Raw genomic sequence first — 57671 nt, forward strand, 5'->3', positions numbered from 1 at the left:
CGGCTCGATGCCGACGCGGCGCAGCAGCCGGTTCGCGGACGCGTCGAAGACCCGGACCAGCGGCCCGGCCGCTTTCAGATACAGCAGCGTGGAGCCGGCCAGCGACTTCGCCAGCCGCTCGGGCACGGCGAGCGCCAGGTTCTTCGGGGCCAGCTCGCCCAGCACCATCTGGATGCCGGTGGCCAGCGCGAACGCCAGGACCAGCGCGATACCGGGCACGGCGCCGTCCGGCACCCCGACCCCGGACAGCGCGGGGCCGATCAGCGCGGCGAGCGCCGGCTCCGCCAGGAAACCGACGACGAGGCCCGTCACGGTGATGCCGAGCTGCGCGCCCGACAGCATGAACGACAGCCGCTCCTGCACCATCATGGCGCGGGCGGCACGCCGGTCACCGGCCGCGGCGTCCCGTCCGAGCGCCAGCCGGTCGGCGGCGACGAACGCGAACTCCTGGGCGACGAAATAGCCTGTGCCGGCCGTGAGGATCAGCACGGCGAGCAGGCCGAGTGCGGCACTCAACTGACACCACCTCGCCGTGTGCCGCGGCACGCAGAGTGCTGGCGAGGTGGTCCGGGACTATGCCCGTCAGGGTCCGTCGACTGGGCGGACACGGGGTCTCCTTCCGAAAGAAGCTGAGACATTCAACGTGTCTGATCATGTCCGTGTTCCCAGGCTGTACCCGGAATCGTCCCCGCGACACCTGACCGTCAGCCCGGACGGACGTCACTCACCCGCCCGGGCAGCCCGGCACCGCGCGAGGCCACCGACAGCGCCCCGCGGCACGCCGTCCACAGCGCCCGGACCGTCAGCCGCGCACGCCCAGCTCCGCCATCCACGCCTCGACATCCTCGGCGCGGCGCGGCAGCGCGGCGGAGAGATTGCGGTTGCCGTCCTCCGTCACCAGGATGTCGTCCTCGATCCTGATCCCGATGCCCCGGTACTCCTCCGGCACGGTCAGATCATCGGGCTGGAAGTACAGCCCCGGCTCCACCGTCAGGCACATGCCCGGCTCCAGCGTCCCCTCGACATACGTCTCGCGGCGCGCCGCGGCGCAGTCGTGCACGTCCATCCCGAGCATGTGGCCCGTGCCGTGGAGCGTCCAGCGCCGCTGGAGCCCCAGCTCCAGCACCCGCTCCACCGGGCCCTCCAGCAGGCCCCACTCCACCAGCCTCTCGGTCAGCACCCGCTGGGCCGCCTCGTGGAAGTCGCGGAACTTCGCGCCCGGCCTGACCGCCGCGATCCCCGCCTCCTGCGCCTCGTACACCGCGTCGTAGATCCGCCGCTGCAACGGGCTGAACCGGCCGTTGACCGGCAGCGTCCGCGTGACGTCCGCCGTGTACAGCTCGGTGGTCTCCACACCCGCGTCCAGCAGCAGCAGGTCGCCGGGGCGGACCGGGCCGTCGTTGCGCACCCAGTGCAGGGTGGTGGCGTGCGGACCGGCGGCGCAGATCGAGCCGTAGCCGACGTCGTTGCCCTCGACGCGGGCGCGCAGGAAGAAGGTGCCCTCGATGTACCGCTCCGAGGTGGCCACGGCCTTGTCCAGCACCCGCACCACGTCCTCGAAGCCGCGCGCCGTCGACTCGCAGGCGCGGGTCAGCTCGGCGATCTCGAAGTCGTCCTTGATCAGCCGCATCTCGGAGAGGAAGACCCGCAGCTCCTCGTCGCGCTCGGCGGTCACCTTGTCGGTGAGCGCGGCCTCGACGCCGGCATCGTGCGAACGGACGACCCGGACCGGGCCGCGCGCCTTGCTGAGCAGGTCGGGAACGGTGCGGACGTCCTTGACCGGCAGGCCGTAGAGCCGCTCGGCCTCGGTCGGGCTGGTGCGCCGCCCGACCCACAGCTCGCCCTGCCCGCTCAGCCAGAACTCGCCGGACTCCCGGTCCGAGCGGGGCAGCAGGTAGAGCGTGGCCTCATGGCCGCGCTCGCCGGTGGGCTCCATGACGAGCACGCCGTCCTCGGTCTGGTCCCCGGTCAGGTACGCGTACTCGACGGCGGCGCGGAACGGGTACTCCGTGTCGTTCGAACGGGTCTTGAGCCGCCCGGCCGGGATGACGAGGCGTTCGCCGGGGAAACGCGCGGACAGCTCGGCGCGGCGGCGGGCCGTGTGCCCGGCCTGGGGAATGGGGGCCAGGTCGCGCCGCTCGGTGTCCGCCCAGCCCTGCCGCATGTTCTCGGCGAGCTCGTCCGACACCTGCCGGGTGACGCCGTTCTTCCGCTCCTCCCGGTCGGCGGGCCCCTCGGCGGTCTCCTGCGTCCCCTCGGTGTCCCGCGCCTCCCGCGCTTCCGCCCGCTGCTCTTCGGCCACGTCGCGCCTCCTCGATGCTCACCGGCTGACCGGTCGGAACCGGAGCCTCCATCGTAGGTGCGGGGCCGGGCCGGGGGACAGCGCCTATCCGGCGCACGCCCCTGTCGCCGCGCGGGCCGTCCCGGCCCGTGCGGTCACAGGAAGCGGGCGGCGAGCAGGACGACGTCCTCGCCGCCGTTCCTGCCGCCCCGCGCCTCCTGCCCGCCGTCCGCGCCGCCGTCCGTGCCGAGGTCGGGCAGCATGGTGCGCAGGATGTGGTCCACGAGGGCCTCCGGGTCGGCCCGGTGGGCGGGGGTCGCGCTGAGCGCGGCGTCGCGGAGCCGGGCGAACGCCAGGTCCAGCGGTTCGCCGGTGCGGTGGAGCAACCCGGCGCTGTAGAGCAGGACCGTTTCTCCCTCGTCGACCCGCACCTGGACGCTGGGCGCCTCCCAGCAGGCCAGCATGTTGAGCGGCGCGGACAGCGTCGTCTCGGCGAAGTCGGCCCGGCCCGCGCCGATCACCAGCGGCGGCGGGTGCCCGGCCGAGGCGAGCACGATCCGGCGGGCGGCCGGTTCCGCGTACCCGAAGACGGCGGTGGCGGGGCGCCCCGGTTCGGTCAGCCGCAGCAGCAGCTCCAGGTCGGACAGGACCGCCACCGGGTCCTCGCCCTCCATCACCGCGTACGCCCGCAGGCCGGCGCGCAGCCGTCCCATCGCGGCCAGCGCGGACGGCCCGGCGTCCGGGGTGCCGCCGACCGCCAGGCCGAGGGCGCTGTCGGGCAGGGCGAGGGCGTCGTAGAAGTCGCCGCCGCCGCGCGGCCCGGTGTGGTGCCGGACGGCCAGCGCGACACCGGGCAGGAACGGCAGCCGGTCCGGCAGCAGCCCCTCGTGGACGGCGCGGACGGCCGCCGTGGCGCGGCTGAGTTCGAGCCGGTTGGCGATGTGCTGGGCGGCCTGCCGCAGGTAGAGGGCGAGCAGGTGGCGCTGGCGCGGGTCGGGCTGCCCCGGCTCGTCGTACAGCCAGACCGCCGCGCCCAGCGGCCCCGGCGCGTCGGCGGTGAGCGGTACGGCGTAGCTCGCGGCGAAGCCAAGCCGCGCCGCGACCTCGCGGTGCCGGGGGTCGAGGGCGTCCTCGCGGGCGATGTCGCCGTGCACCACTTCGGACGGTTCGCCGCCCGCGTCGCGCGGCGGCTCAAGTCCGCTGGGGACGGTCTCCAGGTGGCCGAGGTCGGCCCGGCCGAGGCCGAGGCCCGCGAGCCGCTCCGGGCCGAGGCCGTCGGCCGGGCGGAGGGAGACCAGACCGCGGCGGGCGCCGACCAGCCCGGCACCGGCGCGGAGCGTCTCGTCCAGCGCGTCGCCGAGGGTGCGGGTGCGGCCGATCCGTTCCTGGAGGGCGTGCAGCGTGGTCAGGTCGGACATCCAGGAGGCGAGCCGGTCCTGCGAGCCGCCGGGGGGCAGGGCTCCCGGTCGGCCCCCCGGGAGCCGGCCGCGCGGCGCGCGCGCCTCGGCGCCCGCGCCGGTCCCGGTGCCCTCGACAGGCGCGGAAGTCTGCGGCACCGTGGCCAGGGCCTGGTGGATTCCGGCCACTTTCGGTGGGGGCGAGGTACTCATGGGCGAGGCGAACCCCCTTGTGACGTGCGTCGCGATCGGACCATCCACGGGTATGGGTGCGCGGGCGGATGTCCAGTATTGTCCTGCCGTGATGGATGATGCCCAGGTGATCGGTGCGTTTCCGGCGCGACAGGCCGGGCCGGGGTCACTTTGGCGGAAGTTTGGCGGAAAAGGGGCGCAGAGGCGCCGGGCACGCGATCGACTGGACATTCCCGGCGGCGGATCGAGCCGGGCGGGCTGGGTACTTATCGGAACGGATCGCCGGTTTCCCGGCGACCTGACCGAAGGCGGCCAGGCCCTGTGCGCCCGCCGCTCCTCGCTTATGCGACCCGCTACGTACGGTGATCTGAGTTCCACGTGGTGTGACTGACCCGCGAAGGAAGGGAACGAGCGCCGATGCGCGAGATCCTCGGAGAGCGACGACGCAAGAACGGTAAGGACGACGGGAAGGGCGGCGATCCGGCCCGCGCGGCGCGGGGTGCCGCGCTGACGTTCGCGCGGCGGTGGCGGTGGCCCGTCCTGCCGGGCGCCGAGCTGCGGGCGGACGGCCGCTGCGGCTGCCTCCGGGCGGACTGCGCGGTTCCGGGGGCCCACCCCCAGGACCCGGGGCTGCTCGCCGCGACGACGGACGTGCGGATGGTGAGCTGGTGGTGGACGGAGCGACCACGGGCCCCGATCGTCATGGCCACCGGCGGGCGGGCGCCCTGCGCGCTCAGCCTGCCCGCGGCGGTCGGCGCCTCCGCGCTGGCCCAACTGGACCGCGCGGGCGTCCGCGCCGGCCCGGTCGTGGCGGCGCCGACGCGGTGGCTGCTGCTGGTGAGGCCGTACGAACTGCCCGAGCTGGGCGAGCTGCTGTACGTCCGGGACCGGGTCCCCAGCTCCCTGCGCTTCCACGGCGTCGGCGGCTATGTGCCGCTGCCGCCCTCGCGGACGGGCGCCGGAACGGTGGGCTGGGCGCGCGAGCCGGAGGCGGAGCGGCGCGGCGGGCGGCGGACGGTGGCGCTGCCACGGGCCGCGGACCTGCTGGACGTCCTGGTGGACGCCGGGCTGAGCGCCCCTGATCAGGGCAGCAGGCTGTCCTACTGAGTCCCCGGGTCCGCCGGGGCGTCCTGCGACGTTCCGCGGACATGGGCGGACCCGATCGCTGGCGACGGGGGATGCACCAGCGACCGGGCCCACCTCAGAAGGTAACAACTCATCGGGGATTCGCAAATCCCGCGTGACGGCCTCCCGGCCTGATCTGGCGTCAGACGGGGGGAGTTGTGACCGGAATCACTACCTCCGCACGGGGGAGCCGCGTCAGTTCAGCGTGATCTGCCGGTTGGTGAGCCCGCTGCGCGCGCGACGCCCGTCCGCCGTCAGCGGCGCCGTCGCGGCCAGCGCCTCCGCCAGCCGCCCGCCGAACGCGGTGGCGGGCTTCTCGCACTCCTCCGCGCCCATGGCGGTCGGCAGGTCCCACACCGGAACGGTCAGCCCGTGCGCCCGGAACGAGCCCACCAGCCGGGTCCCCTCGCCCAGCCCGGAGGCGCCCGCGGCGTGCAGCCGGGCCAGCGCGTCGAGGAGCTCCTCCTCGGGGTGCGGCATCACCCAGCGCAGGTGGTTCTTCTCCGGGGTCCGGCACCAGTAGGCGGCGGTCACCCCGGTCAGCCGGGCGGTCGGCGTGACGGCGGCGTTGGCCCGTTCCAGCGAGGCGGTCACGTCGGGCGTCGCCTCCGCCGCGTCGTCCAGCCAGAACTCGAAGCCCTCGTGGACCTCCGGCTCGAACGGCGCGGCCGGGTCGAGCAGATCCTGGAGGCGCGGCCCGTCCGGCGCGGTGCGCCCGGCCGCGACCGGGCTGCCGGGCTTCGCCGCCAGCGCGCGCGTGAGCACGTCGGCGAGGTCGCGGCTGAGGTCGCCGGTGGCGGTGTCGTTCTGGAGGGCGAGCAGCACGGCGCCGTCGTCGCGGCGGAGCGCGGGCCAGGCCATCGGCAGCACGGTGGCCAGCGTCAGCGAGGGCACGCCGTCGGGCAGGCCGTCGCGCGGGGTGAGCCGCACGGTCGCCGCGGGCACCAGCTCCCGGAGCGCCACCCAGTCGCACTCGGCGGGCAGGCCCTCGAAGGGGCGGCGGACCAGCTCCGTGGCGGCCTGGGCGGCGGCGCGGCCGTGGCAGGCCTTGTAACGGCGGCCCGAACCGCAGGGACACGGCTCCCTGGCGCCGACGACCGGGATCTCGCCATCTGCGGTGCGCGGCGTGGCCGCGGCGCTGGTCGGGGGACGAAGGCGGCGCTTTTTGGCCATAGTGGGCGGATCTCCTGCGTGCGTAAGGCGGTACGACTGTGCGGCGAGCCTAACCGCCCTGCCCGCCCAGCACCGCCCATACGGTCACCGCTCCGCCGGCCTCCGCCTCGCGCACGCCCCACGCCCTGGCGAGCGTGGTGATGATCGTCAGCCCGCGTCCGCCGCGCGCGGTCACCGACGGCACCGACGGGCTCGGCCGGGTGGGTCCGCCACCGTCCGTCACCGCGATCGTGACCGACCCGTCGCCGTCACGGCTCCAGGCCGCGCGGATCTCCTGGCTTTCGTCCAGCGGTCGCGCGTGACGACAGGAATTACTCAGCAACTCGGAAAGAATCAATACCGCGTCATCGACAAGCGTTTCTCGCGTACCGCTTTCGCGCAATTCCGCGCGCATTCGCCGCCTTGCCAGCCCCACGCCTGACGGGCCGTGGGGCACCGACATGGACGACGACGTCGGTACCTGCTGTGTGACCACCAACGCCACCCCCGAGACCTCCTTTGCCCCACGCCATGGGATTCGTGCCCTCCGCGCACTCGCCGGAAACCGGCCGTGCGGGATCCGTTGACGCAGTCGTAATGATCGGATACGAAGCGAATGCGCCGGGGCACGCCGTGTAAGAATTTCCGCGATTCCGGAGGTCAGCCGAGCCGCGCGAGCTGATCACGCACCGTACGCGGGCGGTTGGTGATCACCGCGTCCACACCGAGCTGCGCGCACAGCTCCACATCCGGTTCGTCGTCCACGGTCCACACGTGGACCTCGTGGCCCGCCCGGTGCGCGCGGGCCACGTACTCCGGGTCGCGGCGCAGGATGCGGATGCCGGGCCCGGCGATCCCGTTGCCCGGCGGCAGCCGGCCCGAGCGGTGGCGCGGCAGCAGGAACTGCATGAGGAACACCGTCGGCACTCCGGGCGCGGCGAGGTGGACGCGGCGCAGCGAACGCGCCGAGAAGCTCATGATCCGCACCTCCCCCGGCAGCGGGTGGTGGTCCAGCAGCCGCACGAGCCGCTCCTCCACCTGTCCGGCCCAACGGGTCGGGTGCTTCGTCTCGATGGCCAGGTCCACCGGGCGGCCGGCGTCGGCGACCAGCCGCAGCAGTCGTTCCAGCGTCAGGACGGTGGTGCGCTCGGGATCGGCCGAGTCCGGGGTCTCGGCCCGGTCGGCGGGCGCTTTCCAGGAGCCGAAGTCGAGTTCGGCGAGCTGCGCGAGTTCCATGGCGGAGACGGCGCCGCGGCCGTTGGACGTGCGGTTGACGCGGCGGTCGTGCACGCAGACCAGATGCCCGTCGGCGGTGAGCCGGACGTCGCACTCCAGGCCGTCGGCGCCGTCCTCGATCGCCTTGCGGTACGCGGCCAGACTGTGCTCGGGGGCGTCCTCGGACGCGCCCCGGTGCGCGATGACCCGAATGGGCTTGCGGTCGGCAGTCACCGCGACATGGTGCCACGCGGGTTTATGTCCGTCTGACAGATCATGGGAAAGACTGCCCGCATAGCCTTGTCGTGTACCCGAGGAGAGAGCTGTGAGCACCGAGAACGAAGGCGCAGGCAAGCCGGAGCAGCCGGCCGCCGCCCCACCGCCGGCCGCGCCTCCCCTTCCGCCCCCGCCGCCGGCCTTCGGCCCGGGCCCCTGTCTCATATCCCCCTCTGCCGCTGCCCACCCAGAGGATCACCACTCGACCGGCGCTCCAGTCTCTCTCGACCACAAAATGGCCTCCTCGCGGGAGTCGTCGCCGCCACCCTCATCGCGGGCGGCGTCGGCGGCGGCGTCGGCTATCTGGTGGCGGACGGCGACGACGACGGCTCCTCGTCCTCCACGATCAGCTCCGGCACCGACCCCGACACGGCGGCCCGCCCACCGGAGTCCGTCGCCGGAATAGCCGAATCGGCCCTCCCCAGCGTGGTGACCATCGAGGCCGGCAGCGGCTCCGAGGCGGGCCCCGGCACCGGCTTCGTCTACGACGAGGAGGGCCACATCATGACGAACAACCACGTGGTCGCCCCCGCCGCGGACGGCGGCACGCTCACGGCCACGTTCTCCGACGGCGAGAGCTACGAGGCGGAGGTCGTGGGCCGCGCCGAGGGGTATGACGTGGCGGTGATCAGGCTCATCGACCTCGGCGACCGGGACCTCGAACCCCTGCCCATCGGCAACTCGGACGAGACCGCCGTCGGCGACGCGACGATCGCGATCGGCGCCCCGTTCGGCCTCTCCGGCACGGTCACCACGGGCATCATCAGCGCGAAGGACCGCCCGGTCGCCTCTAGCGACGGCCAGGGCGGCAGCTCCTCCTACATGAACGCGCTCCAGACCGACGCCTCGATCAACCCCGGCAACTCGGGCGGTCCCCTGCTCAACGCCGACGGCGCCGTCATCGGGGTCAACTCCGCGATCCAGTCCACGTCCAACGGCATGACCGAGGCCGGCAGCATCGGCCTCGGCTTCGCCATCCCGATCAACCAGGCCCAGCGCGTCGCCCAGGACCTGATCGAGACGGGCGAGCCGATCTACCCGATCATCGGCGCCACCGTCGAATCCGGCGGCACCACCGGCACGGAGGGCGCGCGCATCGCCGACACGGCCCCCAACAGCGCCGACGGCGTCACCCCCGGCGGCCCGGCCGACGAGGCGGGCCTCCAGTCCGGCGACACGATCATCCGCTTCGGCGACCGCCTGATCGACAGCGGCCCGACCCTGATCAGCCAGATCTGGACCTACCAGCCGGGCGACTCGGTGGAGATCACCTACGTCCGCGACGGCGAGGAACGCACGACGACGATCACCCTCGGCGAACGCGCCGGCGACCAGTGACCACCCGCTAGGCTATCCGGGTGCGCGGCCCACCCGCGCACCCGGAGGCGTGCCCGAGCGGCCGAAGGGAACGGTCTTGAAAACCGTCGTGAGGCAACCCCTCACCGTGGGTTCAAATCCCACCGCCTCCGCAGGCAAACGGCCTCTGACCAGCACCAACGGTCAGAGGCCGTCGCCGTCTCCGCTCCCCGCTGGTAGCCGCGACTCCCCGTTTATTGCCGTCCGTTGGGGCACATGAGGGGCACGGCGTAGCTTCTGATCCGTAGCTCTACACGGACCGGTCATTAGGGGGCATACGCGCTACCGGAAGGGCGGTGAAGGATGGTGTTGGGTGCCAAAGATCGCCGGGGTTGCTGTACCTCCACTGAGACGTGTCGCGCGCTCAAGCGCGGCGCCATGCTTCACAAAACCGCTCGCGATCCTTCGACGTCTCATTCACCCGCCGACTGGCTAGGAGGACGTGCCACGCGCTAATCTCTGCATCTCGTAGCCATAGCTCGCCTACATAACGGCCACTAACGCCGATGGTGTCACTGTCGAGGGCTGAGCCGACGACCTCTACCACAGCTGTGCGCTGGGGTGGCGTCAGCTCCTCGATGAAGCTGAGGAACCGGGAGGCGATGCCACCTTCACTGCTCTCTCGTGTGCGGTCGAAGAAGGGGCCGCCCATGTTGCCAGGGCCGATGTATAGGGCCGCGCTGCCCCCAGCATCGCCGAGGCGCTTTCAGAGGCTCTCCCCTTCTGCAGTCCCCGGCAGTGGGAGAGCAGCGAGCAGGTCGATCAAGTGACCATTTGCTGCTTGGCTGTACGCGACGTCGCAGCAGCAGCGATCCTGACCACGTGGCCAGCAGTGAGGCCGCTGTCCTCAGACCAATCGAGCAGCATATTGAGCTACTGGGTGAGGTGCTGTTCTAGCTCGTCGTACTCGTCAGGCTGTCCGCTGCTCACACGCCGGTTCACGATCACGCTGTCCCCCTCGGGCTCCGGTCCGATACTCGGAGCTACCAGCATGCCAGCGCGGGTAGCCTCGGCGTGGCGATTTAGGACGACTTGGCTCCGCACCACCAACCTCGCCTCAACCGAGCGACCGCTTCAACGCAACGAGCACTGAGCGCGTGAATCACCGGCTGTTCACCTGTGACTCCGGAGCTGACCAGTAGGGGCGGGCACTGACGGCTGCCCCGGGCAGCGACGTCAGTACCGTCATTGACCGCCGTGGCCACCAGTCGCCTCGGCCTGATACGAGTCGGCTGACGTCATCGTGGATGCTGTACTTCGCTGCTATAGCAGCAACCGAGCTCCGCCGCATCTCTGGCGTGCATGGGATGGCTAACCGTCTGCAAGCTCCATCCCGAGTCTCGTCCTATGGCAAGCCAGCGGGTTAGATGACCGCACATAGGCCGCAACAGGCGTTCTTCGGCGAACTTGCCCGTATCGGGATTGATTTGCTGTATCCTGCGCCTCCACGGGGAGAGGAGTTGGTTGTGGCTGAGCGCATCCATGGTGACGTGGTTCGAATCGCTTTGGATAAAGCTGAAGGGTTCCCCTTCGAGCGTTTCGCAGTCTCGTTCTATTCCGCTCTCATGGGAACGAATTTCGTTCCCATGGGTGGAATTAAGGATGGCGGCGCCGATGCACGCGATGGCAGTATCTACGCAGATGCAGGGCGTTCGGAGACATATTACCAAGCCAGCGTGGAGGTCGACACTGAGGGGAAGATTCGGCGAACCGTTGAACGCCTTCGCGAGTTCGGAAGGGAACCGCGTACTCTCTTTTATTTGACCTCCCAGACTGTCAAATACTCGGATCGAGTAGAAAGAGAACTGTCCGACGAGCTTGATGTAACCATCATTATCCGCGATGGCAGCTATATTGTCGCTCACGTTAATGATGACCAAGGGGGGAGGGTTGCGTTTGAGGAGCACCTGAGGCATTACACGGATTTTCTTCGCAGCGTGGGATCTTCTCGTTTGATCAGCCCGTCGAAGCATGTCAAAGATCCCGCAGTCTTTGTTTTCTTGTCGCAAGAGCTGGAACGTCGGTCAGGTAACGAAAAACTGGTTAATTCTGTCGTTGATGCGCTAGCTTTGTGGGCATTGGAAGGAACAGACCCGGATGCTGGGATCCTCTACGAAGCTACGAAAGTCTTGAGCAAGATCAATGAGCAATTGCCCAGCGTTCAAGCCTTGGTAGCGCCGCGTCTTCGCCAACGGCTTGAAGCGATGTCTAGCAAGAGCTACACGGGCGGCAGGGCGGTCAATTGGCATCGGAAAGAAGATGTCTTTTGCTTGCCTTATGAGACTCGCCTTCGCATCGAAGAGGAAAACACGGCCGACGAGACTCTACGACTTGAAGTTCTCGCTAGCTTCCAGGATCGCCTTAGGGAGGCACAGCTTTCTGGAATGGGCAACGTTCGGCGGCGACAGGCCGGGGATGTAGCCCTGCGCACTCTTCAGTTGGCGTTTGAGCGGAATGGACTTGAGTTTTCCTCCTTTCTTCGGGAGGCTGATGCTGGTGAATATTCAACAATCACTGATTGCCTCGCCGTCGCCCTACGTGAACATGGCCTGACCGGAAAGGTCGGATCGCTGGTGGGGGATGGGGCTTTTCTCGTCTTGCGAGGAGTGCTCTATGAATCGAGGGATCCGGAAAGACTGTATCTGCAAAGACTGTCCCGGACCTATGCATTGCTCTTCACGCTTAACACTGAGCCGCGCCTTATTGACTTCTTCCAGGAGATGACCGGCGAGTTCCGTCTCTATGTGGGGTCTGATCAGATAGTGCGAGCGCTAAGCGAGCACTACCTTAATGAAGCAGACCGTATGAGCCGGAACACTCTACTGATGGCGGCAGAATTGGGCGCGAAGCTCATCCTCACAGAGCCTGTATTGGAAGAGGTGGTTCACCATCTTCGGGCTTCTGATTTCGAATATCAGAATCACCTTGCCGGGGTGGATGAATATATGAATTTCGATATTGCCCGCAACGCTCCACACATAGCGCTACGAACATACCTCTACGCAAGGATCAATCCGAACCTGGGTGCGAGTAGGCCTAAGAGTTGGCCTGCCTTCGTCAATCAGTTCTGCAGGTATGACGATCTGCATAGAGCGTCGGCTTTTGATGACATGCGCCGATATCTCCAGTTGAAGTTTTCGTTGGAATTCGAATCGTCTGACGATCTGGAATCGGTTGTCGATCTAACTCAAGTTGACGCGTTGGCCGATAAACTAGCTCACGTCAAGCGTGGAGATTTGAGGCTTGCGCGAAACGATGCTCTTCTCGCTCTTGCGGTGTACGGGCACAGAAAGAATCGCCGAGAGGCTTCTAATTTTTCCGAATTCGGGTACGCCACTTGGTGGTTGACTTCCGAATCTGCGATTCTTAAGCATACGCGCGAGATCGTCGCGGAGAATCGGGCCAGGTATGTGATGCGGCCGGATTTTTTGTTGAATTTCCTCACCCTGTCTCCAAGTGGCGCGGCGGCTCGGGAGACTTTCAAAACCGTGTTCCCGAGTCTATTGGGTGTCAGATTGGCTCGGAGAATGCAGTCTGAAACCTTCAACGAGATCATGGATTCAGTAGCAGAAGCGGAAGAGCTTGACGAAGCTCGTCGGGCTGTGGAGATTGCCCGGATCGCGGATCGGCTCAAGAGCGATTTCACTCGACAGTACACGGCGCTGGGTAATAATGGCTCTTTCAGTAGTTTGGACGCTCTCGCAGAGAAAGCGGAGTTCAACAGGAAGCAGAATTGAGGTCGGTGGAGCGGGTTTGGGCGGTGTCCTGTCGGGGTTGGGGTCGGGCATGGGCAGGGAGCCGTACGCTTCCTCAGCTGATCGGGCGGGGCGGAGCCCTGCCCGGTTAATCCGGCCGAGGGCCCCCTGGCCTTGCCCGACTCGGGCCCCGAGCCCGGCAGGTGCGTAAAGCCGTGGAGCCGACCCCCAGCCACGACGGCCCCCCCTCTCACCGCAACCAGGTTCGTGCTGTGCTGGTGCGCGGTCGGCGGGCTCGGGTCGGAGCGGGGCGGGAACAGGAGCGGCGGCCCGGGGCCGCCGCTTGCCGCGCGCGCCGCGCCAGGGGCGCGGCGCCTTGAAGTCGTAGAAAAGGTTGTTACTCATCTCGGCGTCGGGTGCGTGATCGCAGGTCGGCTTCGATGGTGCGGGCTGCTGCCTCGGCTTGGGTTATGGCGTATTGGAGTCGGTTGAGGATGTCGCGGCGGGCTGTGGAGACGAGTTCGGCTGGGCTGGCGTTCGGGTCTGGTGGTGTCCAGACGGCTCGGTAGGTGTGGTTCATCAGGACGTGGTGGCAGGCCCGGACCACTGCGTTCATGGTCGTGGTGATCTCGGTGCGGTAGCGCTGTTCGGCGTCGTCGGTCATGCGGTCTTCCCTATGGGGCGGGGCTGGTGGTCAGCGTGGGTGGGGCCCTCTGGCCGTGGGGTCGGGTGGGCCGGTCAGGAGTTCGGCGGTGACGGTGTGGCCGGTGGGGTCGCGGCGGATTTGAACCGTGGTGGCGAGGGCGGTGACGAGTGCGAGGCCGCGTCCGCCCTGGGCGTCGAGGGTGGGGTGTTCGATGTGGGGTGTGGTGGCGGTGCCTCCGTTGTCGGTGACGGAGATGGTGACTGTCTGGGGGGGCGGGTGATCTGGAGGCGGAAGGTGGTCTTGGCGCTGTCGGTGCGGGTGATGGCGTTGGTGCCGGGCCAGGAGCCGTTGCGCTGGTCACCGATCCACGGCGCCCAGGACACGGTGACGGCCGAACTGCGCGGCCGGGCCTTCATCGCCGGTATCTGGCCCAGGACTTCCGGTGCCCAGGACGACGCCGCGGCCCACTACCAGCAGCTCGCCGGCACGTGGCTCTCCTGCCTCCTGCACGCCGCCGCCCTCGACGGCGCGTCGCTGCGCCACGTCCTGCGCTGGGCCAAACGCCCAGAGGACCCCGCGCCACGGCAGATTCTCCAGCACCACCCGGGCGCCGGCCCGCAGTGGGCCGAGGCCCTGATCGACGTCACGACCGGCGACGAACGCGCTGTCGGCAACACCCGCTCCACCCTCAGCAACGCCCTGGCCGCCTTCGCCCACCAGCCGGTCATCGACGCGGTCGACGTCGCCGCCGAACACGCCACCGCCCTCGACGGCCGCCTACGCCAGCCGCTGGTACGCCGAGCTGGAAGACTTCCACCTCGCCTGGCCACCAGCCTCGGCCCCGACTCCCCCTGCCTGCACGCAGGCCACGACGATCTGCCCGGCCGCTACGCGTCCGACACAGCGAACCTGGCCATCAGCAGGCGGATCGCCGGCTCGACGCGACACATGCCGCCGGCGGGTTGAACCGCCTTGCGGCGCTGGGGAGTGCGCGGCTAGATTCCGGTGGGTGTTCGGTTGATCACACACCGGGGGGTTGTGGGTGGTGCGTGCTTCGGACTGGTCGCCGGTGGACATGGACTCCGACCCCACACCCGGCCGGCCGGAAGAAGTCCGGGAACTCGCGGAGGAGTTGCAGGAGTTCGCCGACGATGTCGGTGAGGCGCTCGGCCAGATCCGGGGCATGGCCTCGGACCGGGCGGTGCTGGACTGGGCGGGGCTGACGGCGGACGCGTTCCGTGCCGAGTTCGACGGTGTGCCGGAGAACCTGACCAAGTTACAGACCTCCTACGGCATGGCGGCTGAGGCGCTGGCGCGTTACTGGCCGGTGCTGGAGAACGCGCAGGGGATGGCCGACCGCGCTTTGGAGCGGGCGATCGCCGCGCAGGCGGACCTCCAGGCCGCGCGGACGCAGTTGGCCGACGGCGAGGACTGGCTCTCGCGCGCGGGGGAGGAGGCCGAGCGGCTCCAGGAGGAGGACGAGGCGCCCGAGCCGCCCTCCGAATCGGACGTCCGCAGCGCGGTGCGCGACCATCAGGCCGCGCAGGCGGCCGTGACCGCCGCGCAGGACAGTGTCTCCGCCGCGGAGGAAGCCCTGGCGGCGGCGCGGGAACTGGCCCGGCAGGCACAGGAGATGCGCGAGGACGCCGCCCGGGAATGCGCGCGTGACATCGACGCGGCCTCCGACGCGGGTATCCACAACCGGCGTTGGTGGGAGCAGGCGATCGAGTGGGTCCGCGACAACTGGGACACCATCGTCGAGGTCTGCAAGCTGGTCGTCGCCGTTCTGGGCGTGGTCGTGATGATCATCGGCGGCCCCCTGGCCTGGGTCGTCCTGGCCGCCGCCCTGATCGTCCTCGCGGACACCCTCGTCAAATACGCCAGAGGCCAGGCCACCCTGCTCGATGTCGCCTTCGCGGCACTTGACTGCATCCCCGGTACGAAGGGGCTGACCACCCTGGGTGGCCTGGCCGCCGGCTTCCGGAGTCTGGCCCGAGGCGGTCTGCGGGAAGTAGCCCAGACCGTTCGTCAGACCGGTGGCTCGCTGCGCCGGGTGCGCGGCAACGCCGACTTCGAATACGAGTGGGCGGATGAGGCTTATGCGTCGATCCGGAACTCCGACGACATCGACGCCGTCGCGTCAACCGCTGCTCAGTATGGTTTCTCCCGCCAAGAGATAGCCCAGATCAAGTCCCACCTCTTTGAGGAAGAGCATCTGCTCGACAGCCACGTGCACTTGGGGTACCCGGCGGAGATGGCGCGGTTCGACTCGAATCCCAGGATCGCCGAAGCATGGGATCGCCTGCGGAACGGCGATCCGCACCCGGCCGACATCGACCTGCTCCGCCATGAACTGCACGAATCCACCTACATGAGAGAGACTGGCAACCCCAGTTACAGTGAGGCCCACCGTGCCACCAACGACGCTGGCTTCACCTGGGATGAAGAGGCCGCTGCCCGTGACGGTCGCGGCTTCCGCCGCTGAAAGGAGATCCGTCATGCAGTCATTTCTTGCCGCCCTGCTGCACAGTGCGGAGAATGCCCACTTCTACCGTGTGCACCTCGACGGTGGAAAAAGGACCGCACATCTCCTCATGGACGAGCAGGCCCAGCAAGTCGTCTCCGCCACGCCGGAGGGAGAACCGACTACTGAGATGAGGCTTTCCCTGCAAACAGGAGAGATGGAACCCTCATCAGAAGGAAGCGACTTCGAAAGGGCTCCTGGCGGCATCAGCCGCGAGGAGTTCTCCCGGGTGGCGGTTCATCTGCGGGCTCAGTACCTCAGAACCGGATCCCCGCCGGACAAGGTCGCGAAGCACTATGCCTGAACCTATCTCCATTATGCGCGGTGGCTGGCCGCCTGAGCGCGACTCGACGGCTCGCCTCAGGGCAGCCCTGGAAGGCAGAACAGCCAACTGGGCCCAGCCCTGAGGTCCGGTCACTTCCGCCAGAAGAGGTGGTGGGTCACGCCGCTCGGGCTGGGCACGACCTCCGGGTGGAACCGGTCGAGCAGCTCATCGGGTGACTCCCAGAGGCGTAGTCCGGATCCGAGTGTCACCGGGGATACCACCACGTGCATGGTGTCGACGAGGTCGGCGTCCAGGAACTGCCGGACGGTGCTGACCCCCGCCGCCGAGCCGGACGCCCTTGCCCCGCGCTGCCCCGAAAGGAACCGACGAAATCCGCTCGCCTGCTCGGCAGACCGTGGCTGCCTCCCCGTACGGGCCGTGCGGCTCGTACGGCTCGATGCAGCGAAATCCGCAGGGGCTTCCCGGTCTACCCGGATGGGGGCGTGGGACACCGCCGCCCGGTGGGCCGTGCGGGCGCGCACCGGCCCGTCACCGCCGACCGGCGTTCACCCGGCGGCAGCATGGGTGGCATGGCAACGCGTCACGACAGGGATACGCAGGAACGGCGGCGCCGGCTCCGCGAACGGCAGGAGCGCGAGCGCCGGGAGATGCGGCGGCGTCAGCAGGAGCAGACGGCGGCGCTGCATGAGATCGACGGCGCCGTCGAACGCCTCGACGCGGCGCGGGCCGCAGTGGCGGCGGCGGTGGCGCGGGGCGTCGACGTCTTCGGTTCGGCCGACGCGCTGGCCGAGGTGGTGCCGTTCGACGCGAAGGAGATCCGGGCGTTCGAACGGCACCACCGGCGCCAGCGGCCCGTCGCGGAGCCGAAGGTACCCGCCCCGGCGCCGCCACCCGCCTCGGGGGAGGGGACCGCGGCGGGCTGATCGGTCAGCGTTCGGCGCGGGCCTGGGCGATGGGGCGTTCGGGGTGGCGGCGGGAGACGGACAGTTCGCGGGCGACGCGTTCGGCACGCGTCTCCCCGCCTGCGGCGAGCGCGCGGCGCACGTGGTCCAGGCGCTGCTGGGCGAGCTGGTGGCGTGGGTCGTTGGAGCGGTCCCGGGGACGGCTGTCGGTGGCTCCCACGGGCCTTCCGCCACCGGCGCCCCGGCCGGGGCGCGAGGCGAGCCACGCGGGGATGGTCCTGCGGTAGAAGTGCGGCACGCCGAACACCGTGCGGTCGGGGCGCGGGCCGGTGCCGTCGGAGATGTAGCTGCGCCAGGTCTCCTCGGTGGGGCGCTGCTCGGCGGGGATGGTCTGGCGGGCTTCTTCGGTGTCGAGCAGGTCGTCGGGGTGCGGGGTGTCCGGCAGAGGCGGGACCGGGCGGCCCTCGACGGCGGCGAGGAGCTGTTCCTCGTCCCAGATCCGCTGGCGGGCGCCGGGGCGGCTGAGGGTGGGCGGCAGCTTCTCCCACGCCCGGCGGTTGCGGAAGGTGCCCAGCGCGATACCCATCAGCCGGGCGGCGCGCGCGGAGTCGGCCGGTGTGCGGCCGGCGGGGATCATCGCAGTCCTCCCTCCGGGACCCCGCCGGACGACGGGGAGAACGGGACCAACGCTGATCCATGATCGGGCATGGAGGCGCGCACACGCATGTGCCCGCCGGGAGCGGCGGGCACGGTGTGTGTGGCAACGACCGGAAGGCTCCAGAAGAGAGGCGCTTGTCCCGGGGGTGGCGCGGCGGGACCGGGCCCGTCAGACGCTCCCGGCCGGGCGATGAACAGCCGGTAGCGGGGCGCCCCGCTCCATGGCGGCAGGTGGCGTTCGTCCCGGCGGGCTCCTTCTCCCATGGCGAGCTCCTCGCCATGGGAGCAGAAGGCACCGGCGCCTACGGCGTCGAGATCGCCCGTTTCCTACGCTGGAACGGCGTCGGGATCGCCGGGGTCGGCTGGTCGGCGTCGGGCTTCTCAGTCGGTCCTTGCCCGGAGGCGTTCGCTCAGCACGACCTCATGCGGCAGCCGTTCCAGCTCGTGCGGCTCCACGTCCACGCCCCGCTGTCCGAGGACGCCGGCCAGGTAGCCCCAGTGGTCGGCCGTCATCTGCTCCTGCGTCCTGCCGCCGAACGGCTCGTCCGGTCCGACCACCATCCGGGTCGTTCTGTCGACTTCCCCGGCTGAAATCCGTACTCGACCGTCCGGGCCGCCCGAGCTGCTCCAGCCGCGATCGTCGAGCAACACGACGCTGCGACCGTCCGCGAGTACGGCCTCGAGCCGTGCCGTCACCGAGATTCCCTGGGCGTCCGGGGCGCCGTCGTCCAGATCGGCGTGGGTGACCAAGCCGGTCACGACCGTCATGCCGCCTCCCCTGGTTCGTCAACGCCCGGCCCAGGCCGTCCCGTACAAAGGCCACGGTATCCGGAGCACCTGATCAGTAACCTGCCCGCCGCTGCGGCGGGCAGCCGGGCAGATGCAGAGCGCGGCTTCATCGGGCGATCGGCGTGGCACCGGTGGCGGCGAGAGACGTCGACCAGAGCCGGGCGGCCTCGTCGGGGGCGATGGCGTAGGCGCGGACGCCGCCGTCGTCCATGGGGGTTCCGGGGGCGGAGACGCGCGCGATGTCGCAGTCCTCCAGGTAGAGGCCGCCCCGGTTGTCGAGGAGTGGGGAGGTGGCGGCCCACAGGCCGGTGGCGGCGCCCTGGGAAGGGGTCTTGAAGCCCTCGCCGATGACATTGCCGTGCTGGTCCACCCAGCCGCGGTCGATCTGTTCCTTCAAGGCCATCTCGCGCTGGAGGCCGGTGATGATTTTGCCGGGGTGAAGGGCGAAGGCCCGGACGCCGTCGCCTTGCCCGATGGCGTCCAGGTGCACGGCGAACAGGGCGTTGGCGGTCTTGGCCTGGCCGTAGGCCAGCCACTTGTCGTAGCCGGTACGGAAGTGCGGGTCGTGCCAGCGGATGCCGGTCAGGGTGTGTCCGGCGGAGCTGTTGACGACGACGCGCGCGCCGTCCGCGGCGGCCAGGAGGGGATAGAGCTCGCAGGCGAGGGTGAAGTGCCCGAAGTGGTTGGCGGTGAGCTGGCCTTCCCAGCCGGGCCCGACGCGCCGCTCCGGGGTGGCCATGACGCCGGCGATGGCCATCAGGACATCGATCCGGTCGAGCCGGTCGCTCATGTGCGCGGCGGCTGAGCGGACACTGGCGAGGTCGGCCAGGTCCATGGGGACGACCTCGCAGTTCTTCACCTCCCGCAGAGCGGCACGGGCAGCGTCGGGGCGGCGGGCGGGAACGATGACCCGGGCTCCGGCGGCCGTCAGCGCCAGGGTGGTGGCCAGGCCGAGCCCGGAATAGCCCCCTGTCACCACGGCCGTCTTCCCGGAGAGGTCGAGGCCGGCCACGATGTCCTCGGCGGTGGTGGAGGCGGAGAAGGGCGAGCCGAGCGGCTGCTGATCAGTGATGGTCATGCCGCGGACGCTACGATCTAGAGCGAGGTCTAGATCAAGCCGAGGGGTGAGCGGGATGACGACCAGCGAGGCTGCCGCGCAGTCGCTGAGCATCGGTGAGGTGGCCGAGCGCACCGGGCTGAGCGTGCACGCGCTGCGCTTCTACGAGCGCGAGGGCCTGCTCGTCGGACCCGTCCAGCGGACGTCGGGCGGCCGACGGCGCTACACCCCCGTCGACGTCGAATGGCTGCTGATCTGCGTCAAACTCCGCGAATCCGGCATGCCGCTCGCCGACCTCAAACACTTCGCCGAACTGGTACGCCAAGGACCGGGCAACGAAGCGGAACGCCTGCACCTGCTCGACACCCATCGACAGCGCGTCGACGCACAGATCCAGGCGCTGGAGGAGTGCCGGTCCGTCATCACCTGGAAGGTCGCCGTCTACAGCGAGCACCTCGCCCGCGGTGCAGCCGACGGACTATGGGCCCCGACAACCTGAAGCCACCTCCTCGGGAGCGGTGCGCCAGCCATGGAGCGACGAGCCCCGGCACACCGCAGCTGCACGGATATCCCCTGCCAGGAGCGTCAACAACGTCATGCCCCGCAACAGCTAGTCTGAAGACTCTGCGTGCCTTCCCTTCAACGGTCGGGCGCGTGGTTCGCAGGAACGGCGGCCGGGCCAGCCTCCCGCGCGGGAGGTCCGTCCTCGTGGCGGACGGCCGCCGTTCCGGTAGCTGCCTGTCAGGCGGCTTCGCCCGCTGCCGGTGCGGGCTTGGTCTTCCCGGGCGCGGGACGCGTCTCCTGTTCGATCGCGCTGAGCGTGTAGCCCTCGGACGCCAGGAACGCGAGCCACTGCCGCAGGTCGCCGCCCGGATTCCGCCACGCGTGGTCGTGCATGATCTCGCTCTCCATGACGGCCGCGACCTGGGCGAGCAGGGGGCGCCAGCGGCGGGTTCTGCCGGTGCGGGCGATCACCGTCCGTTGCCAGTCCCGGGCGTGCTCCGGGTCCCGGATGCCGAGGAACCGCGCGGTGAGGTCGGTGCGGTGCCTGCCGACGTAGCGGGCGTACGTGTGGCCGCCTCCGGTGACGGTGGACAGGATCAGCGCCCAGGCGGCGTCGGACGCGGTCTTCCGGCCGCACAACTCGGTGATGAACTGCCACCGGACCTCGCGGGCAGCGCGCCACGCCTTGTTGTGGGCGATGACGCGCCTGCGTTCGGCGGCCTTCTCGGCCCGGTCGGCGGGCTTCCCGCCGTTTCTTTCCGCGTCCTGGCTGAGCCGGTGCCGTTGCCACGCGGTGCACACGTAGACCGGCTCGATGGTCTCCGGGTGCAGGGCCGCGGCGTGTCCGGGGCAGTCGGCCGCATGGTGGCCGGGGGTGATCTCGTTGCCCAGGGCGGTCCGCAGGTCCGTCAGCGGCCGTGTCCGGCTGTGCGCCCAGTGGTACTGGAAGGCGACGATCGGCACCCGCGCGGCGGTCAGCGCCTCCCGGACGGCGGCCCGCTTGTGCTCGTCGGCCTTCTGCTGCCGCAGGAGTTGCAAGGCGTGTGCCCAGTGACCGCGCCGTCCCCGCTTCGCCTTGCGGTCGTCGGCCCTGGCCTTCGTCAACCGGCCCAACGCGCCGGGCACGTCCCGCACTTCGGCGTAGTCGGCGGCTTCCAGCAGGTCGAACTCGGCGGCGAGCGCCGATCTCAGCTCCTCGTCCGTGAGCTTGGCCGCCCGGTTCGCGCAACGGATCTCCGCCGGGTGGTAGCCCAGGGCCTTGGCGTGCCGGGCGCGCTTGGTGTCGCTGATCTCCATCAGCGACAACTGGGTCAGCGCGTCGATGTCGTCCCGTTCGCCGGCGGCCCGGCGGTGGGTGTTCTCCGTCATGCTGGCCACCAGCGCCTCGTCGTCGGCCTCGGCCAGATCGTCCCGGACCAGGCAGGGGACCAGCGCGTAGGGGCGCTGGTCCTTCTTCGCCTCGGCCGCGACGACCAGCGCGGCACCCAGGCGGCGCTGTCCCCAGACCACGCCGTACGTCGCGCCGTCCGCCTGGGGCCGGACCAGCAGCGGCACCTGCACGCCCGCCGCCCGCACGCTCGCGACGAGCTTGGCGTCGGGCTCCGTGGCGTCACCGGTCCGGCGCTTCTTGCGGTGGTTGAACGGGTCGATCACCAGGGCGTGCGGGTCCAGATACTCCAGCCGCCCGATATCGAAGCGGACGGTCGCGGGCTGCGCGGTGGCCGGGGCCTGCGCGGGCTTCTGGGTCCTGGTGGCTGCCTTGCGGGGCGTTGTCTTCTTCGCGGCGGTCTTCACGACTGTGGGTGTCATCGCTCGCGTCCCTTCTTTCTGTTGACGGCGCATGGTTCGCGCAGTGCCGGGCGGCGGGGCCAACCGCCGCCCGGCACTGGGTACTTCAGTCCTCGTCCGGCAGCTCCACCGTCAGGACCGGCTCACCCGTATCTCCCGGCCCCATCGAGGCCACCAGCAGCGCGCGGCGCGCCGCCCGGGCCGGCCCGTGACGCGGGACCCGGTAGAGCTCGACAACGCACCGCGAACTCCTGCCCGAACGGCGCATCGCGTAGCGGGTCATGGCCAGCACGTCCCACAGCCGCCCGGCTTCGTCCTGGCACGTCCCCTTGCGGGTGTCGTCCTCCTCGCTCCAGGCGACGCAGTCGGCATACGCGGCAGCGCTCAGCGCCACCGGCACCCGCAGCCCGGCCTCCCGGGCCATCGCCTCCGGGACGGGAACGAGCCCCCCGTCGCGGATCGCGTCGGCGCGCGAGCAGGCGCCGACCGGGCCGAGGGCCTTGGGAAAGAGGGCGAGCGTCGACGGGGTCCGCTGCGCGGGAACCCAGCGCACCGCGTCGCCGCTCACCGTTCCATCGGGCCCGGCTCCGCCGTCATGGTCGAACGGTGTGGTCATGGGGTGCTCTCCTTCGAGACCGGGTGCGTGATTCGCGCCGAAGCCCGGGGCCAACCAGAACTCCGACATGAACAACAATACCAATCTCTACTCACCTCGGGAAGAGCGACACGCACTGTCTCTTATAAACATATGACGCTGCCGACGAAGAGGATAGTGTAGGTCTCTTTGGGTCACGTTTTATCCAAAATAAAAATAATGCTACACCCACCCCTCTCACAGCACACTCAAACTAATCTATTGGATATCAACCAGTTGCTTCTCGATTTGACTCAAGCAACCCCCCCCGCATCTCCACCCTGCCCCCTGCGTGGGCAGCTGCAAAGGTGAATAAGAGACAGACGTAAGCCGCCCACAGCCGCCGCACAACGGAAGCGACCAATCACGGACGCTTCTCGCGCCAGCGCCTCACGCAGTCCCGCCAGCCCTCTTTCGACGGCCCGTGACAGGACTCCCGGCATCGGGAACAGGCGTGCGTGAGCACCAGACAAAGATGAGCGACCACTGCCCGATCTGGGACAGCCCCGCAGGCGCGGGGAGCGGATGACCGTGTCCGCCAGCGGGATTTCACCCTGGGGAAGAGCCCCGCAGGCGCGGGGAGCAGTACCAGGCCCGCGCCAAATGACTCTGAGTGATGGGAACAGCCCCGCAGGCGCGGGGAGCAGTGCCGGATCGCCCGGAATTCGGCACGCTGGGTGGGAACAGCCCCGCAGGCGCGGGGAGCAGCCCAAGAACGGCAAGGGCAGCCCGCAGCAGCCGGGAACAGCCCCGCAGGCGCGGGGAGCAGCGGCCGACGATCGCGACGCCCCGCAGAACCCCGGGAACAGCCCCGCAGGCGCGGGGAGCAGGCGACCGAGGCCGAGTGGTACCGCGTCGAGAAGGGAACAGCCCCGCAGGCGCGGGGAGCGGGAAGACGAGGGCCGCCAGGTCGCCGCCGACGAGGGAACAGCCCCGCAGGCGCGGGGAGCGGAGCAGTTGATCTGCGGGTTTATCTGCGTGGGCGACTGTTTTTACTTACCTTGCCAACAGTTGGCATTGCTCTCCTTATGCTTGAAACGTCCATAGCAGCATAAATGCCGCTCGCGATTCCTCACCTGCCGCCGTATCTCCTTCGCTTCGCTGCCTTGCTCCAACCCGGCGTCCGCTGGCTGCCCGTCGGTTCCTGCTGTGTCCGGCCGGGAGGCTTGCGGGAGGGGCGGTGGATGAGGGTGAGGCCCTCGTGATCGGTGGGGTGCCATGCGTGCTCGTGGGTCCTGAAGGTGTAGCCCTGCTCGTTGTTGCTCTGGTAGGCGAGCAGGGCGCGGCCCTGGCCGGCGTATTGGCGGACTTCTTCCCACAGGATGTCGCGGACGCGGGCGCTGGGCGCGCCCAGGAAGACGCCGGGGGATATCTCCAGGAGCCACCGGGTGAGGAAGCCACGAAGTCCGGCCGGGCAGTTGGTGAGGACGATGACTGTCACCAGATGACCTCGTCGGGGAACGTGCCCGTCGCGTGGTTGTGGCCGGAGGCCAGGTGCGCGCCGCCGTCGGACTGCACGGTGACGCGGTCGTCGGATCCGGTCGTATCGCGGGTGCCGTCGTAGCGGAGGAGGGTCCTGATGTCCTGGACACAGCGGTCGAGGAGGCCGGTGCGGTTGATCCGGTCGCGCAGCGCGCGGCGGGGGCGGGCCGCGACATCCTCGTCGCCTTCCATCGCCGCGTCGAAGGCGGCGGGGATGGCGACATCGGTCTTGTAGAGGTCCGCGATGTCCATCACGAAGGAACGCTCGTGACCCGAGTGGACGAACCCCAGGCCGGGAGAGCAGCCAAGTGCGACGACCACCCCGTGCGCGATGCCGTACATGCACTGTGCGGCTGCGGTGATGCCCTGATTGGGGGCGTCCCCTGCCGAGAAATCGCCGGGACGGTACTCCCGGCGCCGCCAGGGGACTCCGGTGCGGGCGGACTCGCGGCGGTAGCACTCCTTGAGCCGATGCCCCTCGGCGCTGAGAAGCTCCTGCCGGGTGCGGCCGGCGGGGTCCTCGTCGGGAAAACGCAGCCGGTACATGGCGCGGGCGACGTCCAGGCGGGTGCGGCGGTTGGCCCAGAGCGTGGCCTGGGCCTCGACCAGGCCGGAGGAGCGGGTCAGCGCCCGCCCGCCGGCGTAATAGCGCACGCCGTGTTCCCCGACCCAGGCGACTCCGGCGCCACACTCACCGAGCACGCTCATCGCCTGGTGGGTGATGCGGGTGCCGGGGCCCAGCAGGAGGGTGCCGATGGTGGCGGACGGGATATGGGTGACGCCGTCGGCGTCCTCGGCGGTGATGGCGTTGTCGTCCCGGTGGACGGTGCAGCGCTCCAGGTACACGAAGGAGACGCGGTCGCCGCCCCTGGCGAGTTCACCTGGGGAGGAGGCCCCGCGCTGACTGACGTGGGCCACCGGGGGCCGAGCGGTGGCGGGAAGGCGATGCTCCGGAGCCACCGTCGGAATCGGATGTCCGCGACGTTGTGAGCGACCATCAGGCCGCTCAGGCGACTGTCACGGCGGCAGGACCAGGTGTCCGCGGCGGAAGAAGCCCTGCCGGCGTGCGGGAACCGGCCCAGCCAGCAGAGGAGATGCGGAGGATGCCGTCTACGAATGCGTCCGCCTCAGCGGGAAGGGCATCCGCTGGGGCGGACGCCCACTCGCAATCGCAGTCTGAGCTTTGAGCGCCACTACCACCTTCGACCGGTACTTGGCCAGTTCCTTGGCGTCACCAGTCAGCCAGGCGTCCGCGATCACGTAAGCGGCCATGGGAGCCGACCCGATCCGGAAGCCGGGAGCCAGGGTCAGGACCTGCCAACCTGGCGGCCCTTTGGGGCCGGAGCACTGATTGTGCCGGTGCCGCCGGAACTCGGTGTGCTGAACGATGCCTCTGTCAGTGCTCCACATCGTGATCGCCGGCAAGGGGGCCGCGGCCACCGTAGCTCGTGCGCCGGGGATGATGAAGAGTCCGAGATACCGCAGCCTGGGAACCGGCTTCACTGTTCCCGCCCCGTCATCGTCCGGAATGGGTGTTTCGATGGTTAGGTCCGATCCTGTGGAAGTGCTCGAGAACATGGACCTCCCCGGATAAACACCCTGCTCATCGAGTGTGCTCCCCGCCCGCGCGGGGATGGTCCCGCGAAGGGCGTGAAGGGCCGCGTCGAGGTGCTGTGCTCCCCGCCCGCGCGGGGATGGTCCCACGAACCCGCCGCCGTCGAACTCATCGGTGCCGTGCTCCCCGCCCGCGCGGGGATGGTCCCAGGTCGTCGGCGCCCAGCGGGCGGTTGGACCAGTGCTCCCCGCCCGCGCGGGGATGGTCCCGAGCTATGCGTCTCGCGGTACAGCCTGGCGTGGTGCTCCCCGCCCGGGCGGGGATGGTCCCTTCCGGGAGTTCGTGGCGTCCGCGCGGGAGAAGGACTTTCCGCCCGCGCGGGGTGAGTGGGTCAAAGCCTGACAGTATTTGATTGATTCGCTCTTCACATCCACTGAAAGCGATCGTAATTGCCGCGCTAGCTCCTGTTTTCGGTGATCCTCTTACTCGTCCGCCCACTCCGTGTTGAATGAGTCCGTGAGTCACGAGGGGTCACCGGTGCGTGGTTTGGGCGAGCGGTTGGTCGGTGCTGTTCGGACGGTGTGGGCGAAGCATGACCGGGAGTCGGATGGGTGGCTGCCGCTGTGGCGGCATATGGCGGACAGTGCCGCCGTTGCTGGTCTGCTCTGGGACCATTGGGTGCCCCGCAACGTCAAGAATCTGATCGCTGGTCCGCTGCCGGGCAAGGTGGCTGACGCTCGTCGTCTCGCCGTGTGGCTTGCCGCTGTACACGATGTCGGGAAGGCGACGCCGGCCTTCGCCTGCCAGGTCGATGTACTGGCGGAGCAGATGCGTGCGGCGGGACTCGACATGCCTCTGCGCAAGCAGTTGGGGGACGACCGGCGAATCGCTCCTCATGGGCTGGCCGGTCAATCGCTCATGCGGGACTGGCTCGTGAGCGGTCATGGCTGGTCCGGCCGTTCGGCAGCCCAGTTCTGCGTCGTCATCGGTGGGCATCACGGCGTGCATCCGGCGCATTCCCAGATTCACGACCTCGATCTGCACCCCGAGTTGCTGCGCACACCGGGCGAGAGCGAATCGCGCTGGCGGCAGGTCCAGACGGAGCTGCTCGATGCCTGCGCCGACACCTACCGTGTCAGCGACCGCTTGGCCGACTGGCAGCCGGTCAAACTTCCGCAGCCCGTCCAGGCATTGCTCACCGCTCTGGTCATCGTCGCCGACTGGATCGCCAGCAATCCCGACCTCTTCCCCTACTTCCCGGAGGATGTGCCCCGCACCGACTCCGAGCGTGTCGGCGCCGCGTGGCGCGGTCTGCGCCTTCCGCCGCCGTGGTCGCCTGCCGAGCCGGCCGGGTCGGCAGACGCACTGTTCGCGGCCAGGTTCGATCTGCCGCCCGGGGCGCGCGTCCGGCCCGTGCAGGAGGAAGCGGTGCGGCTGGCGCGCGCCATGCCCGAGCCGGGACTGATGATGATCGAGGCGCCGATGGGGGAGGGGAAGACGGAGGCGGCCCTGGCCGTCGCCGAGACTTTCGCGGCCCGGTCGGGCGCCGGTGGCTGTTTCTTCGCGCTGCCCACCATGGCCACGGGCAACGCGATGTTCCCCCGTCTCCTCGACTGGCTGCGACGCCTGCCCGAGGACGGTCTGCCGACGGCTGCCCCGGCCGAACGGTCCGTTCTGCTGGCCCATTCCAAGGCCGCACTCAACGAGCGCTACGCGGACCTCATGCGGCAGGGCCGCCGAACGATCGCCGCCGTCGACCAGTTCGGCTCGGAGGGCGATCACCGGCCGTCCTCCGATGTGCGAGCCGACTCCGCCGAACTCGTCGCGCACCAGTGGCTGCGGGGCCGGAAGAAGGGGTTGCTGTCCTCGTTCGTCGCGGGGACCATCGACCAGCTTCTCCTCGCCGGGCTGAAGAGTCGCCACCTCGCGCTCCGCCACCTCGCTGTCGCCGGCAAGGTCGTCATCATCGACGAGGCCCACGCCTACGACACCTACATGAGCACCTATCTCGACCGGGTGCTCGCCTGGTTGGGGGCCTACCGCGTTCCCGTGGTCATCCTCTCGGCGACCCTGCCCGCCACCCGTCGCCGCGAAATCGCCGAGGCATACGCCGGCGGCGCGTCGCGCGCGGACTCCATGGCCGCGCTGGAGGAAACGGACGGGTATCCGCTGCTGACCGCGGTGGCTCCCGGTGAGGCGCCGCTGATCGCCCGGCCGGTCGCCTCCGGCAGGCGCACGGACGTGGTCGTCGAGCGGCTCGGTGACGAACTCGACGTCCTCACCGACCGGTTGGAGGAGGAGCTGGCCGACGGGGGCTGTGTCCTTGTCGTGCGCAACACCGTGGACCGCGTCCTGGAAACCGCGGAACACCTGCGGCAGCGCTTCGGTACCGGGCAGGTCACCGTGGCCCACGCCCGGTTCCTCGACCTCGACCGCGCGGCCAAGGACGCCGAACTGCTCTGGCTGTTCGGACCGCCGGACCCGGCGGGGGGTACGGCGAACCGGCGCCCCGCGGGGACACACATCGTGGTCGCCAGCCAGGTGGCCGAGCAGTCCCTCGACATCGACTTCGACCTCCTGGTCACGGACTTGTGCCCGGTTGACCTGCTGCTGCAACGCATGGGACGGCTGCACCGTCATCTGCGCGGCGGCACGGCGCAGACCGAACGTCCCCCCCGCCTTCGCACCGCTCGCTGCCTGGTCACGGGCACCGACTGGCAGGCCGTTCCGCCGCAGCCGGTGAAGGGATCCCGCCGTATCTACGGCGCGTACCTGCTGCTGCGCTCGCTCGCGGTGCTGGATGGGCATCTCGACGGGAGCAGGGCGGTCCGGCTCCCCGAGGACATCAGCGACCTCGTGCAGCGGGCCTATGGCGGCGCACCTCAGGGCCCGCCCGGCTGGGCGGACGCCATCGACACCGCCCGGCGCGACCACGAAGCTCACCGGCAGCGTCAGCGCCGAGCCGCCGACGCCTTCCGCCTGGACGAGGTGCGCCGGGCGGGCCGTCCGCTGATCGGCTGGGTCGACGCGGGCGTCGGGGGCGCGGACGACACCCGCGCCGGCCGGGCTCAGGTCCGTGACAGCCCGGAGAGCCTGGAAGTTCTCGTCGTGACGCGCCGGGCCGACGGCACGCTCACCACCGTGCCCTGGCTGAACGAGGGCAAGGACGGCGGCCTGGAACTGCCCACCGACGCCACGCCGTTGCCCCGCGCGGCTCGCGCGGTTGCCGCCAGCGGCCTGCGGCTTCCCTTCCACTTCTCCTTCCCCGACGTGCTCGAACGGGCGTTGGGGGAGCTGGAGGAGCTCTACGTGCCGCACTGGCAGAGCAAGGAGTGCCACTGGCTGGCCGGGGAGCTGATCCTCGCTCTCGATGAGGACTGTCAGACCCAACTGGCAGGCTACGCACTCCATTACAGCCCCACCGATGGACTCAGGGTGACCCGTGAAAGCTGATATGGGCGGTGCCGCGCCGTCCTTCGATCTCACGTCGCGCCGATGGCTGCCCGTGCGGCTCCTGGACGGTACCGAAGCGGAGTTCTCCCTGCGGGAGATCTACGACCGGGCCGGCGACGTGCGGCGGCTCGTCGGTGATCTGCCCACGCAGGAGTTCGCCCTTCTGCGTCTGCTGCTGGCCCTCGCGCACGATGCCCTCGAAGGTCCCGAGGATGTCGAAGCCTGGGAGGAACTGTGGGAGTCCGGCGAGCCGTTCGCCCCGGTGGCGGGCTATCTCGACCGGCACCAGGACCGTTTTGACCTGCTGCATCCGGTCGCGCCGTTCTATCAGGTGGCAGACCTCCGCACGGCGAAGGACGAGGTCGCCTCGCTCAACCGCATTGTCGCCGACGTGCCCAACGGCGACCCGTTCTTCACCATGCGCGCGCCCGGCGTCGAGCGCCTGAGCTTCGCGGAGGCCGCCCGCTGGGTGGTGCACGCCCATGCCTTCGACCCGTCGGGCATCAAGTCCGGTCCGGTGGGCGACCCCAGGGCCAAGGCCGGCAAGGGGTACCCCCAGGGCGTCGCGTGGCTGGGCAATCTCGGTGGCGTCCTCGCGGAGGGTGACACCCTGCGGGAGACGCTGCTGCTCAACCTCATCGCCGCGGACACCGGCACACTGCGCATCGAGAAGGAGGACCGCCCCGCCTGGCGGCGCGAGCCGGCCCGCCCTGGCCAAGCCGGCGACCTCGATCTCGGCGCCCGGCCCACCGGCCCGCGCGACCTCTACACCTGGCAGTCACGACGGCTGCGCCTGCACTACGACGCACACGGTGTCCACGGCGTCGTCCTGGCCTACGGCGACCCCCTCGCCGCCTCCGCCGACATGCACCGCAGTGAGCCCATGACGGGCTGGCGGCGCAGCGAGCCGCAACAGAAGAAGCTGGGGCGGCCAGTGATCTACATGCCGCAGACCCACGACCCCGCTCGTGCGGCGTGGCGCGGCCTGGAGAGCCTGCTCCAAGCCGGCTCCCCGGCCGGCGCGGCACAAGGCCGGGACGCACCCCAGCGCCTCCGCCCACGCGCGTTGGACTGGCTCGCCCGCCTGAGCACCGAGGAGGTTCTGCCGCGCGGGCGGCTCATCCGCGCTCGCACGTTCGGCGCGGTGTACGGCACTCAGCAGTCCGTCATCGACGAGGTGGTGGCCGACCACGTCACCCTGCCCGTGGTCCTCCTGCACGAGCGGGATCTGCGGTTCGGGCAGGCGGCGGTGAGCGCCGTGTCGGACGCCGAAGCGGCCGTCAACGAACTGGGAGACCTGGCCGCCGTTCTCGCCGAGGCCGCCGGAGCCGAGAAGGAACCACGCCGGAGCGCGGCGCGTGATCTCGGCTTCGGCACCCTCGACGGGCCGTACCGCGACTGGCTGCGCCACCTCGCCGAGAGCGACGACCCGTACCGCGAACGCCGGCGGTGGCAGAGGCTCGTGCACCGGATCGTCAGTGGCCTGGGCGACCAACTGCTGGACGACGCCGGGCTCGCCGCCTGGGAAGGGCGCGTCGTCCAGACCCGCGACGGCTGGCGCTGGCTCAACGACGCCTTCGCCGATCTCCGTTTCCGGACCCGCCTCAAGAAGCATCTCCTTGACCCCTCCCCCTTGGCCGCGCACGCGCCGGGCACGCCGGGCGCGTTGACGTCCGGCGTAGACACTCACGAAGGCCCACAGGTGACCACGACTGCCAGCGCCCCCAACTCCCCGCCCCGGTGGCGCCCTCGGCGTGACGTCGTCGGCATCGCCGTCAGTAAGCACATCGCCGGGCTCCAGACCGGCTACCTGAACGACCGGAGCGCCTCCGTGGCCACCCTTGCGCGTCTCCGGCGCGGCGTCGGCAAGTCCGCCCACGAGGAACCCGATCTCTGGGGACTGACCGGCACCGAGGCTCTCCACGAGGAGTGCGCCGGCGGCAGGCTCCCCGAAGACCTTCTCCCGCAGGCCGAGGAAGCCGCCCACACCGCCCTCACCCTGTGGTCGATGCACCAGCAGTCCCATCACCGCGAGCGGATGCACGTCCCCGGCGGCCTGGAATTCGGCGCCGCGGTGCGGCGGCTGATGCCGAGCGCCGAGCCGGACGAGCCCATCCGTAAACGGTTCGTGCGAGCCGCCACAGCCCCTTCGCCGGCCATCCTCGCCCAGCGGCTGCGGGACATCGTCGTCCTGCTGCGGCGCGACGGAATCGCCCTGGACTACGGGCTGCTGGCCGACCAACTTCTCGAATGGCAGGAATCCGGCGGCCCCGAGCGAGTTCGTCGCTCCTGGGGCCGCGCCTTCCACTCCCACCGGCCGCAACAGGCCGGCGGTCCGTCCCCCGGCCCCGACGACCCGGCTGACCCCGGACATCCGGGCGATCCCGACACCCCGACCGACCCCGATGACGGCACCACGAACCAGAAGGACACCCCGTGACCCGGACCATCCTCGACGTGCACGTGCTGCAGACCGTCCCGCCGAGCAATCTCAACCGCGACGACACCGGCTCGCCGAAGTCCGCCGTGTACGGCGGTGTTCGCCGCTCCCGGGTGTCCAGCCAGGCGTGGAAGCGGTCGACCAGGCACGCGTTTGCCGACCTGCTCGACGCCTCCGATCTGGGCGTCCGCACCAAGCGGGTCGCCGAGCTCCTGGCCGGCAGGATCACCGCCCTGCGGCCGGAGTTGACCAACGCGGAAGCACTCGTCCTCGCCGCGGAGACTGTCCATGCTGCCACCGGCAGCAAGATCGAGGTGCCCAAGCGCAAGGCCGAAGCGGCGAAGAAGAGCGGGAAGGAGGAGCCCGCGCCCGAGTCCTCCTACCTGATGTTCCTCAGCGCCCGCCAGCTCGACGGCCTTGCGGAGCTGGCCGTTGCGGGGGCCGCCGACATCAAGGCGTTCCTCAAGGAGAAAGAGAACAAGAACCGCGCGCGGCAGATCGCCGACACCCGCCACTCGGTCGACATCGCCCTTTTCGGCCGGATGGTCGCCGACTCCGCCGACATCAACGTCGACGCCGCCGCTCAGGTCGCACACGCCATCAGCGTTCACCGCGTCGAGAACGAGTCCGACTACTACACGGCCGTCGACGACCGCAACACCGACGCCGAGCCCGGCGCCGGCATGATCGGCACCGTCGACTTCAACTCCGCCGTCCTCTACCGCTATGCCGCGCTGGACGTCGACCGCCTGCGCGACAACCTCGGCAAGGGCCTGCGCGAGGACGAGCCGGTCACCGAACCGACACGGCGAGCCGTCGAGGCGTTCGTCCACGGCTTCATCGCCTCTCTCCCCACCGGCAAGATCAACACTTTCGCCCACCACACCCTCCCGGACGCTGTCATCGTCAAAATCCGTGGAGCCCGCCCGATCAGCTTCGTCTCGGCCTTCGAACGGCCCGTCACCATGGGCCAGGACGGCGGCTACCTCCTGGGAGCGTGTGAACGGCTGGTCGAGTACATCCCCGGCATCGAGCACGCGTACGGCGTCGAGGCGGACGCGACCTGGGTCCTGCGAGTCGGCGCGGGCACCGAGAAGCTGTCCGCCCTGGGCGTCGAGTTGAGCCTGCCCGACCTGATCACGGCGGTCGGCAAGGCCGTCACCGACCGGCAGGGCGGCCACGAGGAATGAGCGTCCTCACGCTGAAGCTGGCCGGGCCCCTTCAGTCGTGGGGAGCCTCGGCCCGTTTCGCCCGCCGCACCACGGAATCGGCACCGACCAAAAGCGGAGTCATCGGGCTGCTCGCGGCGGCGCAGGGCCGGGACCGCACGGCTGACCTCACCGACCTCGCGGCCCTGCGCTTCGCCGTCCGCGTCGACCAACCGGGCACGCGCGTGCGGGATTTCCAGACCGCGCACCACTTCGACAGCGACAAGGCGATGCCCGTCTCCGATCGCTTCTACCTGGCCGACGCCGTCTTCGTCGCGGCCGTCCAGGGCGACGATGCGCTCCTCACCGACCTGCACCGCGCCCTGCGCCGCCCCGTCTACCTGCCCTTCCTCGGCCGCCGCTCCTGTCCTCCCGCCGAACCGGTCGACCTCGATGTCCACCACGGCGACGACATGCTCGGCGTTCTGGCACGGGAACACTGGCACGCCTCCGACTGGTTCCAGGCACGCCACCGTGACGAATCCCTCGTGCGGCTGGAGGTGGTGGTGGAGGCGGACTCGGGTGACGCCACCCGCGACCAGCCGCTCAGCTTCGCCCCCAGCCACCGCCGCTACGGACTGCGCACCGTCCGCACCGAGACCGTGCACATTCCCAACCCCCGTGCCCGGCGGCTCCGTCCACGCCGCGGCCCGACACGCCCCGACCACGACCCGACCACCCTGTTCGAAGGCGACGACTGATGTTTCTGACCCGCTTCCGCCTCAACACCGCGCGGGTGGGAGCCCGCCGGTTGCTGTCTTCCCCGCAGGTCCTGCACGCCGCCGTGATGGCCTCGTTCGCCGAGGCGCCCTCCCACGGGGGGCACGGGCCACGGGTGTTGTGGCGGATCGACCGCAACTCCAAGGCGGAGACGCTGCTGTATGTCGTCAGCCCGGTTCGTCCCGACCTGACCCACCTTGTCGAGCAGGCGGGCTGGCCGGCGACACCGACCGCCGGCTGGAAGACGTATGACTACGCCGACTTCCTGTCGAAGCTGGCGGCGGGGGACACCTGGTCGTTCCGGCTGACGGCCAACCCGGTTCACAGCATCCGGCGCAAGGACGGCGAGCCGACCAAGCGGACCGCCCATGTCACCCCGCGCCACCAGAAGCAGTGGCTGATCAAGCATCAGGAGAACGCCGGCTTCCGCGTCCTGGAACGGCCCGCCGAGCGGCAGGTGTTGCCCGACGGCGGCGACGCGTACGAACTCATCGTCCACGATCGGCGCGATCTCGCCTTCGGCAAGACGGAGCAGCCCTCCGGCCGCCTGAACCGGGTCACCCTCGCGACGGCGACGTTCGACGGTCGGCTCGCCGTCACCGACCCGGACGCCCTGCGCAGGACCCTCACCTCAGGACTGGGCAAGGCCAAGGCCTATGGCTGCGGGCTGATGACGCTCGCCCCCGCGAGGTGACCGCGCGATGACGACGATCAGCAAACGGCGCCTGTCCGGCCCGCGCGACCTGACCCGGGTGGGCGACCGCCTCTCATTCGTCTACCTGGAACGGTGCGTCGTCCACCGGGACGCCAACGCCATCACCGCCGAGGACGCCGAAGGGACCCTCCACCTCCCCTCCGCCACCATCGGCACCCTGCTGCTCGGCCCGGGAACCCGTGTCACCCACCAGGCGATGAGTCTGCTCGGCGAGAGCGGCGCGGGCGTGGTGTGGGTCGGCGAACACGGGGTCCGCTTCTACGCGGGCGGCCGGTCGTTGAGCCGTTCCTCGGCTCTGATCGAGGCGCAGGCCACGCTATGGGCCAACCGCCGCAGCCGCCTTGACGTCGCCCGCGCGATGTATCGCAAGCGTTTCCCCGACGAGGACCCGTCCGGCCTGACCCGGCACGAGCTTCTCGGCCGCGAGGGCAAGCGGATGAAGGACTGCTACCGCGCCCAGGCCGCCCGCACCAAAGTCCCCTGGCACGGCCGCCAGTTCACCCCCGGCGACTTCACTGCCGGCGACGCGCCCAACCAGGCTGTCACCGCGGCTGCCCAGTGCATGTATGGAATCGCCCAAGCCGTGGTCGCCGCCCTCGGCTGCACGCCGGGCCTGGGCTTCGTCCACTCCGGACACGAACTCTCCTTCGTGCTGGACGTGGCCGACCTCTACAAGACGGACATCGGCATACCGGTCGCCTTCGACGTGGCGGCCGAAGGCGACGAGGACATCGGCGCCCGCACCCGCCGGGCACTGCGCGACAAGGTCAACGAAACGCGTCTGCTGGAGCGTTGTGTCGCGGACATCAAGCAACTCCTGCACGTCGCACCGGCCGACGACTACGAGGACCGGGTCACACTCCAGTCCGACCGCGACCAGCAACTGCCATCCGGCCGGAACTACGCGGACGGCGTGATCTGGTGACCATCATCGTCCTCACCAACTGCCCGCCCGGCCTGCGCGGCTTCCTCACCCGCTGGCTGCTGGAGATCTCGCCCGGAGTCTTCATCGGCGGCCCCTCCGCCCGCATCCGCGAGGTGCTGTGGACAGAGGTCAAGCAGTACGCCGGCCAGGGCCGCGCCCTGCTCGCCTACAGCGCGGCCAACGAGCAGGGCTTCGCCTTCGAGACCCACGACCACAAATGGCACCCTGTCGACCACGAAGGTCTCACCCTGATCCGCCGCCCCAAAGACCCGCCGACGGCTTCCACGACACGGCCCGCAGGCTGGAGCAAGGCATCCAAGCACCGCCGCTTCGGCAACCGATAGGCCCACGCCCCAAACGCCCGACTCGACGAAACCACTCCAAACCGCTCCCCAGCCCGAATGAACCCCCAGGTCACCGAGCCTGCTCCCCGCACGCGCGGGGATGGTCCCCGCGCGATCAGGCCCTTGATGAGCGTCCCGGCCTGCTCCCCGCACGCGCGGGGATGGTCCCGGATGCCCGCACCAGTCGCACCGCAGCGGCAGCTGCTCCCCGCACGCGCGGGGATGGTCCCGCCCTGTTCGGCATCGGCCTGTAGCTCACACGCTGCTCCCCGCACGCGCGGGGATGGTCCCCGAACCGGCGCGAACGCCTCCGCCAGGCCGATCTGCTCCCCGCACGCGCGGGGATGGTCCCGAGACGGTCGTCCCGCTGGCGAACGGCGTCGGCTGGCCCCCGCACGCGCGGGGATGGTCCCTCAAGGAATACACCGCGAACTTCGATGAGAAGCTGGCCCCCGCACGCGCGGGGATGGTCCCAGCTCTCCCTGCTCTCCGCCCCCGGCCCGCCTCCTGCTCCCCGCACGCGCGGGGATGGTCCCAGCTTGATCAGGCCGGGCAGGGCACAGATGGCCTGCTCCCCGCACGCGCGGGGATGGTCCCTACATGGAGGCCCACGCGCGGCAGGCGGCCCGCTGCTCCCCGCACGCGCGGGGATGGTCCCAGGAAGGAGGTGAAAGAACGATGGCAGACCGGCTGCTCCCCGCACGCGCGGGGATGGTCCCGGCGGCGCCGAGTGCCTGTGGGTCGCCGCCCGCTGGCCCCGGCACGCGCGGGGATGGTCCCTCCCCCGCCAGGTGGCGGGTGTCATCGGTCGTGGCGGCGGTGGAGTCCTGTCACGGGCACAGGTCGTGTAGTTCTACCCGCTCGCATGAGGGGCAGGTCGTGGGGACCACTCAGGCCCAGAGCCACTCAAAGTGGGATTAAGAGGACGCTATGGATGCCATGTGGCCGCCGCTGCCGGCCGGGGTAACAGGTTTCCGGGAGGCCGGGGCTCCGGAGCTGCCCGAGACGGATCTTCGGCGTTTCACAGGTGCTTGCCACGCGGCGGCCCGGGCGGCTTCGCTCGACGTAAGAGAAGTGGCCGAGGCCAGGCCGTACACGACTTACTACACTGCGTCGCTGACCTCCGTACGGGGCGACCACATCATCGTCGTGTGTCATCGCCACGTGCCCTGGGTGGCGTTTGCCGCGCCCGACGATCGTGTCGCCCTGCGTGAGCGATTTCTGTCGCCTCCGCAGTGGGCGGATCAGTTCACCTGGGTCGGGTTCACCGTTCTCGCTCCGGACTTCCTCCAAGCCAGGGCTTCGCTTGCCGATATGTCGGCCCTCACGTCGTCCGACCGCCATCAGGTGCGTTATTGGAAGCCGGCGACCATCGGTGACATCGTCTTCAACGACTGGGATTGACGTTCCCCGGCCTCGGGGACGGCGGCCCGCACCATCTCATGGCCGCGGCTACGAACGCGGGTGTCCACCCCGCGGTGGCCGGGCCACCGCGCTTCGCCCCGGTCGACTACCGCGAGCGTCATACGGTGGAGTGTGGGATCAACCGCCTCAAGAGGAACCGCGTTGTCGCTACGCGATACGAGAAGCTCGCGGTCCGCTACGAGGCGACTGTCCTCAACGTTGCCATCGACGAATGGCTATGACCCCCGCGGTCACGCGCTGGGATCCCCGTTCCACAACGCAGGAAGATCGTTGCCGCGGAAGACGCGGACGAAGTCGTCGTCTTCTACCTCTTGGGTGAAGTGACTGAGTTCCCGCTCAGCTTGCCGTCACGGTGGCCAGGTATGCGGTGACGGCGGCTGCGTTCTGGGTGCGCAGTCCGATGTGTCCGTCCGGGCGGACCAGGATGAGTTCGCCGCCGTGAGCCTGATACGCCGACCGTGCCGTGGCGTGCGGGTCGAGCAGGTCGGAGCCGATCGAGTAGGCATGGACCCCGGCGAGGTCGGGCAGTGGGCCGACGCCGAAGTGGTAGAGCGGCCAGTCGCCGCCGCGCTGCAGCGCGAACAGGCGCGCGGGGCGCCCGTCGGGCCAGGAGCAGGGCGCGTCGGGGCTGCGGTCGCCCGGGTGCGGGCCGGCGCCGTCCCAGGGCGGGCTGAGCGGGCCGCCACGGTAGGTGATCCCAAGGCCGGACATCGCACCGAGGTCGGAGTCCTCGAACCGCGCGAAGCGCGTCAGCAGCTCCTTGGAAAGGCCCAGCACGGCTGCGGCCATCGGCAGCCGTTCTTGCTCGTAGGTGTCCAGCAGCGGCTCGGGCGCGCCGTTGAGGACCGAGGCCAGTTTCCACCCGAGGTTGATCCCGTCGTGGATGCCGGTGTTCATGCCCTGGGCGCCCGCGGGTGCGTGGACGTGGGCGGCGTCTCCGGCGAGCAGGACGCGCCCGATGCGGTAGCGGTCGACCATCCGCTCGTTGTAGCGCCAGCGCGAGGTCCACAGGGCTTCGCGGAGCGTGACGACTCCGGGGCCGTAGGCGTCGTCGACGAGAGCCTGGCAGGTGGCGAGGGTCGGCTCGATGTCGCCGTCGCTCTCGTCGATCTCGGCGTGGAGCCCGAACGAATCTGTCGCGGGCAGCGGCACCAGCGACAGGCGCTGACCACCGGATCGGCGACGGGCGTGCCACCAGTCACGGTCAACGCCGTCGAGGCGGAAGTCCCCGAGCAGCATCTGCCGTTCTTCGCGGGTCACCCCGAGGAACGACACGCCCGCGAGCTTGCGGACGGTGCTGGACCCGCCGTCCGCGCCGACCAGCCATCCGGCGCGCAAGCGCTCGCCTGAGGAGAGTTCGACGGTGACCTCGTCGTCGCCGGGCCGCATGCCGGCCAGGCTCGTGCCGAACTCGACCCTGACGCCGTACCCCGCGAGCAGGTCACGCAGGGTTTCCTCCAGTCGCCACTGCGGCAGAACCACCGGGCGGGCGAACGGTGTGGTCGGTGTCGGCTCGACACCCTTGGTCATGTCGTGCTCGTGCACGCTGCCGTCGGGGTCTACGTACCGGATGACCAGGCGGGACCGTCCGGCGGCGAGCAAGCGCCCTGCCACACCGAAGCCGTCCAGGAGTTCGAGCATGCGCGGCTGGACGCCCTTGCCCCGACTCCCGAGCTGCGGTCCGGGTTTAGCGTCGACGATGCGCTCCTTCACCCCCTTTCGGGCCACGGTCGCAGCGGTGATCAGGCCGGTCGGGCCGGCTCCCGCGATGAGAACTTCGGTGGCAGTCATGCGCGAACTGTAACGCTAACAGGTTAGGAATTCATAACAAGGTAGGCTTTGCTACCCTGGTCCGATGGATCCGAAGGTGGGGCGCCGGGAGCGCAAGAAGGCGGCGACGCGGAACCACATCGCGGAGGTCGCGCTGCGCCTCTTCGTGGAACACGGCTATGACGAGGTGGGCATGCGCGACGTGGCACGGGAAGCGGACGTCGCCGTGACCACCGTGTTCTCACACTTCGCCTCGAAGGAGGCACTGGTCTTCGACCAGGACGAACACCACGAAGAACGCCTGGTCGGCGCCGTAGCGAACCGGAGCCCCGATCAGTCACTGCTCGACGCGCTGCGCGCCGAAGCGCTCAACGCCGCCCGATGGTTCTCCACACCGAAATCCGTCTCGTTCTGGACCCTCGTCGAGAGCTCGGCCGCGCTGCGCGGCTACGCCTCCCACATGCGGGCGCGGCACGAGCTGGCCCTCGTCTCCGCCATCACGTCAGACCCCGAGGCACCCACGTCCACCACCGCCTGTCGTGCGCTCGCCCGCTTCACCCTGGACGCCTACTCCCTGGCCCGGGACGCCGAAAACCCGCTGGCCGCAGTGGAGGAAATCTTCGATCTCATCGAGCCCGGCTTCGCGCCCGCAGCGGGCCGACAGTCAGCGAAGCCGCCGCGGTAGCGGCTCTTCCTCACGCCCGGGCTGCGACTTCGATACACGGCCTAGCCGGGCACGGGCCATGGGCTGCCCGAAAGTCCGCTGAGCCTCGCCGCGGTCGTCCTGGTCGCCTGGATGACTGAGGGAGGTGTCTTGGGCATGAGGGCGATTGGCTTCAGGACGAGGGCGGCGCCCATGATCGAGTCGTTCCACATGATCGGGGCCGCGCAACTGTTCCACCCGGGCATGCACTCCTGGAGTCCGAGGGCGTATCCGCGGTCGCGGATCTCCGCGAGGGATGCGAGCAGTTCGTCGTTGTCCCGGTAGACGCCGGGGCCGGCCTCATCCGGGACGGGTTCGGCCAGCACGCGCTGCTGGATGGGTTCGGGGAGGTAGGCCAGGATGGAACGACCGCTCGCTTCACAAGAGGGCAAGGCCCAGCCTACTTCGATGTCCTGGCCTCCGGCGAACGCCCGGAGATCACCGGGCAGATCGATGCCCGTTCCTTCGAGCAGGCGTTCAGAGAATTTCGGTCGGAACTGCGATAAAGCAACATCCTGGGATCGTCGCGGTAGCAGGGGAATGAGTAACGAAGGCCGACAGCGATGGTCCATTTCGACCGGCCAGGCGTTGCGGGATGCGGGCTGGTTCTCGGGCCGGTCAGTGACAACCACGGCGTGGGAAGACGTTCTGCGTGAGCTCGGCGATTTCGAGACATACGAGGCGACACGGCCATTCCTCACCGGCTGGCTGTCGGCGTCGATGTGCTCCTGCTGGGCCGACCTCGGCGAGGTGGTGGGCGGTGGTCAGGAGGAGCGGTCAGGTCCGCTGCGGGTTATGGACGTGGATGGGTAGTTCGTCACCTACGACAACCGCGGGCTGGACGCGGCTCGCGCGGCCCGGGGCCCGCGTCCCGATCGAGCTCGTGGACCTCGATGCGCCGCATTCGGACTCGGCGACGGGGCGGACGTGGGCCCGGCGGTTCCAGCGTCGGTTCCACGACACGAGAAAGAGGAGGACGGGCGGCGTGGTGCCCCAGAGCGGACTATCGGAGCGGCCCGTGGTGCAATGTCCCGGAGATCGGCGGTGAGTCCATCATCCCGCTCTGGGAAGAGGGACAACTGCCCATCAAGGACGGTCTGTACCTGGCCTCGGGCACGTCGGTGGCGGCGGATCTGGCACCGGCCTCCCAGACTGGCGTGGCGTTTTGGGAATCCTTCGACCTCGGCGCCGAACTGCGGGCCGGCCCGGAGTGGGTGACGTCGATCGACGTGACGCGGAAGCTGCCCTTGGCGGACAGGACCGCGTCCTGTGTTGCGGTGACGGCTCCCACGGCTCGGAGGGTTTCCTCGCCTGTACGCGGAAGGACGGAACTCTCGAGTGGGTGATGTACTTCCAGGAGTGTCCAATCCCTTCATGGACAATGCCTGGGAGGGCAGCAAGGCGACATTCCGCTCCACCTCGGGCATCCGGATCACCGCCGACATCGAGGCCCCCTGGCCGAGCTGAGGGACACCGGCGGACGACGACCCGTTCCGGCGGAGTGTGACAGCCCCAGGGGAAAGGGGCCGCCTGACTGCCGGAGGCTGACCAGTTGGTGGCGTCTATGTCTAAGGGAGATGCGACGAGTTCCTGCACATCTACCAGCCGGACTTACCGTACGGCGAGGTGGACTCGGTCCAGCAGGACGAAGTGTTCGTGCGGACACCGCGGATGTTGCGCGCGCCGTGGGCTCGTCGATACTCGTCGATAACGGACGTCATCGACGGCACGTCCGAACTGCTCTCGTTCGCCAGGTTCTGGCACCGCCGCGACGTGACAGCCCCATCCTCGTGGTCGGTGGCGGTGACGGATGCCCGAGCGGATGAGCGGTACGACTTCGCGGGCCGGTTGACCGACTCCCTGGACCTGCCGGACCGGTTGCGAACCCACCTGGGCTGATGACGACATGAGCACCGTCACCTACGTCGTCGGCCTGGTCCTCGGTTGCGAGCCCACCTGGGCCGATGACGACAAGCGGTCCACGGCGTGCGCGACCTCGGCGTGCGGGAAGCGTTGCGAGCCCACCTGGGCTGATGACGACCGGAACCTGACGCAGGGAGACCTGGCGGAGCTGCTCAAGTTGCGAGCCCACCTGGGCTGATGACGACGGCCGGGCTGCCGCTGCTGCTGGCGGCGTCCGGCATCCGTTGCGAGCCCACCTGGGCTGATGACGACCGCCGCCCGCGACGAGAACGAGCGCCTCACCCTCATGATGTTGCGAGCCCACCTGGGCTGATGACGACCCTTGGTCAGCTCCACGTGGCCTACGTGCCCGTACCGTTGCGAGCCCACCTGGGCTGATGACGACCGCCATGGGCGAGATCATGCTCGTCGCCCCTGCGGCAGGTTGCGAGCCCACCTGGGCTGATGACGACCCTACCTCTCTCGGATTGAGCGGGGGCAGCGCAACCGTTGCGAGCCCACCTGGGCTGATGACGACGAGGAATCGCGGTGCACGTTCTCCCTCGCGCCGCTGTAGTTGCGAGCCCACCTGGGCTGATGACGACACGGATCCCCTCCCCGGGACTCACACCTCGTGGCCACGTTGCGAGCCCACCTGGGCTGATGACGACGTGCACCTGTCGTCGTCCTACTACGCGCCATACGTGATGTTGCGAGCCCACCTGGGCTGATGACGACCCCCAATTGGGGAAGTCGAAGACGAGGTTGTGGACGCGTTGCGAGCCCACCTGGGCTGATGACGACCCGGCTGCGCCACCGCGCCGAGGTCGCCCGGTTCTTGTTGCGAACCCACCTGGGCTGATGACGACCCCACACGTGGCCTTCGGGGTCGAGGACGTAGAGCCGTTGCGAACCCACCTGGGCTGATGACGACTCGGCCGTCGTCCATCCGGCGGTCGGCGTCGGCTCCAGTTGCGAACCCACCTGGGCTGATGACGACTTGGTGTTGGACCCGGGAGGGTCCTCACCTATCCGTTGCGAACCCACCTGGGCTGATGACGACTGCGGCCCCCAGGCGGCCATCAGCCGTCCAGGTGTTCTGGTTGCGAACCCACCTGGGCTGATGACGACTCGACGCCGCACCCGGCACCATCCGCAACACCCTCGGGTTGCGAACCCACCTGGGCTGATGACGACTCGTCCCCTCGGCGATGTCGTCCGGCTCACCCAGCGTTGCGAACCCACCTGGGCTGATGACGACGGCCGAACAGCGCGCTGCGGACGTGCTCGCCGGGGCGTTGCGAACCCACCTGGGCTGATGACGACCTGGGTCATCCCGCCAGGTGTGTACGGCAGGCCGACGTTGCGAACCCACCTGGGCTGATGACGACAGGAGAGGGACGTGCCCGAGTCGTGCTCGTAGTGGTTGCGAACCCACCTGGGCTGATGACGACCGGGCCGCCCTCGGCCAGTGGGTCGCCGCCTTCGCCCAGGTTGCGAACCCACCTGGGCTGATGACGACCGTCGTACCAGCGCAGCTCAACCCACGTGTCGGCCGTGTTGCGAACCCACCTGGGCTGATGACGACCCCGATGGTAAAGGCGCTGGTAGGGACCACCGTCGGGGGGCCTCTCGGCGGCGAATCTGCAGCGTTCCTCCGATAGTGCAGCGGTGCAGGTCAGAGGCTCGGACCGAGGTGACCACAGCGTGGCTGTCAGTGGGCGCTGCTTAGCTTAGGGCTCGGTCGGACCGATAGTTGGGCACCTGGGCCTATACCATAGATTCTAGCCTTTTGTGGGCTTTGGTCAGAGATGACCTCTTCCTCTCTTTCGTTCCGCTAGGGTTCCTGGGTGAGCGAGGACAGCTCGCTGTTGGTAACTGGCGCTGAGTCCTTCCGAGTTGGGGGTGCCGTGCGGGTCAGGGTGGACGTTGAGGCGGACGTGCCGAGTTTGCGGTGGGAGGACGTGCACGGGCCGGCGCGGGCGGTGGTGTACGGGTTGCTGGGAAGTGAGGACGCCGCTCTGGCCCGGGCGCTCCACGACGAAGGTTGGAATGGGCATCAACTGAGGCCGCTGGGACTGACTGCTCCGCAGTTTCGAGGGGCTCCGCGTAAGGGGGGCGCGTACACCACGTCACGAGACGGGTCCCTGTGGTTCGGTTCTCCGGTGCCACAGATCGCCGCCGTGCTGGTGAAGGCGCTAGCCTCCCGGTCCGAGATCCTGTGGGGGAAGGCCCGGCTTCGCGTGCGCGGGTTCATGCTGGACGTCGATACACCTGCCGGTGACGGGCCGGTTGAGTTGGCCACCGCCACGCCCGTCGTCGTGAAGTACCAGAGCCGCTATCTGCTGCCGGGGGATGAGCGTTACATCGAGTGCCTGCAGCACAATCTAGCGCACAAGGCTGACGTTCTCGGTCTTCCGGTGCCACGGGACTTGCGTGTGGTGGAAGCCGGGCCCCGGCGGCGGTTCACCGTCCGGGGTGCCCCGCGGATCGGTGCGCAGGTGCGTGTGTCGATGGAGTCCGACGACCGTTTCGTCCAGGCGCTGCGCTCCTGGGGGCTGGGGCTCGACACGATCCAGGGCTTTGGATGGATTCGATGAACGCGCCGACCGTCACGGCAGCGGCGCTGGCTCTCACGAGTCACCCCTTGCAGCGCGCGGGCGCGTGGGCCGCCGCGGTGCTGGCGGAGCGCCCGACCCCGCGGGCGGTGACCGAGCAAGACCTGGACAGGGTCGTGGCCCGTTTGGTCGAGGACGTGTGCTCCGCCGCCACCGCGGGCAAGAGCGAGCCGGCCTACGACTGGTGGAAGGTCCTGTTCGCGCTCTATCCGAACTCGAAAGCGACGCATAGCAAACGGCCCTCCGACCGCGAGTTGTTGCGGGCGGGGATCGCCGAGTTGTTCGTGCCCGACGTGGCACAGTCCGCGAAGTACCCGTGTGTGTTCTGCGGGAACCCGGCCTCGGCGGTCTGGACGAAGGCGAATCTGCCGATGTTCGATACGAACAAGGCACTCAACACGTTGCCGCCTGCCGTTCCGGGCTGGCCGGTATGCCGTGGGTGCCGGATCGCGGCTTGGGCACTGCCGTACGGGGCATGGGTGACCGCGGGCTCGGCCACCGTTTTGTCGTGCGAGAGCGAGTCGGCTGAACGCCGGTTCGCGGAGCGCAACGTGCTGCGGGCTCGGCGCGTGATGCAACTGGGGTTCACCAGTCTCAAGGCGGGGGCTCGCCCCGAGCTGGTGGCATTGCACGCGCTGAAGTCCGTGGGCGCGGAGCTTTCCGCGACGACGCTGTGGAGCTTCAAGAACGACAATCAGGAGCCCTGGCTGCGCGTCACCCGCACCCGTCGCGCGGTGCCCCGGTTTCTCGCTGTTGTGCAAGGCAATGTGCCCTTGCGCAGGGGCTGGCGGCTGCTCGAGTCGGCTCTGACCCGCCGGGACGCGAAGGGCGCGGTGGTCATCAGTGGGCCGGCCGAAGCCGCGCGGCTGCTCTTCGAGGCGGAGGACGGTCGCAGCCGCTCCTTTCCCTTCCAGCTCCACCGTGTGCTGCACGATTCCGGTCGTCATTGGAGCCCTCAAGCACAGGCGGACCTGACGCGCCTCGCCTTCACCTACGCCAAGGAGGTCTTGGACATGGAACCCGATTTGAAGCCCGTGGCGACCTTGATCGCCGACTGGATCCAGTTCGGGAGCGGCAGTCCGCGAGGCCGTCTTGCGGAATACCGGAACGTCGCGCTGAGCGGCTACAAGCTGGGTGCCCTGCTGACGGATGCCAACTTCCGCCTGATGCTCGACGGGCGCGAGGCGGCCGTTGGCCCGGAGGACTGGAAGCCGTTGATCCGGCAGCGGCCAGGGTCCTGGGAGCAGCGGATGCTGCTGAGTGCCAGTGTGCTGCAACTCCTCCGGGAGCGCGGTATCGCTGTGGCCGACAGACCCGCGGACCCGGAGGAAGAGGCGCGGGTGGAACGGTTGCTGGAGCGGCCGTTGCTCGATGACGAGATCGACGACGAGATGGAGCCTGCGTAATGGCGTACCTGGCAGGAAAGATGGTGCTCTCGGTGCAGGCGAGCGCGCCGAACAACGGCAAGGGCGAGGCGACGACAGGCCGGGTGAAACTCGCCCGCATCCGCGGCGGGTCTTACCCCTACGTCTCAGCTCAGGCTGTGCGGCGCTGGGTGCGCGAGAGCATGGTGGAACTCGGTGCTGTGCCCTCGCCGGTCACCCGGGTGGGCAAGTCGCAGAACAAGGCCCAGAAAGCCAATACCGCCGCGGACCCCGTCCGTTACGCGGACGATGACCTGTTCGGCTACATGAAGGCTGGTGCCAGCAAGGACGGGGAGGCCACGACCCTGCGGGACAGCCCGTTCATGCTCGGGACCTTGATGTCGGTCGAACCCGCCCGTCCGACCGAGGACTTCGGTGTCATGGCACGCGGGGTGACCGAACCGGTGCTGCACGGGCATGAGTTCTACACCGCGGACCTGGCGGCGCCGTTCCTGCTGGACGTGCCCAGGATCGGGACGTTCACCCTGCCCGACAGCAGCGGAGTGGGCCGGTCGAACTACCTCAGCGTGGAGCAGGCACTCCAGGTGGCCGAGGCGGCGGCGGCCGGGGCGACGACGACCAAGTTCCGTGATCAGCCCGCGGTGCGGCTGCCCATCGAGGAGCGCCGCTCGCGGATGGCGATGCTGCTGGAGGCCCTTGCGCAACTGAGCGGCGGTGCGAAGCAGGCACTGCACTACGGTGACCGGGTTCCTGATCTGATCGTTCTGGTGCCGTTCAAGGGCGGGGTCAACCCCCTGGCCCACTGCGTCGACGGCGAGCCGGGCGTCGGTCTGCGGGTTCGCGGCGAGGTTCTGCGCCAAGAACTTGAAGCGTGGCAGGGCGAGTGGGAGCCGCCCGTGCGGATCGGGTGGCGCCCCGGATTCCGCGACGAACTGCGCGAGAGTTTCGAGAAGGAATGCGCCCAGGAACTGGCGGACGGCACGATCCTCGTCGACCACCCTCGCACCATTCTGCGGGGGCTGGCGGCCGAGATCTGCGAGGGCGGGCTGGACTCCTGGTTCGACGACCCCATTCGCCGGTGATGCCGGCGAACTCCGGAACGCTGGTGACCTGGAGGGCCGAGTTCTTCGCCCAGGTGGCTTCCTTCCGCGACCCTCTGTTCCCGGGACTGACCCGTGGCCTGCCGCTGCCTCCACCATCGACGGTCCGCGGACTGCTGGCAGCGGCCACCGGCGAGACCGCCGAACCGCTGCCGTTCGGGATGGCGGCGTGGGCCCAAGGCTCCGGCGTGGACACCGAGAAGTACCATCCCATCGCCGCCGACGGCTCCAACCCGGCGGTCGCCGGACGGGTGCGCGCGGGCAAGGGCGGCATGACCGTCCGCGACCGGGCCTTCCTCACGGGCGTTCACCTCGTAGTCTGGCTGCCCGGCCAGGACGGGGAACGCGTCGCCGCCGCGCTACGCCGACCGCGCTGGCCGCTGCGCCTCGGTAGGTCCCAGGACCTCGTCCACCCCGGCCCAGTGCGGCAGGTCACGCTGGTGCCGGCCACCGAGGCAAACGTCGGCCATGCTCTCGCCCCCCTGGGCGGACACGACATCGGGTGGGCGCACGTGCACCGAATGGCGGCCAGCGTCTCCGCTGATCGTCTGGCGACTACCTGGGCCGACTACCTCTGGTGCGACGTCCCGGCCGGTCGTACCCCGGTCTCGGGCGCCTACCGGGAAGTGAGGGAGCACGACGGCCGGGCGTCGGACGTACAAGTGCCAGAAGATGAGGGCCAAGCGGTATGGCTGTTGACTCCGTGACTCCCAAGGCTCAGGCACGGACCCTGGCCGATGTCCGCGCCAAGTCCCGGCCGCACGCCGATCCCGAACGTCTGACCACGCACTCCCGCATCGTCCACGACACGGTGGATCAGATCGAAGCGCGCGTGGCGAACGCCGGGATCCTGGCCTGCGAACCCGCCTTCTGGAGCCGCGTGCGCCGGGCCGCCGTGCTCCACGACGCAGGAAAGATCGCCAGAGGGTTCCAGCGTCAACTGCCCCCGGGCGCGCCACCCTGGGGGGAGCGGCATGAGGTGCTCTCCCTGGCGTATGTCGATCTGTTGGCCGAGGCCGCGGGCTGGAGCGACGCGGACTTGCTCATGGTCGGCACCCTTGTGGCGACCCATCACCGGGCTCTGCATACTTCGTCCTCAGGCGCCGGGGGCGGCAAACAGCCACTCGCGGAGATGTACAGCGCTCACACGCAGTGGAACGAGGCCTTCACTCTCACCCCGACTCCCGACGGCCCGCTGGTGCAGGTCCCGCGGGGACTCCATCGCGAACTGCTGGCCTGGCTCGCGGGGGTGTTCGCCACCGATCCTCCGGCCCAGACCGCCGGCAGTCCCACGCTGGCCGACCGCGCCCGGCACCTCTTCGAGCTTCTCCTGCGGACGTGGCAGCAGCCGGTCAAGCCCGACCGCGGGCTCCTTGCCGTCCTCGCCCAGGGCGCGCTGACCCTCGCTGACCGGGCGGGGTCGGCCCATGTGCCCTTGCAGACCCATATGCCGCTCGACCCCGACTACTTCCACCGGCTGCCCCACGAGCCGTACCCGCATCAGCGGCAGGCCGCCGACACGGACGGCCACCTGATCCTCATCGCACCCACCGGCAGCGGCAAGACCGAAAGCGGTCTGGCCTGGGCCGCACGGCAGATGGCGACGATGCCGGGCCTGCCCCGTGTGGTGTGGACGCTGCCCTACCGGGCATCGCTCAACGCGGCGCGCCTGCGGCTTCAACGCGACCTGGTCGCCGCCCCCGGAGAGAAGAAGGCCGACATCGGGCTCCTGCACGGCACCGTCGCCCACACCTTGCTCATGCAAGCGATGGAGGACGACTGCGGTGAACAGTGTGCCGTGCCGACAGCCGCAGACGCCCGAGAAGCGCGCGTTCGTACCAGCGCCATGCGGCTGTTCACCCAGCGCCTCCGCGTAGCGACGCCCCACCAGCTCCTGCGCGGCGCGATCGCGGGTCCGTCCTACTCCTCAGTCCTGCTGGAACAGGCCAACTCGCTGTTCGTCCTGGACGAACTCCACGCCTACGAACCCGAGACATTCGGCCGCCTGTGCGCTGCTATGGCCTTGTGGGAGCGTCTCGGCAGCCGGGTCGCCGTCCTGTCCGCGACACTCGCCCCGCCGATGACGAAACTCATCGATGAGAGCCTCGCCCATCCCGTCACCTGCCACCGCGCCCCGCCGGGCACCAGCCCCGTCCGGCACCGCCTCGTTCTCGATCACCACACACTCCGAGATGCCGAGAGCATCACGCGGTTGCGTGAATGGCTCGCCGAGGACCACAGCGTTCTGGTCGTCGTCAACACGGTCGCCAACGCACAACATCTCTTCGCTGAGCTGGCGGACGACGCCCGAGCAGCCCGGCCCGGTGACCCGGACGCTGCCCTGCTGCTGCACTCCCGGTTCAAGAACCGCGACCGCAATGTGATCGAGAGACGCCTGCTCGCGAGACACCCGGAACGTCGTGCGAACGAGACGCGCCGACGCGGCGGGCTCGTCGTGGCCACCCAGACCGTCGAGGTGTCCCTCCAACTCGACTTCGACCGGGGCGTGGTGGAATGCGCCCCCATCGAGGCGGTGGCCCAACGCGCCGGACGTGTCAACCGCCGTGGCCGGCACCCCGACGGACCCGCCGAGTTCCGCGTTCATCGCGCGACCGGCCACCTTCCCTACGAGGAGAGGGCCATGGAGACGGCCTGGACCGCTCTGACCGATCTCGTCGCGGAAGGCATCGACACCCTGAGAGAACAAGACATTGACCGCCTCCTCACCGCCGCCTACGACACCAAGTGGGGCGAGGAATGGGAGAAGAATGCCCGCCGTGCCCGCGACGAGTTCACCGCCGGCTTCCTCACCTTCACCGACCCCTTCCACGACAGGACGGAGTTCGCCCACAAACTCAGCGAGCAATTCAACAGCGTGGACGTCCTACTGCACGAGGACATCAATGAATATCGCGCCCTGACCACCGGCCGAAACGGCGACCCCTTGCTCGCCGCCGGCCTGCTCATCCCCCTGCGCTACCACCAACTCAGCACCTACGACGCCCGGTACGATCGCACGCTGAACGTGCACGTGATCGAGGGCGAATACGAGGAAACCACCGGCCTGAAGCCTCCACAAGAAGGGGAAACCATCTTGTAGCGGCTCCCCGTACGACTCAGCCGGGCAGCGATCACCTGCCTACGCACTTGCTGGGGGAAGAGGTACTGCCGTCCCACGCTGTATCGGGGAGTCCCGGACGAGGTCCCGCTGGCTGCCATGGAAGCCGGTCCGTATGCTGACAGACGCCTCGCTGCCTCAAGACAGCCGGACCTGTGAACGCCCGGAGCTTAGACGTCGTTTCGTTTGGTGGGATGGGTCGTTGTGCTGGGCATGGCGAGGCTTGTCGAGCGGCTGGTGCCGGATGAGTTGTGGGAGTTGTTCCGTCGGGTAGTACCCGAGACGGTGGTGATACGCCCGCAAGGAGGCGGACGTCGGCGCGCCGGGGACCGTGAGTGTCTGGCCGCGATCGTGTTCGTGGCGACGTCGGGCTGCACGTGGCGGCAGGTCCCGCCGGTGTTCGGGCCGGCATGGCCGACCGTCTACCGTCGCTTCGCGCGCTGGAGCGCGGACCGGGTCTGGGCCCGCCTGCACCGGATCGTCCTGGACGAGCTCGGCTCCCGCGGTGAGCTGGACTGGTCGCGCTTCGCCATCGACTCGGTGAGCGTCAGGGCCCTCAAAGGGGGCCCCTGACCGGACCGAATCCGACCGACCGTGGCAAGAACGGATCGAAAATCCACCTCGTCACCGACCGGTCGGGCCTGCCGGTCGCGGTCGGTATTTCCGCGGCCAACACGCACGACAGCCTCGCCCTGCGGCCGCTCGTCGCGTCGATACCGCCGGTCCGCAGCCGGCGCGGGCCACGCAGACGCCGACCGGGCAAACTGCATGCGGACAAGGGCTACGACTACCCCCACCTGCGCCGATGGCTGCGCGAACGAGGTATCACACCCCGTATCGCGCGTCGCGGCAAAGAGACCTCACGGCGCTTGGGCCGCCACCGCTGGGTGATAGAGCGCACGATGTCCTGGCTCGCCGGCTGCCGTCGGCTCCACCGCCGCTACGAACGCAAAGCGGAACACTTCCTTGCCTTCACCGCACTCGCCACCACACTGATCAACTACCGCCGACTCACCAAGTGAAACGACGTCTTAGCGCTCTGACCTGCACTCCTGCACTACCGCCGAGTCGCTGCAAATCCTGTCCCTCGCAAGCCGGCAGGACCCAGGCTGACCAGCGATTTTACTCTCGGGCCGTCATCCACCCTGGAGGGTTCGGAACGCGAACCTAACGGGAACTCACCAGCTCGCTACGCGCGGGCCGTCATCCACCCTGGAGGGTTCGGAACGCGGTTGATGCGGTCGAGCAGCTTCATGATCCCGCCGTCATCCACCCTGGAGGGTTCGGAACTCCAGTTGCTCGGCCACGTACAGGACGGCCGGGAGGCCGTCATCCACCCTGGAGGGTTCGGAACCCAGGAACCCGCCCGCGAACGGCACGGGCAGCTCGCCGTCATCCACCCTGGAGGGTTCGGAACCTGTGCGGGCCGCTGTCGGCCCTGGGCGCGGTGGCGTGCCGTCATCCACCCTGGAGGGTTCGGAACTCTGGACCGAGCACGGCCACGGCCTGGCCATGGCCAGCCGTCATCCACCCTGGAGGGTTCGGAACTCGATCGTCGAGCGCCCGGTCTGCCCGGCCCGCTCGTGCCGTCATCCACCCTGGAGGGTTCGGAACTACTCCGAGGACATGATCCGGGTGGCCTTGTCCATCCCGCCGTCATCCACCCTGGAGGGTTCGGAACACGTCTTCCAGTTCCAGCGCGGGACCGATGGTCAGGCCGTCATCCACCCTGGAGGGTTCGGAACAGATTCTTCAGCGAATCCGTGATCCGCTGGAAGGTGGCCGTCATCCACCCTGGAGGGTTCGGAACATGACGCGGTCTACCCGTTCCTCGCCCGCAACAGGGGCCGTCATCCACCCTGGAGGGTTCGGAACACGCCCTGTACGACGAGATCGTCCAGCACCTCGCGCGCCGTCATCCACCCTGGAGGGTTCGGAACACGGCGTGCTGACCGAGCACGGCGGGACGTACAAGCCGGGCCGTCATCCACCCTGGAGGGTTCGGAACCCGTCCCGCCCTGACGGGTCGGTGCGGGCCGGTCGCGGGCCGTCATCCACCTTGGAGGGTTCGGAACGCCAGCTCCTGGCGGCTGATCTCGGTGGCGCCGAGGGCCGTCATCCACCCTGGAGGGTTCGGAACGCGTTCGGCCGCTTCGCAACGGCCGCGGCGAGGTAGGCCAGGCCGTCATCCACCCTGGAGGGTTCGGAACACCGGACCACCAATGCGACCGGTCCTCTCACCCAGGGCCGTCATCCACCCTGGAGGGTTCGGAACGTGAGGCCGGCCGGGCAGGCGGCCACGTTCTCGTAGGGCCGTCATCCACTGGAGGGTTCGGAACATCGACACCGTCGTCCAGAACGTCTTGCGGGGCGGTGCCGTCATTCACCCTGAAGGGTTCGGAACCACTTCGGGCAGCGCACGCCGTACACGCCGCGCTGCTGGCCGTCATCCACCCCGGAGGGTTCGGAACTCCAGTTCGGCGGTCCGGGTCGAGTCCGTCTTCCTGGGCCGTCATCCACCCTGGAGGGTTCGGAACCCGAGCGGATCACGCTGCTCGTGGCCGTCGCGCTGCTCACGCCGTCATCCACCCTGGAGGGTTCGGAACAACGCGAGGGGTTCGTGGCGTACGTGGCGATGATGGAGGCCGTCATCCACCCCGGAGGGTTCGGAACGTCCGCGCTTCGGCCAGCTCCTGGCGCAGCTCGGCGCCGTCATCCACCCTGAAGGGTTCGGAACACCTGCGCCCGCAGCGTGCGGACATCATCCGCCAGGCTGTCATCCACCCTGGAGGGTTCGCAACCACGGGAACTGGAGGGCGCCGCGCGGACCTACGCTGCGGGCCGTCATCCACCGTGGAAGGTTTGGAACGCCTGGACCACCTCCAGGGCACGCGCTCCGGCCACCTACCGTCGTCCACCCTGGATGGTTCGGAGAGGTGAGATCGATGACAACGTGGGACATCGGCCGCAGGACACTGGCCATTGTCCAACCTTGGGTAGTTCCCCATCAGGTGCTGCTCTCGCTCCAGTTGGCGCTATCACCGACGGGATCCCGCTGAGGCTGACGCCTGTAAGCCCGACATGCGACGTGCTGTCTGGAAAGCCTGCTCGGTTATCGAAAGGCGGCGACGCCGGCTAGGAACAGGCCGAATGTCGTAGCGCTGACCGTAGCGCCCGCCTTGAGAGCTGTGACCCCATGGGCTCCGAGTAGAAATAGGGCGTTCCCTGCGATGAAGCCAGCGATGATCGAACATAGTAGGCCGATGGCCAACATGCTCTTGGCTGTCGGCGTCATGTCTGAGGGCCTGGGCAGGTTGGAGTGGAAGAGGTAACCGGGCGCATGCTGTCTTCGCCTCCCATGGTGACTTACCGCCGACGTTGAGAGGGCGGTTGTGATGCCGTGGATGTGGTGTAGGAGCGACGACCAGCTCAGCTAGAGTGTGCAACCGGAGCGGTTCCATGTGTGTCGTGCTCTGGTACAGGCAGCGCCTGCGCGTCTCTACAGCTCTTACCTGCTCTGGAGAGTTGGGAAAAAGCAACTACCGCAGCTGTAGTCCACCGCTGCTCGTCCTTCATTAGCCCTAGAGGGTTCCTGCGGGGTTCGGCTTTGCTATGCCACGCTGCGGGGTGTGGTTGAGCTACGGCAGGTAACGGCCATCGTGTGCGCAATGGAACTATGAGGAGTGGGCTGGCCGGGAACGGAATTCACTTCCGTCTTCCCGAGACGTGGCGCAGGCGCCGGGGGCAGTCCATCTCGTACGGCGGCGGAATCCATCTGATAACCGTGAACTACCTCCTTGACGTGCTCAGGTCGGGGTAGGGGCGAACTGCCGCCGCAGCCACCGTTTGTCTGATTCGACCCTAACGGGCCGGTGACCTGTTTGTCTGGGCAGTGACGATCAGTACCTGACGGATTCACCCATACGGCCTCGATCGGCCGTCACTAGAGCTGGAGTAGTTGCTTCGAAAGACTTCTGGTCCCGCAGGAGCAAGTGCCGAGTCGTTTTTCCACTCAGATGTATGCCTGGCCACTTCTGATATGGCCTGTGGTGTGGTGCCAAAACTTCGCGAGGCGTCAGGTGCAGTACCCGGCTGCGCGGCGATGTTGGCCATGAGGGGCCGGGGGGGCAACGGGCTATCAGGTTCAGGCCAATTGGGAATCTTCTTGGCATTGCCATGGTGGCAATCGGGTATGGGGCCAAGCTTCTTGCCTACCCCCGGATGCGCGGTCAGCGGGCGTGACTCATCAGAAGCGTCAAAGGATCTCGCCTGGGCTGCCACGCCAGAGGCCGAGGGTGGAGGTCTCGACGAGATCCGGGGAGCGGGTGGTGTACGTCACGATCGTGTCGTGATCCGGGTCGATGACTGCCTCAAGGGCAGCCATGAGGGCACGGTACTGGGCGGAGGAGAGTTCGCCTTGGAAGACGCTGCGCTGAGTCCAGTGCAAGTACTTGCGGCAAGTCTTGAGCACTTTCGGGTTGCGCTCCACGGCGGTGTCGTAGACGAGGATGACGAAGATCTCGGATCACCACCACGGACGGAAGGGCTTGTAGGTAGTTCCCTCAAGGCACAGTCGTACGATTTTCAGGGCTTCGAGGTGGATGAGTTCCTCGTAGCTGACCTTTCGCTTGAGCGTTCGGTGGTGAACCGTTGTCGCGAGTTCTTCCTTCATCATGGCGGCGACCTTCTTACGGCCGTCTTTGCTGAGTGACGCCCTGCCTACGTCCGTCTCGAAGTCCGAGCTCTTCAGGCTTTTCTGACTCGCGGCTCGTCTCAGCAGGCGCTCGGCGAACAGCGGCTTGAAGGGCTCGGCCAGGTCCAAGGCCAGAGTGTTGCGGCGGCGGTCGGTGTCCGAGTGGAGGAAGCCGATCGCCGGGTGCAGAGGCGTGGCGCGCAGAGCGGTCAGAACTCGTGAGTACACGAGTGCGTTGAGGTAACTGATGAAGGCGTTACCCGCATTCGTCGGTGGCCGGCGGGTTCGGCCGTTGAGGCGTAGCCACGCGGGGAGCAAGGTGTCGAGGGCGGCCCATCCGGTGCGCCGGTAGTTGCCCTCCTGGCCCATGATCTCGTCGCTGTCCTTGCAGTCGGGCAGAGCACCGCGCAAGGTCAGCAAGGCGGATTCCAGGAGGTCGGTGTCCAAGGCCCAGCGCAGGTTCTCGGCCGTGGCCAGGACAAGCGAGCGGCCGACGGCTGCTCGCTGCTCGGGGTCGGCGGTGAGCTCGACTTGCCGCCGGACGACATTCGCTGATGACATGGACTCGGCCGGAGAGAAGTGACCGGCGTGGTTGCCGTAGTGGTCCAGGACATGAAGAGTCACGCCGTGGCGGCTCAGTAGTGACAACACGGACGTGTTGACGTCCACATGGTCGAAGGCAACAAAGTCGCGGATGTCAGTGACGGGAATACGGACGGGGCTGCCGTCAGCGCGCTCGACGCGGACGCTGTTGTCCTCGCGACGAATGCGGCACGGCTCGGTCAACCAGTACGTGCGGCCAACAGCGGGCATCAGTCTCCCCAGCAGTAATCAAGGTACGAGCAGCCACGGCACTTCGCCCGCGGCAAACGGGCTGGTGCTTCCGCGGCAGCGACGACGGCGCGGGCTCGACTTTCGGCTTCCTCGGCTTGCGCTCGCGCCTCGGCGTCCCAGGTCACATCAGTGGTGCGGCGAACAAGGGGGTAGTGCACGACGCCGGCCCGGACGGCGACACCACGGCGTTCCAGCAAGAGGCAGTAATGGCGGACTTGGGCTGCGTGAGCAGGGTCGGGAGCACGGGAGGACTTCGTTTCGTGGACGACCGCGCCCGTCGTCACCCAGTCGATCTTTGCTTCGCCGAGGTCGACGTCTCGCCGGCGGGTGAAGGTAGTCTCGTCGACGACCTCCCCGAAGGCGACGAGGTCACTGCGCTGCTCGGGGCGGTAGCCATGGCTGTACAGCCATAGCTGGCGGGGGCAGTGAAAGAGGTACTTGATATGGACGCCGCCGACCGGGCTTCCGTCTTCGTCGGAGTCACGAGTCTGGTGCGGCAAGGAAGCGTCTCCGGTTATGGCAGAGGAAGATCGGTGACGGCATCGTAGTCCTCTTGCTGTGCGGGGGTGGGCAACTCCGTGGGTGTGGTGCGGTGTTACACCGGCGGGCGGTTGCGACAGCCGAGCGCGTGGATCCCCCCGTGGCAAGTGGTGCTCATGGGGCATCTCGGCGGGGCTCCGTGAGATGAGGCAGGTGGCGCCAAGACCCCGCGCAAACGGGTGAGACAGAAGGAGCCGAAGAGCGCCGGGGCCGTCCACGATCGTGGCGCAGCTCTGGAGGCTGCTCTCGGGTAGGGGGTGGCCACCGTGGTCAAGTGTGCGAAGGTCGGGAGCGAGGTTGCGATGCTGCCCGCAGGAGCTGACGTCGTCGTCGCCTTCGACGCGGGTGCGTCCATTGCCGGCCGGGAGCACCGGCACTGCCCGCCCGAACCCCAGAGCACGGTTCTTGGTCTCCCCGAAGATCCAAGTAAGAGTTCAGGGCATCTGTGGGCCATCTGTGGGCCAGGGCGGCAGAATCTGGCTCTGGTGAGGGTGTTTCCCCAGGTTAGCGGGCCCTGAGCGGCTGCGTGCGGCCTGGTCTTGAAAACCGTCGTGAGGCAACCCCTCACCGTGGGTTCGAATCCCACCGTGCTGCGTGGTCCCCGTTCACTGCTGCGGTTCCCCGGGTGATCGGGACGGACAGGTGTCCGTGCTTGTCCGCCGTGTGCGTGGACGTTGTCACGCACGTGGGGACCCGGCAGTGGGGTGTCCTACAGTCGCCGCATGCGGCGATGGACGGGACTGGCGGTAGCCGGGGTCGCGGCCCTGGCCTGGGGCGAGTGGTTGAACTGGCGCTGGTCTCGGGTTCTCGTGGGGGACAGCGGGGTGGGTTCGGTGGCCGTGGTGGTGTTGGGGTACCGCAATCCCCAAGCGACGGCGAACTTGATCAACCGATGGCGAGTCCGTGCCGGGATTCGCTCCATCGCCGCTGACGGTGCGCAGGGGAGCCGCGTGATCTTCAGCGGCGGCGCGACGGGCACGGGCGCCACGGAGGCCCAGGTGATGGCTCACTACGCGAAGTCGGTGCTGGGGTTCGACGGCACGGTGCTTCTCGAAGACCGAAGCGCGACGACGTGGGAAAACATCACGAACGTGATCCCACTGCTTGAAGACGTGGACCGCGTCAAAATCGCCTCCCAGCCGGCTCATGCGCTCAAGGCCCGCGCGTATCTGCGGCGGCAGCGCCCCGATCTCGCCGGGAGGTTGGTGCGCGCGGATGACTACCGCCCTGGCGAGTGGATGCTCGTCAAACCGCTGCTGGCTCTGTACGGACTGTGGACACTCCGCGGTCTCACGGCCGACGAACGGAAGGTTTCGCCGTAGGCAGCCGCTGTCGCTGGGCGTCAGAGCATGGTGGTTCCCGAGCTGGTGCCAGTAGGTCATGCCCGAGCCGAAGCCGAGCATGCCCCGAACACCCGCCGGTCCGGATCCCGCTTGCGCCCGGGTGCCGAGCCCGCCGTGCAACTTTGGGCATCGTGGGACCGGGTTTGGGAGAGCCCCGGGTCTGAGTGGTGAGGTCGGTGTTCGTGGCCTGGCCTCGACAGGTAGGTTCCGGTGGTGCGTTGGAAGCACTTCGCGGGGGGAGGCACCGGTGGACGTCGTGGCGATCATGGAGGCACTGGCTGAGCAGGGCATCACCGTGGTCTTCAAGGCCGACGCCGAGCGGATGGCGGAGCGGCGCGAGCCCTGGACGTTCGTGGCCAGTGGCGCTCCTTCGCGTGACGACGTCCTCGTACGAACCGATGCGGCCTCGGTCGAGCAGTGCCTCGAAACCTGCCTGCCCCGCCTGCGCGAACTGGGCTTCGCGCTGCCCCGGTAACGCGAGGGACGTGCCGGCGCACCGGGTGTGGTCCCCGTTCAACGGGGGAAAGGCCGGTCAGCCGCCGGCCCCCGGAAGGAGAATGGACGCATGCCGTCGCTGGACGCGCTTTTTGATTCGCTGACCGAAAGACGCGTCACGGGCGTCGACATCCCTGGCTACCTGGACCGAGAGCACGGCCATCCAGTGTTCTGTCCTTGGTCGTGGTCGGCTTGTCTGCGGATGGACTCGGGTTTCCTGCGGCTCGACTCCACGGGCAGCGGAGGGCAACTGGCTCTCGCCGTGGTGGACAAGGTGGAGGTGCCCGAGCCACTGCTGGAGGGGGACGAGGAGTTCGCCACGACGGACTATGGCCACCTCTTCCTCGCGGAGGCGACGCCGCGCCGCATCGTCCGGGTTCGGTACGCGACCAACGCCGAGTCGGTCCCTGGACTCACCGTGCGCTGT

45 protein-coding genes, 1 tRNA gene, 2 pseudogenes and 5 CRISPR repeat arrays (2 of these 53 cut by a window edge) are annotated in these 57671 nt (G+C 69.0%); of the genes and pseudogenes, 27 read left to right on the forward strand and 21 right to left on the reverse strand.

What is annotated here, in order from left to right; genetic code table 11:
- The 3 genes from BN2279_RS16255 to BN2279_RS16265 all read right to left on the reverse strand — a co-directional run.
- Positions 1–516 carry the beginning of a hemolysin family protein gene (locus tag BN2279_RS16255; protein WP_079032205.1) on the reverse strand. 882 nt of this gene lie to the left of the window's left edge, so only the first 516 of its 1398 coding nucleotides appear in the window; its start codon is at positions 514–516; its stop codon lies off the left edge, out of view.
- A 286-nt stretch (positions 517–802) separates the two neighbouring features.
- Positions 803–2302 carry an aminopeptidase P family protein gene (locus tag BN2279_RS16260; protein ID WP_059010235.1) on the reverse strand — a complete coding sequence of 500 codons (1500 nt, stop codon included), beginning with the start codon at positions 2300–2302 and terminating at the stop codon, positions 803–805.
- 134 nt (positions 2303–2436) lie between these two features.
- Positions 2437–3891: a PP2C family protein-serine/threonine phosphatase gene (locus BN2279_RS16265; RefSeq protein ID WP_059010237.1), complete on the reverse strand. Its 1455-nt coding sequence runs from the start codon at positions 3889–3891 to the stop codon at positions 2437–2439.
- A 396-nt stretch (positions 3892–4287) separates the two neighbouring features.
- Between BN2279_RS16265 and BN2279_RS16270 the strand changes: the two genes are divergently transcribed.
- Positions 4288–4977 (forward strand): bifunctional DNA primase/polymerase, encoded by a 690-nt coding sequence (locus BN2279_RS16270; protein WP_059010239.1) that lies wholly within the window; start codon positions 4288–4290, stop codon positions 4975–4977.
- 213 nt (positions 4978–5190) lie between these two features.
- Here the strand turns inward: BN2279_RS16270 and BN2279_RS16275 are convergent, their stop codons facing one another.
- The 3 genes and pseudogenes from BN2279_RS16275 to BN2279_RS16280 all read right to left on the reverse strand — a co-directional run bounded on the left by BN2279_RS16275 (position 5191) and on the right by BN2279_RS16280 (position 7596).
- Positions 5191–6168, reverse strand: a complete 978-nt coding sequence (locus BN2279_RS16275; protein ID WP_059010241.1) for a DUF5926 family protein — start codon at positions 6166–6168, stop codon at positions 5191–5193.
- A gap of 67 nt (positions 6169–6235) precedes the next feature.
- Positions 6236–6739: pseudogene (locus tag BN2279_RS27795) on the reverse strand (ATP-binding protein); the annotation flags it as partial.
- A gap of 68 nt (positions 6740–6807) precedes the next feature.
- Entirely contained in the window at positions 6808–7596 is a 789-nt protein-coding gene (locus tag BN2279_RS16280; protein WP_104531041.1) for a glycerophosphodiester phosphodiesterase, read from the reverse strand.
- Between the two features lie 348 nt (positions 7597–7944).
- Between BN2279_RS16280 and BN2279_RS16285 the strand changes: the two genes are divergently transcribed.
- From BN2279_RS16285 to BN2279_RS29390, 3 genes are all read left to right on the forward strand, one after another.
- Positions 7945–8976, forward strand: a complete 1032-nt coding sequence (locus tag BN2279_RS16285) for a S1C family serine protease (protein ID WP_324612840.1) — start codon at positions 7945–7947, stop codon at positions 8974–8976.
- A 43-nt stretch (positions 8977–9019) separates the two neighbouring features.
- A tRNA-Ser gene (locus tag BN2279_RS16290) sits at positions 9020–9107 on the forward strand.
- Positions 9108–10460: 1353 nt separating this feature from the next.
- Positions 10461–12731 (forward strand): hypothetical protein, encoded by a 2271-nt coding sequence (locus BN2279_RS29390; RefSeq protein ID WP_159037233.1) that lies wholly within the window; start codon positions 10461–10463, stop codon positions 12729–12731.
- Between the two features lie 355 nt (positions 12732–13086).
- Here the strand turns inward: BN2279_RS29390 and BN2279_RS29395 are convergent, their stop codons facing one another.
- Both BN2279_RS29395 and BN2279_RS28920 read right to left on the reverse strand, forming a co-directional pair.
- Entirely contained in the window at positions 13087–13353 is a 267-nt protein-coding gene (locus tag BN2279_RS29395; RefSeq protein ID WP_159037234.1) for a hypothetical protein, read from the reverse strand.
- Positions 13354–13383: 30 nt separating this feature from the next.
- Positions 13384–13677 (reverse strand): ATP-binding protein, encoded by a 294-nt coding sequence (locus BN2279_RS28920; RefSeq protein ID WP_107115536.1) that lies wholly within the window; start codon positions 13675–13677, stop codon positions 13384–13386.
- Between BN2279_RS28920 and BN2279_RS16295 the strand changes: the two genes are divergently transcribed.
- The 3 genes from BN2279_RS16295 to BN2279_RS16305 all read left to right on the forward strand — a co-directional run bounded on the left by BN2279_RS16295 (position 13630) and on the right by BN2279_RS16305 (position 16163).
- Positions 13630–14301, forward strand: coding sequence for a hypothetical protein (locus BN2279_RS16295; RefSeq protein WP_159037235.1), 672 nt, complete (start codon positions 13630–13632; stop codon positions 14299–14301). The genes BN2279_RS28920 and BN2279_RS16295 overlap by 48 nt on opposite strands.
- Positions 14302–14410: 109 nt before the next feature.
- On the forward strand, positions 14411–15820 hold the full coding sequence (locus BN2279_RS16300; RefSeq protein WP_324612847.1) for a putative T7SS-secreted protein: 1410 nt from the start codon (positions 14411–14413) through the stop codon (positions 15818–15820).
- Between the two features lie 13 nt (positions 15821–15833).
- Complete coding sequence (locus BN2279_RS16305; RefSeq protein ID WP_059010247.1) at positions 15834–16163, forward strand: hypothetical protein; 330 nt, start codon at positions 15834–15836, stop codon at positions 16161–16163.
- Between the two features lie 110 nt (positions 16164–16273).
- On the opposite strand, the pseudogene BN2279_RS16310 reads toward BN2279_RS16305, so the two are convergent.
- Positions 16274–16496 (reverse strand): annotated as a pseudogene (locus BN2279_RS16310) (dihydrofolate reductase family protein); the annotation flags it as partial.
- A gap of 218 nt (positions 16497–16714) precedes the next feature.
- On the opposite strand from BN2279_RS16310, the gene BN2279_RS28610 reads away from it, so the two are divergent.
- The gene (locus tag BN2279_RS28610; protein WP_159037237.1) at positions 16715–17068 is read left to right on the forward strand and encodes a hypothetical protein; all 354 of its coding nucleotides are present in this window, start codon (positions 16715–16717) and stop codon (positions 17066–17068) included.
- Positions 17069–17072: 4 nt separating this feature from the next.
- Here BN2279_RS28610 and BN2279_RS16320 read toward each other — a convergent pair whose 3' ends face one another.
- The 3 genes from BN2279_RS16320 to BN2279_RS16330 form a co-directional block, all read right to left on the reverse strand.
- On the reverse strand, positions 17073–17684 hold the full coding sequence (locus BN2279_RS16320; protein ID WP_059010251.1) for a hypothetical protein: 612 nt from the start codon (positions 17682–17684) through the stop codon (positions 17073–17075).
- Between the two features lie 401 nt (positions 17685–18085).
- The gene (locus BN2279_RS16325) at positions 18086–18472 is read right to left on the reverse strand and encodes a hypothetical protein (RefSeq protein WP_059010253.1); all 387 of its coding nucleotides are present in this window, start codon (positions 18470–18472) and stop codon (positions 18086–18088) included.
- 127 nt (positions 18473–18599) lie between these two features.
- On the reverse strand, positions 18600–19571 hold the full coding sequence (locus BN2279_RS16330) for an oxidoreductase (RefSeq protein WP_059010255.1): 972 nt from the start codon (positions 19569–19571) through the stop codon (positions 18600–18602).
- A gap of 55 nt (positions 19572–19626) precedes the next feature.
- On the opposite strand from BN2279_RS16330, the gene BN2279_RS16335 reads away from it, so the two are divergent.
- A complete protein-coding gene (locus BN2279_RS16335) occupies positions 19627–20049 on the forward strand; it encodes a MerR family transcriptional regulator (RefSeq protein WP_104531042.1) in 423 nt (140 codons plus the stop codon).
- A 242-nt stretch (positions 20050–20291) separates the two neighbouring features.
- Here BN2279_RS16335 and BN2279_RS16340 read toward each other — a convergent pair whose 3' ends face one another.
- From BN2279_RS16340 to cas1e (BN2279_RS16355), 4 genes are all read right to left on the reverse strand, one after another.
- Positions 20292–21863 (reverse strand): ParB/RepB/Spo0J family partition protein, encoded by a 1572-nt coding sequence (locus BN2279_RS16340; protein ID WP_059010259.1) that lies wholly within the window; start codon positions 21861–21863, stop codon positions 20292–20294.
- 85 nt (positions 21864–21948) lie between these two features.
- Positions 21949–22458 carry a DUF6573 family protein gene (locus BN2279_RS16345; RefSeq protein WP_199827735.1) on the reverse strand — a complete coding sequence of 170 codons (510 nt, stop codon included), beginning with the start codon at positions 22456–22458 and terminating at the stop codon, positions 21949–21951.
- Between the two features lie 514 nt (positions 22459–22972).
- Positions 22973–23426: a CRISPR direct-repeat array (repeat unit 27 nt; unit sequence GGGAACAGCCCCGCAGGCGCGGGGAGC).
- Between the two features lie 122 nt (positions 23427–23548).
- Positions 23549–23917 (reverse strand): type I-E CRISPR-associated endoribonuclease Cas2e, encoded by a 369-nt coding sequence (gene cas2e / locus BN2279_RS16350; RefSeq protein WP_059010262.1) that lies wholly within the window; start codon positions 23915–23917, stop codon positions 23549–23551.
- Positions 23914–24876, reverse strand: coding sequence for a type I-E CRISPR-associated endonuclease Cas1e (gene cas1e, locus BN2279_RS16355; protein WP_059010264.1), 963 nt, complete (start codon positions 24874–24876; stop codon positions 23914–23916). The genes cas2e (BN2279_RS16350) and cas1e (BN2279_RS16355) overlap by 4 nt, the downstream gene beginning before the upstream one ends.
- Positions 24877–25570: 694 nt before the next feature.
- A CRISPR array of direct repeats spans positions 25571–25843; the repeat unit is 29 nt; unit sequence GTGCTCCCCGCCCGCGCGGGGATGGTCCC.
- 303 nt (positions 25844–26146) lie between these two features.
- On the opposite strand from cas1e (BN2279_RS16355), the gene BN2279_RS16365 reads away from it, so the two are divergent.
- From BN2279_RS16365 to BN2279_RS16400, 8 genes are all read left to right on the forward strand, one after another.
- On the forward strand, positions 26147–28966 hold the full coding sequence (locus BN2279_RS16365) for a CRISPR-associated helicase/endonuclease Cas3 (protein WP_079032210.1): 2820 nt from the start codon (positions 26147–26149) through the stop codon (positions 28964–28966).
- Between the two features lies 1 nt (position 28967).
- Positions 28968–31406 (forward strand): type I-E CRISPR-associated protein Cse1/CasA, encoded by a 2439-nt coding sequence (gene casA / locus BN2279_RS16370; protein WP_079032211.1) that lies wholly within the window; start codon positions 28968–28970, stop codon positions 31404–31406.
- Positions 31403–32596 carry a type I-E CRISPR-associated protein Cas7/Cse4/CasC gene (gene cas7e, locus BN2279_RS16375; RefSeq protein WP_059010271.1) on the forward strand — a complete coding sequence of 398 codons (1194 nt, stop codon included), beginning with the start codon at positions 31403–31405 and terminating at the stop codon, positions 32594–32596. Before casA ends, cas7e begins: the two co-directional genes overlap by 4 nt.
- Positions 32593–33315 (forward strand): type I-E CRISPR-associated protein Cas5/CasD, encoded by a 723-nt coding sequence (gene cas5e / locus BN2279_RS16380; RefSeq protein WP_059010273.1) that lies wholly within the window; start codon positions 32593–32595, stop codon positions 33313–33315. The genes cas7e and cas5e overlap by 4 nt, the downstream gene beginning before the upstream one ends.
- Positions 33315–34028: a type I-E CRISPR-associated protein Cas6/Cse3/CasE gene (cas6e, locus tag BN2279_RS16385; RefSeq protein ID WP_059010275.1), complete on the forward strand. Its 714-nt coding sequence runs from the start codon at positions 33315–33317 to the stop codon at positions 34026–34028. Before cas5e ends, cas6e begins: the two co-directional genes overlap by 1 nt.
- 7 nt (positions 34029–34035) lie before the next feature.
- Positions 34036–34974, forward strand: coding sequence for a type I-E CRISPR-associated endonuclease Cas1e (gene cas1e, locus BN2279_RS16390; RefSeq protein ID WP_059010278.1), 939 nt, complete (start codon positions 34036–34038; stop codon positions 34972–34974).
- Positions 34971–35318: a type I-E CRISPR-associated endoribonuclease Cas2e gene (gene cas2e, locus BN2279_RS16395; RefSeq protein WP_059010280.1), complete on the forward strand. Its 348-nt coding sequence runs from the start codon at positions 34971–34973 to the stop codon at positions 35316–35318. Before cas1e (BN2279_RS16390) ends, cas2e (BN2279_RS16395) begins: the two co-directional genes overlap by 4 nt.
- Before the next feature lie 79 nt (positions 35319–35397).
- Positions 35398–36098: a CRISPR direct-repeat array (repeat unit 29 nt; unit sequence CTGCTCCCCGCACGCGCGGGGATGGTCCC).
- 150 nt (positions 36099–36248) lie between these two features.
- On the forward strand, positions 36249–36722 hold the full coding sequence (locus BN2279_RS16400) for a hypothetical protein (protein WP_059010282.1): 474 nt from the start codon (positions 36249–36251) through the stop codon (positions 36720–36722).
- A gap of 357 nt (positions 36723–37079) precedes the next feature.
- On the opposite strand, the gene BN2279_RS16410 is transcribed toward BN2279_RS16400, so the two are convergent.
- Positions 37080–38534, reverse strand: coding sequence for an FAD-dependent monooxygenase (locus BN2279_RS16410; protein ID WP_079032212.1), 1455 nt, complete (start codon positions 38532–38534; stop codon positions 37080–37082).
- A 64-nt stretch (positions 38535–38598) separates the two neighbouring features.
- Between BN2279_RS16410 and BN2279_RS16415 the strand changes: the two genes are divergently transcribed.
- Positions 38599–39198, forward strand: coding sequence for a TetR/AcrR family transcriptional regulator (locus BN2279_RS16415; RefSeq protein WP_059008836.1), 600 nt, complete (start codon positions 38599–38601; stop codon positions 39196–39198).
- A 41-nt stretch (positions 39199–39239) separates the two neighbouring features.
- On the opposite strand, the gene BN2279_RS27810 is transcribed toward BN2279_RS16415, so the two are convergent.
- Positions 39240–39608 (reverse strand): IclR family transcriptional regulator C-terminal domain-containing protein, encoded by a 369-nt coding sequence (locus BN2279_RS27810; RefSeq protein ID WP_234347914.1) that lies wholly within the window; start codon positions 39606–39608, stop codon positions 39240–39242.
- A 1485-nt stretch (positions 39609–41093) separates the two neighbouring features.
- A CRISPR array of direct repeats spans positions 41094–42706; the repeat unit is 29 nt; unit sequence GTTGCGAGCCCACCTGGGCTGATGACGAC.
- A 400-nt stretch (positions 42707–43106) separates the two neighbouring features.
- On the opposite strand from BN2279_RS27810, the gene cas6 reads away from it, so the two are divergent.
- The 6 genes from cas6 (at position 43107) to BN2279_RS28615 (ending at position 50361) form a co-directional block, all read left to right on the forward strand.
- Positions 43107–43718, forward strand: a complete 612-nt coding sequence (gene cas6, locus BN2279_RS16435) for a CRISPR-associated endoribonuclease Cas6 (protein WP_234347998.1) — start codon at positions 43107–43109, stop codon at positions 43716–43718.
- Positions 43715–45142 carry a hypothetical protein gene (locus tag BN2279_RS16440; protein WP_234347916.1) on the forward strand — a complete coding sequence of 476 codons (1428 nt, stop codon included), beginning with the start codon at positions 43715–43717 and terminating at the stop codon, positions 45140–45142. The genes cas6 and BN2279_RS16440 overlap by 4 nt, the downstream gene beginning before the upstream one ends.
- Positions 45142–46203 (forward strand): type I-B CRISPR-associated protein Cas7/Cst2/DevR, encoded by a 1062-nt coding sequence (gene cas7i, locus BN2279_RS16445; protein ID WP_059010293.1) that lies wholly within the window; start codon positions 45142–45144, stop codon positions 46201–46203. Before BN2279_RS16440 ends, cas7i begins: the two co-directional genes overlap by 1 nt.
- A 23-nt stretch (positions 46204–46226) precedes the next feature.
- Positions 46227–46928 (forward strand): CRISPR-associated protein Cas5, encoded by a 702-nt coding sequence (gene cas5, locus BN2279_RS16450; RefSeq protein WP_234347918.1) that lies wholly within the window; start codon positions 46227–46229, stop codon positions 46926–46928.
- The gene (gene cas3 / locus BN2279_RS16455; RefSeq protein WP_234347924.1) at positions 46925–49321 is read left to right on the forward strand and encodes a CRISPR-associated helicase Cas3'; all 2397 of its coding nucleotides are present in this window, start codon (positions 46925–46927) and stop codon (positions 49319–49321) included. The genes cas5 and cas3 overlap by 4 nt, the downstream gene beginning before the upstream one ends.
- 231 nt (positions 49322–49552) lie before the next feature.
- Positions 49553–50361 (forward strand): IS5 family transposase gene (locus BN2279_RS28615; protein ID WP_104531059.1). Its coding sequence is split into 2 segments (ribosomal slippage): positions 49553–49900 and positions 49903–50361, totalling 807 coding nucleotides; the frame shifts between segments, so codons are not numbered across the junction.
- A 110-nt stretch (positions 50362–50471) separates the two neighbouring features.
- Positions 50472–51615: a CRISPR direct-repeat array (repeat unit 29 nt; unit sequence GCCGTCATCCACCCTGGAGGGTTCGGAAC).
- A 1979-nt stretch (positions 51616–53594) separates the two neighbouring features.
- Here BN2279_RS28615 and cas2 read toward each other — a convergent pair.
- From cas2 to BN2279_RS27815, 3 genes are read right to left on the reverse strand one after another with little or no spacing between them, the layout of a single operon-like run.
- On the reverse strand, positions 53595–53858 hold the full coding sequence (cas2, locus tag BN2279_RS16470; RefSeq protein ID WP_059010297.1) for a CRISPR-associated endonuclease Cas2: 264 nt from the start codon (positions 53856–53858) through the stop codon (positions 53595–53597).
- Positions 53859–53864: 6 nt separating this feature from the next.
- Entirely contained in the window at positions 53865–54845 is a 981-nt protein-coding gene (gene cas1b / locus BN2279_RS16475) for a type I-B CRISPR-associated endonuclease Cas1b (RefSeq protein WP_059010300.1), read from the reverse strand.
- Positions 54845–55366, reverse strand: coding sequence for a CRISPR-associated protein Cas4 (locus BN2279_RS27815; RefSeq protein WP_079032214.1), 522 nt, complete (start codon positions 55364–55366; stop codon positions 54845–54847). Before BN2279_RS27815 ends, cas1b begins: the two co-directional genes overlap by 1 nt.
- Before the next feature lie 762 nt (positions 55367–56128).
- On the opposite strand from BN2279_RS27815, the gene BN2279_RS16485 reads away from it, so the two are divergent.
- The 3 genes from BN2279_RS16485 to BN2279_RS16495 all read left to right on the forward strand — a co-directional run.
- The gene (locus BN2279_RS16485) at positions 56129–56728 is read left to right on the forward strand and encodes a YdcF family protein (RefSeq protein WP_059010303.1); all 600 of its coding nucleotides are present in this window, start codon (positions 56129–56131) and stop codon (positions 56726–56728) included.
- Positions 56729–56996: 268 nt separating this feature from the next.
- A complete protein-coding gene (locus BN2279_RS16490; protein ID WP_059010305.1) occupies positions 56997–57224 on the forward strand; it encodes a hypothetical protein in 228 nt (75 codons plus the stop codon).
- 90 nt (positions 57225–57314) lie between these two features.
- Positions 57315–57671 carry the 5' portion of a hypothetical protein gene (locus BN2279_RS16495; protein ID WP_059010307.1) on the forward strand. The gene runs 153 nt beyond the window's last position, so the window shows 357 of its 510 coding nt (coding positions 1–357); the start codon lies at positions 57315–57317; its stop codon lies beyond the right edge, outside the window.

It is taken from the genome of Streptomyces specialis (genome assembly GCF_001493375.1).
Taxonomy (GTDB): Bacteria; Actinomycetota; Actinomycetes; order Streptomycetales; family Streptomycetaceae; genus Streptomyces; species Streptomyces specialis.

Bases quoted from the DNA above. Each gene is read 5' to 3' on its own strand.
- BN2279_RS16270 (WP_059010239.1), top strand. From the start codon at position 4,288: ATGCGCGAGATCCTCGGAGAGCGACGACGCAAGAACGGTAAGGACGAC.
- BN2279_RS16325 (WP_059010253.1), bottom strand. From the start codon at position 18,472: ATGACGGTCGTGACCGGCTTGGTCACCCACGCCGATCTGGACGACGGC.
- BN2279_RS29395 (WP_159037234.1), bottom strand. From the start codon at position 13,353: ATGACCGACGACGCCGAACAGCGCTACCGCACCGAGATCACCACGACC.
- BN2279_RS16305 (WP_059010247.1), top strand. From the start codon at position 15,834: ATGCAGTCATTTCTTGCCGCCCTGCTGCACAGTGCGGAGAATGCCCAC.
- cas5e (WP_059010273.1), top strand. From the start codon at position 32,593: ATGAGCGTCCTCACGCTGAAGCTGGCCGGGCCCCTTCAGTCGTGGGGA.
- BN2279_RS16400 (WP_059010282.1), top strand. From the start codon at position 36,249: ATGGATGCCATGTGGCCGCCGCTGCCGGCCGGGGTAACAGGTTTCCGG.
- BN2279_RS16265 (WP_059010237.1), bottom strand. From the start codon at position 3,891: ATGAGTACCTCGCCCCCACCGAAAGTGGCCGGAATCCACCAGGCCCTG.
- BN2279_RS16320 (WP_059010251.1), bottom strand. From the start codon at position 17,684: ATGATCCCCGCCGGCCGCACACCGGCCGACTCCGCGCGCGCCGCCCGG.
- BN2279_RS16440 (WP_234347916.1), top strand. From the start codon at position 43,715: ATGAACGCGCCGACCGTCACGGCAGCGGCGCTGGCTCTCACGAGTCAC.
- BN2279_RS16365 (WP_079032210.1), top strand. From the start codon at position 26,147: ATGGCGGACAGTGCCGCCGTTGCTGGTCTGCTCTGGGACCATTGGGTG.
- cas1b (WP_059010300.1), bottom strand. From the start codon at position 54,845: ATGCCCGCTGTTGGCCGCACGTACTGGTTGACCGAGCCGTGCCGCATT.
- cas6e (WP_059010275.1), top strand. From the start codon at position 33,315: ATGTTTCTGACCCGCTTCCGCCTCAACACCGCGCGGGTGGGAGCCCGC.
- BN2279_RS16415 (WP_059008836.1), top strand. From the start codon at position 38,599: ATGGATCCGAAGGTGGGGCGCCGGGAGCGCAAGAAGGCGGCGACGCGG.
- cas7i (WP_059010293.1), top strand. From the start codon at position 45,142: ATGGCGTACCTGGCAGGAAAGATGGTGCTCTCGGTGCAGGCGAGCGCG.
- BN2279_RS16330 (WP_059010255.1), bottom strand. From the start codon at position 19,571: ATGACCATCACTGATCAGCAGCCGCTCGGCTCGCCCTTCTCCGCCTCC.
- BN2279_RS16410 (WP_079032212.1), bottom strand. From the start codon at position 38,534: ATGACTGCCACCGAAGTTCTCATCGCGGGAGCCGGCCCGACCGGCCTG.
- casA (WP_079032211.1), top strand. From the start codon at position 28,968: ATGGGCGGTGCCGCGCCGTCCTTCGATCTCACGTCGCGCCGATGGCTG.
- BN2279_RS16485 (WP_059010303.1), top strand. From the start codon at position 56,129: ATGCGGCGATGGACGGGACTGGCGGTAGCCGGGGTCGCGGCCCTGGCC.
- cas1e (WP_059010278.1), top strand. From the start codon at position 34,036: ATGACGACGATCAGCAAACGGCGCCTGTCCGGCCCGCGCGACCTGACC.
- BN2279_RS28610 (WP_159037237.1), top strand. From the start codon at position 16,715: ATGGCAACGCGTCACGACAGGGATACGCAGGAACGGCGGCGCCGGCTC.
- BN2279_RS16345 (WP_199827735.1), bottom strand. From the start codon at position 22,458: ATGACCACACCGTTCGACCATGACGGCGGAGCCGGGCCCGATGGAACG.
- BN2279_RS16300 (WP_324612847.1), top strand. From the start codon at position 14,411: ATGGACTCCGACCCCACACCCGGCCGGCCGGAAGAAGTCCGGGAACTC.
- BN2279_RS16340 (WP_059010259.1), bottom strand. From the start codon at position 21,863: ATGACACCCACAGTCGTGAAGACCGCCGCGAAGAAGACAACGCCCCGC.
- BN2279_RS16275 (WP_059010241.1), bottom strand. From the start codon at position 6,168: ATGGCCAAAAAGCGCCGCCTTCGTCCCCCGACCAGCGCCGCGGCCACG.
- BN2279_RS16335 (WP_104531042.1), top strand. From the start codon at position 19,627: ATGACGACCAGCGAGGCTGCCGCGCAGTCGCTGAGCATCGGTGAGGTG.